This is a genomic window from Mycobacterium sp. (assembly GCF_035640695.1).
GTDB lineage: Bacteria > Actinomycetota > Actinomycetes > Mycobacteriales > Mycobacteriaceae > Mycobacterium.
In genome coordinates, this window is the sequence record NZ_DASQVQ010000098.1 from 1 (window position 1) to 46,834 (window position 46,834).

General features: G+C 66.7%; 48 protein-coding genes and 1 pseudogene. 15 read left to right on the top strand and 34 right to left on the bottom strand.

Annotated elements, in window-relative coordinates:
* The coding region (locus VE759_RS11570; protein WP_324932021.1) for a metalloregulator ArsR/SmtB family transcription factor at positions 1–318 on the top strand (318 nt) is incomplete at its 5' end.
* Positions 315–752: an SRPBCC family protein gene (locus tag VE759_RS11575; RefSeq protein ID WP_324932024.1), complete on the top strand. Its 438-nt coding sequence runs from the start codon at positions 315–317 to the stop codon at positions 750–752. The genes VE759_RS11570 and VE759_RS11575, both read left to right, overlap by 4 nt.
* Positions 753–771: 19 nt before the next feature.
* Here VE759_RS11575 and VE759_RS11580 read toward each other — a convergent pair whose 3' ends face one another.
* Positions 772–1,767, bottom strand: a complete 996-nt coding sequence (locus tag VE759_RS11580) for an alpha/beta fold hydrolase (protein ID WP_324932027.1) — start codon at positions 1,765–1,767, stop codon at positions 772–774.
* Between the two features lie 93 nt (positions 1,768–1,860).
* Between VE759_RS11580 and VE759_RS11585 the strand changes: the two genes are divergently transcribed.
* The 4 genes from VE759_RS11585 (at position 1,861) to VE759_RS11600 (ending at position 7,996) form a co-directional block, all read left to right on the top strand.
* A complete protein-coding gene (locus VE759_RS11585) occupies positions 1,861–2,997 on the top strand; it encodes a hypothetical protein (protein ID WP_324932030.1) in 1,137 nt (378 codons plus the stop codon).
* Positions 2,998–3,287: 290 nt separating this feature from the next.
* A complete protein-coding gene (locus tag VE759_RS11590) occupies positions 3,288–3,983 on the top strand; it encodes a sensor domain-containing protein (RefSeq protein ID WP_324932132.1) in 696 nt (231 codons plus the stop codon).
* A 326-nt stretch (positions 3,984–4,309) separates the two neighbouring features.
* Entirely contained in the window at positions 4,310–4,867 is a 558-nt protein-coding gene (locus VE759_RS11595; protein ID WP_324932135.1) for an HdeD family acid-resistance protein, read from the top strand.
* Between the two features lie 549 nt (positions 4,868–5,416).
* The gene (locus VE759_RS11600; RefSeq protein ID WP_324932033.1) at positions 5,417–7,996 is read left to right on the top strand and encodes a hypothetical protein; all 2,580 of its coding nucleotides are present in this window, start codon (positions 5,417–5,419) and stop codon (positions 7,994–7,996) included.
* 78 nt (positions 7,997–8,074) lie between these two features.
* On the opposite strand, the gene VE759_RS11605 is transcribed toward VE759_RS11600, so the two are convergent.
* Entirely contained in the window at positions 8,075–8,239 is a 165-nt protein-coding gene (locus VE759_RS11605; protein WP_324932036.1) for a hypothetical protein, read from the bottom strand.
* Positions 8,236–8,511: a VOC family protein gene (locus tag VE759_RS11610; RefSeq protein ID WP_324932039.1), complete on the bottom strand. Its 276-nt coding sequence runs from the start codon at positions 8,509–8,511 to the stop codon at positions 8,236–8,238. Before VE759_RS11610 ends, VE759_RS11605 begins: the two co-directional genes overlap by 4 nt.
* 185 nt (positions 8,512–8,696) lie before the next feature.
* Between VE759_RS11610 and VE759_RS11615 the strand changes: the two genes are divergently transcribed.
* A complete protein-coding gene (locus tag VE759_RS11615; protein WP_324932041.1) occupies positions 8,697–8,825 on the top strand; it encodes a hypothetical protein in 129 nt (42 codons plus the stop codon).
* Positions 8,826–8,918: 93 nt separating this feature from the next.
* Here the strand turns inward: VE759_RS11615 and VE759_RS11620 are convergent, their stop codons facing one another.
* Positions 8,919–10,115 (bottom strand): MFS transporter, encoded by a 1,197-nt coding sequence (locus VE759_RS11620; RefSeq protein WP_324932050.1) that lies wholly within the window; start codon positions 10,113–10,115, stop codon positions 8,919–8,921.
* A 178-nt stretch (positions 10,116–10,293) separates the two neighbouring features.
* Positions 10,294–10,671 (bottom strand): DUF393 domain-containing protein, encoded by a 378-nt coding sequence (locus tag VE759_RS11625; RefSeq protein WP_324932052.1) that lies wholly within the window; start codon positions 10,669–10,671, stop codon positions 10,294–10,296.
* Positions 10,672–10,721: 50 nt separating this feature from the next.
* Between VE759_RS11625 and VE759_RS11630 the strand changes: the two genes are divergently transcribed.
* Complete coding sequence (locus VE759_RS11630; protein WP_324932056.1) at positions 10,722–12,443, top strand: CocE/NonD family hydrolase; 1,722 nt, start codon at positions 10,722–10,724, stop codon at positions 12,441–12,443.
* On the opposite strand, the gene VE759_RS11635 is transcribed toward VE759_RS11630, so the two are convergent.
* Complete coding sequence (locus VE759_RS11635; protein WP_324932059.1) at positions 12,430–13,401, bottom strand: NADPH:quinone oxidoreductase family protein; 972 nt, start codon at positions 13,399–13,401, stop codon at positions 12,430–12,432. The two genes, VE759_RS11630 and VE759_RS11635, sit on opposite strands and share 14 nt — an antisense overlap.
* A gap of 101 nt (positions 13,402–13,502) precedes the next feature.
* Here VE759_RS11635 and VE759_RS11640 point away from each other — a divergent pair, with 101 nt between their 5' ends.
* A complete protein-coding gene (locus tag VE759_RS11640) occupies positions 13,503–13,844 on the top strand; it encodes an aminopeptidase (RefSeq protein ID WP_324932062.1) in 342 nt (113 codons plus the stop codon).
* On the opposite strand, the gene VE759_RS11645 is transcribed toward VE759_RS11640, so the two are convergent.
* Complete coding sequence (locus VE759_RS11645) at positions 13,841–14,920, bottom strand: VIT1/CCC1 family protein (RefSeq protein WP_324932138.1); 1,080 nt, start codon at positions 14,918–14,920, stop codon at positions 13,841–13,843. The two genes, VE759_RS11640 and VE759_RS11645, sit on opposite strands and share 4 nt — an antisense overlap.
* A 254-nt stretch (positions 14,921–15,174) precedes the next feature.
* Between VE759_RS11645 and VE759_RS11650 the strand changes: the two genes are divergently transcribed.
* Complete coding sequence (locus tag VE759_RS11650) at positions 15,175–16,062, top strand: alpha/beta hydrolase (RefSeq protein WP_324932140.1); 888 nt, start codon at positions 15,175–15,177, stop codon at positions 16,060–16,062.
* Here the strand turns inward: VE759_RS11650 and VE759_RS11655 are convergent.
* On the bottom strand, positions 16,059–17,393 hold the full coding sequence (locus VE759_RS11655) for a flavin monoamine oxidase family protein (RefSeq protein ID WP_324932065.1): 1,335 nt from the start codon (positions 17,391–17,393) through the stop codon (positions 16,059–16,061). The genes VE759_RS11650 and VE759_RS11655 overlap by 4 nt on opposite strands.
* 54 nt (positions 17,394–17,447) lie before the next feature.
* On the opposite strand from VE759_RS11655, the gene VE759_RS11660 reads away from it, so the two are divergent.
* On the top strand, positions 17,448–18,938 hold the full coding sequence (locus VE759_RS11660; protein ID WP_324932068.1) for an NAD(P)/FAD-dependent oxidoreductase: 1,491 nt from the start codon (positions 17,448–17,450) through the stop codon (positions 18,936–18,938).
* On the opposite strand, the gene VE759_RS11665 is transcribed toward VE759_RS11660, so the two are convergent.
* Both VE759_RS11665 and VE759_RS11670 read right to left on the bottom strand, forming a co-directional pair.
* Positions 18,935–20,050 (bottom strand): hypothetical protein, encoded by a 1,116-nt coding sequence (locus VE759_RS11665; protein WP_324932143.1) that lies wholly within the window; start codon positions 20,048–20,050, stop codon positions 18,935–18,937. The genes VE759_RS11660 and VE759_RS11665 overlap by 4 nt on opposite strands.
* Complete coding sequence (locus VE759_RS11670) at positions 20,050–21,186, bottom strand: phosphotransferase family protein (RefSeq protein WP_324932071.1); 1,137 nt, start codon at positions 21,184–21,186, stop codon at positions 20,050–20,052. Before VE759_RS11670 ends, VE759_RS11665 begins: the two co-directional genes overlap by 1 nt.
* A gap of 40 nt (positions 21,187–21,226) precedes the next feature.
* On the opposite strand from VE759_RS11670, the gene VE759_RS11675 reads away from it, so the two are divergent.
* Both VE759_RS11675 and VE759_RS11680 read left to right on the top strand, forming a co-directional pair.
* On the top strand, positions 21,227–21,826 hold the full coding sequence (locus VE759_RS11675) for a TetR/AcrR family transcriptional regulator (protein ID WP_324932075.1): 600 nt from the start codon (positions 21,227–21,229) through the stop codon (positions 21,824–21,826).
* A gap of 7 nt (positions 21,827–21,833) precedes the next feature.
* Positions 21,834–22,532: a PIG-L family deacetylase gene (locus VE759_RS11680; protein WP_324932078.1), complete on the top strand. Its 699-nt coding sequence runs from the start codon at positions 21,834–21,836 to the stop codon at positions 22,530–22,532.
* A gap of 18 nt (positions 22,533–22,550) precedes the next feature.
* Here the strand turns inward: VE759_RS11680 and VE759_RS11685 are convergent, their stop codons facing one another.
* Positions 22,551–23,273 (bottom strand): Crp/Fnr family transcriptional regulator, encoded by a 723-nt coding sequence (locus VE759_RS11685; protein ID WP_324932146.1) that lies wholly within the window; start codon positions 23,271–23,273, stop codon positions 22,551–22,553.
* Between the two features lie 277 nt (positions 23,274–23,550).
* Between VE759_RS11685 and VE759_RS11690 the strand changes: the two genes are divergently transcribed.
* Positions 23,551–24,006 (top strand): hypothetical protein, encoded by a 456-nt coding sequence (locus VE759_RS11690; protein ID WP_324932080.1) that lies wholly within the window; start codon positions 23,551–23,553, stop codon positions 24,004–24,006.
* Between the two features lie 10 nt (positions 24,007–24,016).
* Here VE759_RS11690 and nuoN read toward each other — a convergent pair whose 3' ends face one another.
* The 23 genes and pseudogenes from nuoN to VE759_RS11805 all read right to left on the bottom strand — a co-directional run bounded on the left by nuoN (position 24,017) and on the right by VE759_RS11805 (position 46,124).
* On the bottom strand, positions 24,017–25,582 hold the full coding sequence (nuoN, locus tag VE759_RS11695; protein ID WP_324932082.1) for an NADH-quinone oxidoreductase subunit NuoN: 1,566 nt from the start codon (positions 25,580–25,582) through the stop codon (positions 24,017–24,019).
* The gene (locus tag VE759_RS11700) at positions 25,579–27,171 is read right to left on the bottom strand and encodes an NADH-quinone oxidoreductase subunit M (protein ID WP_324932083.1); all 1,593 of its coding nucleotides are present in this window, start codon (positions 27,169–27,171) and stop codon (positions 25,579–25,581) included. Before VE759_RS11700 ends, nuoN begins: the two co-directional genes overlap by 4 nt.
* Positions 27,168–29,048, bottom strand: coding sequence for an NADH-quinone oxidoreductase subunit L (nuoL, locus tag VE759_RS11705; protein ID WP_324932085.1), 1,881 nt, complete (start codon positions 29,046–29,048; stop codon positions 27,168–27,170). Before nuoL ends, VE759_RS11700 begins: the two co-directional genes overlap by 4 nt.
* A 2-nt stretch (positions 29,049–29,050) precedes the next feature.
* Positions 29,051–29,350 carry an NADH-quinone oxidoreductase subunit NuoK gene (gene nuoK / locus VE759_RS11710; protein WP_324932087.1) on the bottom strand — a complete coding sequence of 100 codons (300 nt, stop codon included), beginning with the start codon at positions 29,348–29,350 and terminating at the stop codon, positions 29,051–29,053.
* Entirely contained in the window at positions 29,347–30,108 is a 762-nt protein-coding gene (locus VE759_RS11715; RefSeq protein WP_324932090.1) for an NADH-quinone oxidoreductase subunit J, read from the bottom strand. Before VE759_RS11715 ends, nuoK begins: the two co-directional genes overlap by 4 nt.
* A complete protein-coding gene (nuoI, locus tag VE759_RS11720; RefSeq protein WP_324932093.1) occupies positions 30,105–30,632 on the bottom strand; it encodes an NADH-quinone oxidoreductase subunit NuoI in 528 nt (175 codons plus the stop codon). The genes VE759_RS11715 and nuoI overlap by 4 nt, the downstream gene beginning before the upstream one ends.
* Entirely contained in the window at positions 30,625–31,890 is a 1,266-nt protein-coding gene (gene nuoH / locus VE759_RS11725) for an NADH-quinone oxidoreductase subunit NuoH (RefSeq protein ID WP_324932096.1), read from the bottom strand. The genes nuoI and nuoH overlap by 8 nt, the downstream gene beginning before the upstream one ends.
* Complete coding sequence (locus tag VE759_RS11730; protein ID WP_324932099.1) at positions 31,887–34,286, bottom strand: NADH-quinone oxidoreductase subunit G; 2,400 nt, start codon at positions 34,284–34,286, stop codon at positions 31,887–31,889. The genes nuoH and VE759_RS11730 overlap by 4 nt, the downstream gene beginning before the upstream one ends.
* Positions 34,283–35,593: an NADH-quinone oxidoreductase subunit NuoF gene (nuoF, locus tag VE759_RS11735; RefSeq protein WP_324932102.1), complete on the bottom strand. Its 1,311-nt coding sequence runs from the start codon at positions 35,591–35,593 to the stop codon at positions 34,283–34,285. The genes VE759_RS11730 and nuoF overlap by 4 nt, the downstream gene beginning before the upstream one ends.
* A 1-nt stretch (position 35,594) precedes the next feature.
* A complete protein-coding gene (nuoE, locus tag VE759_RS11740; RefSeq protein WP_324932105.1) occupies positions 35,595–36,368 on the bottom strand; it encodes an NADH-quinone oxidoreductase subunit NuoE in 774 nt (257 codons plus the stop codon).
* Positions 36,365–37,681 carry an NADH dehydrogenase (quinone) subunit D gene (nuoD, locus tag VE759_RS11745; protein ID WP_324932108.1) on the bottom strand — a complete coding sequence of 439 codons (1,317 nt, stop codon included), beginning with the start codon at positions 37,679–37,681 and terminating at the stop codon, positions 36,365–36,367. Before nuoD ends, nuoE begins: the two co-directional genes overlap by 4 nt.
* Positions 37,681–38,313 carry an NADH-quinone oxidoreductase subunit C gene (locus tag VE759_RS11750; RefSeq protein WP_324932148.1) on the bottom strand — a complete coding sequence of 211 codons (633 nt, stop codon included), beginning with the start codon at positions 38,311–38,313 and terminating at the stop codon, positions 37,681–37,683. The genes nuoD and VE759_RS11750 overlap by 1 nt, the downstream gene beginning before the upstream one ends.
* A 53-nt stretch (positions 38,314–38,366) precedes the next feature.
* Positions 38,367–38,936: an NADH-quinone oxidoreductase subunit B family protein gene (locus tag VE759_RS11755; protein ID WP_324932111.1), complete on the bottom strand. Its 570-nt coding sequence runs from the start codon at positions 38,934–38,936 to the stop codon at positions 38,367–38,369.
* A 9-nt stretch (positions 38,937–38,945) separates the two neighbouring features.
* Positions 38,946–39,323, bottom strand: coding sequence for an NADH-quinone oxidoreductase subunit A (locus VE759_RS11760; protein ID WP_324932113.1), 378 nt, complete (start codon positions 39,321–39,323; stop codon positions 38,946–38,948).
* 130 nt (positions 39,324–39,453) lie between these two features.
* Positions 39,454–39,855 (bottom strand): hypothetical protein, encoded by a 402-nt coding sequence (locus VE759_RS11765; protein ID WP_324932115.1) that lies wholly within the window; start codon positions 39,853–39,855, stop codon positions 39,454–39,456.
* A gap of 16 nt (positions 39,856–39,871) precedes the next feature.
* Entirely contained in the window at positions 39,872–40,408 is a 537-nt protein-coding gene (locus VE759_RS11770) for a YceI family protein (protein ID WP_324932117.1), read from the bottom strand.
* Position 40,409: 1 nt separating this feature from the next.
* Complete coding sequence (locus VE759_RS11775; RefSeq protein ID WP_414687890.1) at positions 40,410–40,826, bottom strand: nuclear transport factor 2 family protein; 417 nt, start codon at positions 40,824–40,826, stop codon at positions 40,410–40,412.
* Positions 40,803–41,126 (bottom strand): annotated as a pseudogene (locus tag VE759_RS11780) (DUF6285 domain-containing protein); the annotation flags it as partial. The pseudogene VE759_RS11780 and the gene VE759_RS11775, both read right to left, overlap by 24 nt.
* Positions 41,123–42,106 carry a phosphotransferase family protein gene (locus VE759_RS11785; protein WP_324932118.1) on the bottom strand — a complete coding sequence of 328 codons (984 nt, stop codon included), beginning with the start codon at positions 42,104–42,106 and terminating at the stop codon, positions 41,123–41,125. The gene VE759_RS11785 and the pseudogene VE759_RS11780, both read right to left, overlap by 4 nt.
* A 29-nt stretch (positions 42,107–42,135) precedes the next feature.
* The gene (locus tag VE759_RS11790) at positions 42,136–43,377 is read right to left on the bottom strand and encodes an acyl-CoA dehydrogenase family protein (protein WP_324932120.1); all 1,242 of its coding nucleotides are present in this window, start codon (positions 43,375–43,377) and stop codon (positions 42,136–42,138) included.
* A 10-nt stretch (positions 43,378–43,387) separates the two neighbouring features.
* Positions 43,388–44,296, bottom strand: coding sequence for a hydroxymethylglutaryl-CoA lyase (locus VE759_RS11795; RefSeq protein ID WP_324932123.1), 909 nt, complete (start codon positions 44,294–44,296; stop codon positions 43,388–43,390).
* Positions 44,293–45,504, bottom strand: a complete 1,212-nt coding sequence (locus tag VE759_RS11800) for a CoA transferase (RefSeq protein WP_324932125.1) — start codon at positions 45,502–45,504, stop codon at positions 44,293–44,295. The genes VE759_RS11795 and VE759_RS11800 overlap by 4 nt, the downstream gene beginning before the upstream one ends.
* 35 nt (positions 45,505–45,539) lie before the next feature.
* Positions 45,540–46,124: a TetR family transcriptional regulator gene (locus VE759_RS11805; protein WP_324932127.1), complete on the bottom strand. Its 585-nt coding sequence runs from the start codon at positions 46,122–46,124 to the stop codon at positions 45,540–45,542.
* Positions 46,125–46,208: 84 nt separating this feature from the next.
* Here VE759_RS11805 and VE759_RS11810 point away from each other — a divergent pair.
* A partial coding sequence (locus VE759_RS11810; protein WP_324932130.1) for a carboxymuconolactone decarboxylase family protein occupies positions 46,209–46,834 on the top strand: 626 nt, incomplete at its 3' end.

Below are 46,834 nucleotides of genomic sequence, written 5' to 3' on the forward strand. Positions count from 1 at the left end.
CTGTTGGATCGGGCCTACGCGGCGCTGGCTGACCCGACCCGCCGCCGGTTGTTGGAGGCACTGCGCGAAGGCGACGCCCGCATCACCGACTTGGCCGCGCCCTTGCCGATGACGTTCGCCGGTGTATCGCGACACGTCGGCGTCTTGGAGTCGGCCGGGCTCGTCCGTCGCGAGGTCCGTGGCCGAGAGCACTGGCTTTCACTGCAGCCGGGCGGGTTGACCATGGCCCAACAGTGGATCAACGAGCAGACAGCGTTCTGGTCTCGCCGTGCAGACGCGTTGTCGGCAAGATTGGCCCGGAAACGGCGTAACCGATGAACGATGCGCCGGTTGCCCGTGTGCGCCGGATCATGCCCGCTCCGCCGGATGTTGTGTTCGATCAGTGGCTCGATCCGGAATCGTTGACGGAGTGGATGTGTCCGCGCCCGGTCCGGTGTGTCGCCGTCACGCTCGACGCCCGCGTCGGTGGAGAATTGCGCTTCGACATCGACGATTCCGGCACCCCGGTTCAAATGACCGGGCGCTTCCTGGAAATCGAGCGCCCGCATCGGTTGCGCTTTACCTGGCGCTTGTCGACCTGGCCCGACCCAACGGTTGACAGTGTCGTCGCCGTCGCCTTCGAGCCGGTCGATTCCGATAAGACGTTGATGGCAATCGAGCATTCCCTGCTGCCGCGTGACGAGGTGGACGAACACCAGACCGGCTGGGCGCAGACTTGTGACCAACTCGCCGCCGTGCTATCCGCGCCGTGACTATGGCCACCGCGCCGGATCACTTCCCGTGGACGCTTTGATCGACGAGGACCGCGCCGTCGGGTCGATCTCCAAGAGTCTGCAGCGCGATGTCCGTACCTTCGGCCGTGAGGCGAACAATCTGCGCCAACTGCGCCGGGGCATCACATTGGAGATAGTGATCGGCGCCCGGCACGATCCAGTAGCGGTTTCGACCGGGCTTGTCCCTGATAAACGCCTGCCACACGTGGTTGGCGACTCGAACCGGCGAAACGTTGTCGTGCAGGCCCCAAACCAGAGTTGTGTTGATTTCGCTCTTGGAAAGTGCTTCAAGCCAGTTCGTTTCGTCTGCAGCGCGCTCGTGCAGATACTGAATCGTATCCGGCAGCACCCGGATTCCGTCGTTGTGGGCGAAGCATTTCGCCAGCGCTGCAATCTCCGGGTCGGCGAGTGTTCGCCGCGGCATGAACGTGCTCGCTCCCAGGCCGGCCGCCAAGGTCTCCGGAGTCGTGGCTGACGCCGTGCTTCGCCCCGTTGCACCGTCCAACAGGGCGGTTTGGAACACGGTGAGGTTCGCGAGCCGAAGGTAGATGTTGGCGTTTGTCAGAATCACGTCAACCGGTGCTGCCAGGGAATTTTCGGTCGCCAACGCCGCCAGTGCGATCATGCCGACGCTGCTGCCGCGATCATGGGTGAGCATGCGGTATTCCGTCAGCTTCCATACCTGGGTGATCGCGTGCACGAGCAGACGTGCGTCGTCGTACAACGAATAGACATACGGCGCGGGCGGCTTGTCAGACAGCCCATAGCCCGGGAAGTCCAACAGAAATATGTCGAACTCGGAGCTCAGTTCACGCGTCAGCGCGAAATAGTCGATGCTCGATGTCGGGAAGCCGTGAACACACACCAGTGCGGGTGCCTCCGGCGTGCCGCAGCGGCGGCTGAATACCGTTACCTCCGCTCCACCGTTCGCGGCAGTCGCCGACCGCCAACGAAATTCTGTCCCGTCGCGCTGCCACTCCGCAAAGATGTCCACCGCGCCAGCCTTCCAGGCGCGATCAAGTCCAGACAACCGCGCCACAGACAGATAGCCGCCAATGTTTGCGGTTACCTCCAGATTCTGTTTCGCTTGAGTGCTCTGATGGTCGGTGCATGGCTGGGCTTCGCTGCGGGGTTGTTCGTCGTGATGGGCACCTTGTCGAGTGTCGTGGGCACCCTTGTGGTGCCGCGCGGTATCAACTCCCGGATCTCGCGGACCGTCGACCGGGCTCTGGACGCCGGATTCCTCCAGTTGTCCAGGCGTGTTCGAACCTTCCAGCGTCGTGACCGCATCCTCGCCTGGCAGTCGCCCCTGTCGTTGTTGGTACGGCTTGCGGTGTGGCTCGGTTTGCTCGTTGCCGGTTTCGCGCTCCTGCTGTTGCCGAGCCTGAACGGTCGGGTAGGACCGGCATTTTCCGCGGCCGGATCGTCGATGTTCACCCTCGGTTACGCCGCCCCGGCCGGTACCGGCAGCACCGCGCTCGAATACTTGGCCGCGTTCACCGGGCTGGTGGTCGTTGGCTTGCAGGTCGGCTACCTCCCTACCCTCTACGCCGCTTTCAACCGGCGTGAAACCGAAGTCAGCCTGCTTGGCTCGCGCGCCGGCGTCCCAGCGTGGGGACCGGAGATTCTGGCGCGGACCCGTTGGGGGATCGATGACGCCGACAGCGGCCCTGTTCTCGAGGAGCTGTTCACCGGATGGGGGCGGTGGGCCGCGGAGGTTGCCGAATCGCACACCACCTACCTGACATTGGCCAGGCTGCGCTCACCGCGGCCGATGTCGCACTGGCTGACCTCGCTGATCGCGGTGATGGATGCGGCCGCCCTGCATCTGGCGCTGTCACCGTCGCGAGAACCCAAGCTCGCCGCGCGGCTGTCGCTTCGGATGGGCTTCGGGGCGCTGGAACAGATAGCAAGAGCCATGCGGCTGCCGGTGCCCGACGAGCCAGACCCGGACCGGCCGATCTCAGTGTCGTTCGACGACTTCCGAGCGGCAACCGCAACGCTGCGCGAACTCGGCTACCCGATCGAAGAGGCTGATGAGCAAGCTTGGCCGCACTTTCGTGGCTGGCGCGCCAACTACGACACGGCCGCGCTGCTGCTCGCCCGGCAACTCGACGCGCCGCCGGCGCTGTGGACAGGAACGCGACGGTGGCCATCGACACCGATCCAACCACGCCGCCCCGCCGCCAAACTGGCCCGAGACGCCCAGCGACGGCGGAGCTAACGGGTAAGCAGCGAAACGGTCGGGATCGGCTTGCCGCTTATTCACCGCGAATGACCTGGAATAGGCAGGAATTGGCGGGTATCACCGGTTTCCGCACCGCGCTCGGCATCGGCCAGCAAACTCTTCGGGCGTTATTCGAGATCACCTACCGCAGTCGGGAATTCAGCGATTTCCTGGCAGTACCCACCCGAGGTCACGGTAGGCTCTTCGCACGCGATTTCTGACCGGCAACGCTGTAGGGGTGTCGTGCCGCGCTGATCGGTTGGGGTTACGGGGATGGGATGGACAAATTGCGCAATGCAACGGCCGCGCTCGCCGTTGTCGGCATCTGCCTTCTCGTCGCCGGCTGCGGCCACGGCAAGGGCCACGGCGCCAAAACGTCGACCACCAGATCGACAGCCACATCGACCACCGCACCTCCACTTGCGAACGCCGCACTGCCTGCGGCACTGCTCGGCCCCGACGACGCCAACGCAGCCATGGGGGCAACCGAAATGGCGGTGACAAAGACGCACGTCGAAATGTCTGACGACAGCGCCACGATGGAGCCCAAGGAGTGCCTGGCCATCGACGGCTCGGCGCAGGCCCAGGTCTATGCCGGCAGCGGTTTCACCGCCGAGCGCGACCAGACACTTCAGGACGGCGACAACTTCACTCATTATGTCCAGCAGGCCGTGGTGTTATTTCCCTCCGCCAAAGAAGCCGACGCGTTCTTCGCCGCCTCCGCCCAGCAGTGGCCGGCCTGCCACCAGTACACCCACACCCAGTCCGGGTCGCTGTGGTCCGTGGCGCCGATATCCAACACGAACGGCGTACTGAGCACCACCGCCACTCAACAGAACGCCAAGGCCCCTGGCTGGGCCTGTGGACGGGCGCTGGCGGCAAGAAACAACGTCATCATCGACGTCAACACATGCAGCGCCAACCCCGCGGACTCGGCCGTCAAAATTGCCAACCAGATCGCCGCCAGACTCCAACCGCAGTAACCCCCGTTCGTCGGCGGTTGTCAATTCAGTGCCGGGGCGCCAGCGGGTGGGCGCTCGGTCGGTTTTGGTCCTGATAGCACGAACGAGACTTGAGTTTTTCGTTGCGACAGGCGCATCCGATAGCAGAGGCAGACAACAAGACTCGGTACTCGAGTGCTTGACCGTGACGGATGACGCTGTTACCGGTGCTTCGCAACCGTGTCCAGTGGTCGCCGCCGCGGACAAGTGCTGACGCCTGGCTACTCAGACGATGAAAGAGGTTTCAAGTGACCTACCGGGAGCACGCAGACACCACCACCGTTGAGCCGTCAAGACTGTTGCCGCACATGTGGAAGGCGGCAATGGCCGCGGGGCTCCTGGCCGTCATCCTCGGCGTACTGATTCTGGCTTGGCCTGGCATATCAATCCTGGTCGCTGCGGTCTTGTTCGGCGTCTACCTGCTTGTGATCGGCGGCGCGCAAGTCTTCTTCGCGTTGACCCTCGACGTATCCGCCGCCAGTCGGATCCTGCTGTTCATCAGCGGCGCCGCGTCGCTGATTCTCGCTGTGCTGGCCTTCCGGCATTTCGGCGATGCCTTCGCCGTTCTACTGCTGGCCATTTGGATCGGTATTGGCTTCATCTTGCGAGGCGTTGCCACCTCGGTCGCGGCCATCAGCGACCGCGCCCTGCCGGGGCGCGGCTGGCAGATCTTCTTCGGGGTCATCAGCCTGCTAGCAGGCATCGTCGTACTGGCCACACCGTTCCCGTCGATCATCATGTTGGCCATCGTCGTGGGGGTCTGGCTGGTGGTCGGCGGGGTCTTCGAAATCGTGTCGGCATTCATAATGCGGCGCGATGGAGCCCGCAAGATCCCGGTGAATGTTCGCGCGCCACAGGCCGCCTAAGGGCCGATGCCTGTCTCAGAATTTGCTGGCGAACCGTCTCTTTAGCAGGCGACGGATACTTTGTGCCGGAGCCGCCCACGGCGCGGCCAGGACGCAGTTATTTGTGCTGTCGTTAATTTGTTGGTATTAGGTTTCCCGGCAAGCCAACGCGCCGAAATTTCATGCTCGCAATTGTGCAGCCTGCTGGCTATTTCCGGAGCCCGGACCGGCGTTGGGGCCGGGCGGTTGCAGCAAGTTCATATATGCCAATAACGTTGTTCGCCAGGCGTTTACCTCGCTGAGCGCGGCACACGTTGTGAGGCAAGTTGAGGTCGCATGACGCCAGTGAGCCACATTTTCGACACCATGTGCGGTCCGAATGTAAGGCACAGCCGAGGTCGCGACCGCCGAAGAGCCGGCCGATCAAGAACAGGTTTTTGTACCGGCTATTGAACCCCGAAATTGGGTTTTTCAATTCTGCTGGGATTGTGGCGATATCGCCCGAATTGGCCGGCCCGGCGATACGCTCGCACCCGTATGTGAGCGAGCAAGCGGAAGGGAGACATATCGATGGCGATGACCGATGTCGGAGTCAGCCAGTGGAACGATCCGGTGAAATATACGCCGTCGATCGTGCAGTTCAACTTCGGACCGTACGGGCAATACATACCCGGCGACGGCCTGGCCTATTGCGGGCCGACATCGATGCTGATGGGGCTGTATTGGCTGTCGAGTAACGGTTTCACGCAGCTGGCGCCGCCAACCTACAACGGACCCGACGATTTGGCGGCGGCCAATCTGGAGAAGGTCATCGCCGGCCTGATGCAGACCTCGGTGACCGGCGGCACCCATTGGCCCGGGGACCCCCACGGTATGCACGAATACCTGGCGGCGTGTGGAGTTTCGGGTCTGTTCAGGTACGAATCCACGTCTCAGCCCAGCCTCGGTTGGCTGCGTGCCCACCTCTTTGCCAACACGGCACTCAACCCGGACGAGATTGTGCTGGCGAACTTTGTGGTGGGCTGGTATCTGCCCCAGGGCCGATGCGATCCACCGTGCGGTTACGATCTGTGCGCCGAGGGCGGCCACTACCTGGTGCCGCTAGCCATCGGTGAGTCGCAGCCAGCAGGCACCATCACCCTCAACAATTCCGCTCCGTACACGCTGGAGAATGTCAGCAACGAGCCGGACTGTAACCCCCAGATCGTGCCCGCCGGCCCGATGCCGTCGGGAGAGACCATCCAGTACCTCACCGGGCCATCGCAGGACTACCTGCAGATCGAAACCGGTGCCGGGTTTCTCGGGCAAGGGTATTCGGCGATTCTCAACAGCGCAGAAGCCTTCATCATTTCGGCCGACGCGCTGCCCTCCAGCGGATGCGAGCCGCAGCTCTGGAGCTTCTCCGCCCAGAAGACCATCAACACCAACGGCGGCATACTCACCGTGCTTGCCCCGCTGGGCGGCACCGGCGGTTTCCGCAAGGTCGGCGCCGGCACCCTCGAGCTCACCAACCACAATGCGTTGACCGGCGATCATGCGGTCATTGGCGGGGTCTTCGCGAGCAGCCAGACCACGGGCTCACCGTTCGGCACCGGCGCGATAGTCCTGTCGGGCGGCGGCGAGTTGTGGTTGGGACCATACGAGCCCGATCCCGGCATCGTGTCTGTCACCATCGGGGGCAGCCTTCAAGGCGGCGACTTGGCCACCATCGTGGTTGACGCTGGCGGAGGCGTGTTACAGCTGATTGACGATGACGACAACTTCGATGTGAACTTCGACGTGCAAATCGCCGCCGTCGAAGAGGTGCCGAGCGTCTCCCGCCAGCCCGGCGGCACGTTGGTCTTGGCGCCCGGCGGCGGACTAGCGAGACTTGGCGACACTCAGAACGTCACCGCGGCAAATCCGCCACCGGTCAACAACGGGATGGTCGATCCGTATCTCGTGGGCCAGGACAACGACACACTTTGCACCGGCGCCTTCTTGAGTTACGCAAACCGTTTCGTGCCCGCGGGCACCAACTCATCTGCCACATTCCAAATCAACGACGCGCAGAGCGACTGGGTCTACCAGGTGGTCAACCCGCAAACCATCGACGAGGGCACCAACGTGGCGGTGGCCGCGCTGCAGGTCGATCTCGAGGGCGAAGTGGCCGGCAGCGGCGGTGCCAGCATCACCGTGCTCGCCCAGAACGACACGAACACCGCTGGAGTAATCCTCAATGGCGGCACGATCAGTGCCGCACTGAATTTCGGTGACGCCGAAGGCGTTATCTACACCAGCAACGCAGCTGGGGTGATCAAGGGTCGCATCCAGGCCGATGCGGGTCTGACCGTTTTCGGTCCGGGAACGCTGTGCTTGACCGCCGACAACAGCCTCAAGGGCACCGTCAACGTCAACTCGGGCATTCTGTTGTGTGACGCCGCCGGGTCAGCTACCGGCAACGCCGAGATCATGGTGAACAGCGGGGCGACGGCCGAGGTGGTCGGCCTCGCCGGCGCGATCACGGTGAATCAATCGGGCACGCTGAACCTCGCTGGCGGCACGGTGCAGGGCGACGTGACAATCGCCGCAATCGGGCAAACGACCGCCCAGCCGGGCGGAATCCTGCAGGGCTACGGCACCATCGCCGGGCAGGCCACCGTGCCGGGTGTGATCCAATCGGCCCGTCAGGCCGGCACCTTGGCGTTCGCACAGCCGGCCACCATTGAAGGCGCCAACTTCTTCTGGCGCCCGCAACAGCTGGTGGACGACAATACCTCCCAGGCCGGCGTCGGCTGGAATGCAATGCAGTTCGACAGCACCGGCAACACGATCGGAAGCTCGACGAATTGTGTCTATTACTTCTTAGACTTCAGCCTGGTTGGCGGCCCACCCGACGACTGCGGGGAATTCTGGCAATTCTGGGGCCAGTCGCACACCTGGACGCTCATCACGCTCACCGCAGACAACAGCGCGGACAACTACATATATTGGGGCGCCGGCAACTTCCTCTACGCCAACGGCCAGTTCACGTGGACCTGGCCCGACAACGGACAGTTCGTCTACCTGAAGTGGGAGCCGTGGGACACCCCGCTTACCCCCGCCGAACTGCAAATCGCCCGTATCCGCGCGCGCCGAGGGCACCGGCACAATGTACCGCCCGTAGGGTAGGAGCCCGAGCCGCTTCCAACACGAGGGCTGCCGCGGTGGGCAGCCACCGTGCCTTGTGCGCGCGGTACCGAGCCCGGGTCAGCCCAGAGCAAATAGTTCGAGCTGAATATCATCGGGGTCGCGGAACACCACCGTCGAGTACACGAAGGGCTCCTTGGGATCCCTGATCCCGGTGTGCGCGACGCCCAGTTCGTCGAGCCATGATGTCCACGCTTCCAGATCCGAGCGCGAGGCCACCTTCAACGACACATGATCCAACCCGGTGCGGAGAACGGCTCTCCCTCGTTGCTGACGTTCGTGTGCAGCCCGAACACCAGTCCGGAGCGCGGCTCGGTCACCAGGACGCCGTAACCGGTGTCCTCACGGTCATAGTGCGGAAACTGGGTGTCGTTGTGATCCGCGCCAAACACCTTCCGATACCAATCCAGGCTGGCGTCAAGGTCGGTGACCGTCAACGACAGATGATGCAGGCCCGTCACTTCGGGCGCCGTCACGCTGGGAGTGCGGGCCTGCATATCTGCTTCCTCCTAAATTTGAGACCGCCCATTTCGCGATCGCGTACATGTACCAGAAGTCCGCCCAATTGATCGGGTGGACAAGGGATATGGAAGGTGAGGCCGGCCTTCTGCCAGACCCGCTCCAGAAGTGGTTCCACAATTTGACCGACGAAGAGCGGGCCGCCCTGCGAGAGTATGAGGACGTGAACATCAATCGTCGAGACGTGGTGCAGGCCGTGCGCAAGGAGCTGGCGTTGTATGTGGCGGTGTGGTCACGGCATAGATATGTGCTGCGAAAGACCATCAGAGTCAAGCGATTTGCTCTGAACTGACCCTGAACTGACTCTGAACTGACTCTGAACTGACATAGCGCCGAAGCGCCATCTCCTCGGCCGCCCATTTATGCCCGGCGTCCCACTGGTTCCTCAGCCCGGGATCGGTTGCGCTGGTAGCTCCGACCGTCGTACGACCAGCACCAACATCAGGCCGGCTCCAAGCCAGGCGAAGGTCGGCACCCAGGGCAAGGACGTGGCCAGCGCGGAATGCTGCACGAAGTGGCCCGCGACCAGCACAATGCGCGCCATCGCCGCCACTGCCATGACCGAGAACATCGCCCCCGTGGCCTTGCCCTCACTGCCGGTGCGGCCGATGGCAAGGGCCGCCGCCACCCCGCTCATCATTATGCAGCCCCATGCGCCGCCGGAAATGAACTGCGCAACGCCGAGCCAAACCACGCCCGTGGCCTGAGCCGCGGCCCAGGTCGACACACCGGCGACCAGCGCTCCCAGCGCCATGACGAATATGCCGCCGAAACGCTCCGTTAGCAACGATGCCGGCAGCATCAGCAGGCTGAACCCGATCCAGAAGATCGGAAGCAGGTGCTCGAGGTCGGTCGGCGGCACGAATTTGAGGAAAAGCCGCTCTGTATTGATGAAGAAATGCACCTGGAACCCAATGGCCAACAACAAAATCGCAGCGAGGAACCGTAACAAGGTGGCAGGCCGGAAACGGCCGGCCACATGTTCCTCGACCGGCGCAGACCGGACGAGATTTTTTTCCGCCCAGACGATCGACAAGGTCACCACCGCAACCGAAACGGCCGATGCGGCAAACAGGATGCGCGGGTCATACGTGGCGATCCAACCGCCTAGAAACGGCGCAAGCGCGCTGGCGATGCCGATGCCGAGCAGGAACAGCGATCCGACCCAGGGCTGCCGATCCGGTGGCGTGTAGCGTCCGAGCAGCACCAGAAGCGGTGCCCGCAATGCCGACGAGGTGATCAACCAAACGATGATCAGTGCCAGGAATGGCGCGGCACCGAATCCCGTCGCATAAGGCAGGAGTAGGTAGGCCAGGGCCGAAAGTGCTGTGACCGCCGCGACGATCTTGCCGAGCCGGCCAACAATCTGCGCGACGCGGTCCGCGGCTACGCCGGTCGCCCAGTCGCACAGCGCAAAGATTGCCTGATCGAGCGCCAGTAGCCACGGAACCACGCGCGGGTCGATCCCCGCGTGCGCGGCAAGCTTGGGCAGGTAAATCACGTAGACGACCCAGCTCAGCGTGAAGCAGAGCTGAATCAAGCCGAAATACAGCCCGACGCCGGTCGAAGCCGCACGCGTCATCGCGGGCATGCGCTGGTTCCGGTGGTTACCAATCCCCGTCCCTCACCCTCGCCCCCAGGGCTGGGGCTCGCGTCCTTCCCGCGGCGAGCCCGCGTTATCGGAGCCAATCTATCGCGAATCCCGATGTCGGCGACCCTGAAGTCACCGCCGAACGCGACGCCCGCGCAGCCGAAAGACGTTAGCAGCCGACAGGATTCGACACGCAATACGGTGTGGTGCCCGGGAAGCGATACCGATGGGTGGCAACCCATTCGTAGACCCGGTCTTGTGCCCACCGCACACCCGGAACGCGGTAGAACAACAGCGGCAGCCTGGTCCCGAGGGCCGCCGACAATGCGGCATTGGCGGCTTCGGCACCGGCGTAGACCCGGCCGGACGAGTCGAGCCAACGCACGGATTCCAACAACCGTGAATCCGGTATGCCCAGGCGCTCCGCCGTGCCTGGCCGCTGCAGCGGCTCGGTGTGCAACTGACCCGTCCGGTCCAGCCGGACCAGGAAGTTGCGGGAACGAGTGCACATTCCGCACTCACCATCAAAGTACAGAGTGCCTTGCATAACCTCATTGTTATTGTTCACCGGCGCGCCGCCAAGGCTAACGTGTCGTGATGACAACCACGCCGCTACGGTCCGCCGCGCTGCCCTCCCCGCGCGGCCGTTTCACCCGGTCGGTGGACCGGGCTCTCAGCCGCGCCCTGGGCTTGCCGCCGGCGACCACGGATTACACCGTGACGCGCGACATTCCGATACCGATGCGCGACGGCGTCGAGCTGCTGGCCGACCACTACGCTCCGGCGACGACCTCGCCCGCGGGCACCTTGCTGATCCGGGGACCATACGGCCGCAGCGGGTTGAGGTCGATCCTGTCCGCCAGGCCATACGCGCAGCGCGGCTACCACGTCGTATTTCAAAGCGCCCGCGGCACTTTCGGCTCCGGAGACGTCTTCACGCCGGGCATGCACGAGGTTGACGACGGCGCCGACACCGTGGCGTGGCTGCGGCGGCAAAACTGGTTCACCGGCCGGTTCGCCACCATGGGCAGCTCGTACCTCGGATTCACGCAGTGGGCCCTGCTGGTCGATCCGCCGCCGGAACTGGCCGCCGCGGTGATCACCGTCGGACCGCACGACCTCAGCGAGGCCGCCTGGGGCAGCGGTGCGTTCTCGCTGAGCGATTTGCTCGGCTGGTGCGACTCGGTGGCCCATCAGGAGGGCGGTGCGGGCCTCAAGCCGCTGCTGATGGCGCTGACGGGCAACCGGCGAGTCCGGCCGGCGCTGAACGCGCTGCCGCTCGGGGCCGCCGGCCGGAAACTGCTCGGCCAGGGTGCGCCCTGGTACGAGTCATGGGTCGAACACCACGACCTGACGGCCGAGTTCTGGCGGCCGACCCAGCTGCGGGCGGCGCTGGACCGGGTGCGGGTTCCCGTGCTGCTGATCAGCGGCTGGCAGGACATGTTCCTGGGTCAGACGCTCGAACAGTACCGCCGCCTGCGCGGTCGAGGCGCCGACGTCGGGCTCACCATCGGGCCGTGGACCCACATGCAGCTGGGAAACCGGGGCGCGCCCATCGTGGCCCGCGAGACGCTGGCCTGGTTTGACAGGCACTTGTCGGACCGCTCGACGCGTCACCGCGGCAAGCCGGTCCGCGGCAAGCCGGTCCGCGGCAAGCCAGTCCGGATCTTCGTCACCGGCGGCGGCGGATGGCGCGATTTGCCCGACTGGCCACCCGCGTCCGAACCCACCACGCTCTACCTGCAGCCGGGGGCTGCCCTTGGCGAGGCCGCGCCGCCCGCCGGAGCAGCGCCGTCACGGTTCACCTACGACCCGGCCGACCCGACGCCGACCGTCGGTGGGCGCTTGCTGTCGCCGGTTGGCGGCTATCGCACCGACAACCGGCTGGCCGCCAGGGCCGACGTGCTCACCTTCACCGGACCCGCACTCAGCGACGACCTTGAGGTCGTCGGCACACCGGCCGTCGAACTCGCGCACCAGAGCGACAACCCGCACGCCGACGTGTTCGTTCGACTCAGCGAGGTCGACCATAGGGGCCGGTCGCGCAATGTCAGTGATGGCTTCATCCGGCTGGGGCCCAATCCCGGCTCGCCGCTTCGCATGACCCTCGACGCCGTCGCGCACCGATTCCGCGCGGGCTCCCGAATCCGATTGCTCGTTGCGGGCGGCTCACACCCTCGCTTCGCCCGAAACCTCGGCACCGGCGAACCACCCGCGACCGGCGACCGGCTCCGCCGCTGCAGCCACGTCATTGCCCACGGCGAGGGCGGGACGTCCAAACTGGTGCTGCCGGTCGTCGGAGCGCTCATCGCACCCTGAGCACGACCTTGCCCTTGGCGGTGCGGTCCTCCAGCGAGGCGATCGCCTCGCCCGCGCGCTCGAGCGGATAGACCACCGGCTCCGGGGCCGGCACCTTGCCGGAGGCCAGCAGTGGTTCGAGGTCGGCCCATTGTTCGGCGAGGTAGCCGGGATGCGTCAAGGTCCAGGCGCCCCAGCCGACGCCGACCACGTCGACGTTGTTCAGCAGCAGGCGGTTGACCTTGACGGTGGGAATCTCGCCGCCGGTGAAGCCGATCACCAACACCCGCCCACCGGGCGCCAGCGACCGCAGCGAATCGGTGAACCGGTCACCGCCGACCGGGTCGACGACGATGTCCACACCGCGTCCGTCGGTCAGCGCCTGCACCGAATCCTTGAATCCGTCGGCCAGCACCACATCGGTGGCACCTGCGGCCTTCGCGGCCTCGATTTTGTCGTCGGTGCTGACCACCGCGATCGTGCGGCCGGCACCGAACGCGGGTGCCAGCCGCAGCGTCGACGTGCCGACGCCGCCGGCCGCGCCGTGCACGAGCACGGTTTCGCCGTCGCGCAGCCGCCCCCGTGTGCGCAGCGCGTGGTGCACGGTGAGGTCGTTGAACAACAGGCCGGCGCCCGCCTCGAACGACACCGCGTCGGGCAGCTTGAACACCCGATCAGGTGCTGCCGCAACGGCTTCGGCCATGCCATCGGTGATCATCGTCAGCGCGGCGACCCGATCGCCTTCGTGCACCGGCGCGCCGGCCGGAGCGCTGCGCACGACGCCCGCGACCTCGCCGCCGAGCACGAACGGCAGCTGCGGCTTGTACTGGTAGAGACCGCGCGACAGCAGCGCGTCGGGAAACGCGACGCCCGCGGCGTGCACATCGATGACCACGGCGCCGTCACCGGCGGGCTCGTCGATCTCGACGACCTCGACCGCCGCGGGACCCTCCAGCCGACTGACTTGAACTGCGCGCATTGCATCACGGTATCGGGGGGTTTACTCGGAGCCGTCCGGTGGGCATGACTATCGGGCGACGGCGGTAGCCGCCGCGAGTCACCGACCCAAAGGAGAAGAGCATGAATCTGCGACGGTTGATCCTGCTGGTGGGCGCGATAGCGCTGATCGCCGGCGTGATCGCCCTGCTCGTGCCGGTGTCGGTGTCCGGCGCCAACGGCCAAAGCATCGGCTGCGGAAATGCGATCGCGTCCGACCTGTCCGCCGCCAAGGCGGCCGACGACCAGACCGGCGCCAACGTCCCGATCCTCAACCAGGTCATTCCGCATTCGAACTATGTGGCGCAGTGCCAGTCGTCGTTGTCGTCGCGGCGGGCCTGGTCGATTCCGCTGGCCGTCATCGGCGTGGTGGTGATCGCAGGTTCGTTCTTCGTCGGGGGGCGAGCGGCCAGACCGGTCGGCTAGCCGGCGGCGGTCCCGAACAACAGGCCCAACAGGTACGTGACCGCGGCGGCTCCATAGCCGATGAGTAGCTGCCGCAGCGCCCGGCGCAGCGGCGGGCCGCCGGACAGCAGCCCGACGATCACCCCGGTGGTCAACAACGCGACGCCCACCAGTGCGGCCGCTACCGCCTGCGCGACCACGCCCCGCAAACCGAACAGGTAGGGCAGCACGGGCACCAGCGCCCCGGAGGCGAAGAAACAAAAGCTTGATACGCCCGCCCGCAGCCCGGTGCCGATGGCCGCATGGGTGTCGGTACCGGCCGCACCGCCCTGGCCGGCGAGCCCCAGCCCGTGGTTGCTCAGCACCTCGGCCGCACGTGCGGTGGCCTCCGGCTCACCGATGCCGCGCGCCCGGTAGACCAACGCGAGCTCGTTGGCGTCAAGGTCCAGTTGCGGCACGGCGGTGCCTGCTTGCGGGTCCGGCGTCGAGGCCTCGAGCAGCTCCCGCTGCGACCGCACCGAGACGTATTCGCCCGCACCCATCGACAGTGCCCCGGCCAGCAGCCCCGCCAGGCCGGTGACCAGCACGGTGTGGTTGGACACGCCCGCTGCCCCGATGCCAAGCACCAGGGCGAGGTTGCTCACCAAGCCGTCGTTGGCGCCGAACACCGCGGCGCGGAACGTGCCCGACAGCCGGTCGCGGCCACGGCTGGCCAGCGCGCGCACCACTTCTCCGTGAATGCGTTCGTCGGCGGCCATGGTTGCGGTGGCGTCGATGTCGGTGTCGTACGGCGAGCGGGTCTCGGCGCGTTGCGCCAGCGCCAGCACGAACACAGACCCGAAGTGGCGGGCCAGAAACCCGAGAATGCGGGTGCGCAGATCGCCACGCCGTGGCGTGCCGACATGCTCGCCGAGCAGGTTCAGCCAGTGCTGTTCGTGCCGTTTTTCCGCTGCGGCCAGCGCGAGAAGTACGGCGCGTTCCTCGCCGGAGCGCCGCTCGGCAAGGTCGCGATAAACGGCCGCCTCGGCGCGCTCATTGGCCAGGTGCCGGCGCCAGCGGCGCAGATCCGCCGGGCGCGGGCGGCCGGATTCCGGCATCGGGGCCATGACATGAGATGTACCCGCGGTGCACGCATTCCGCAGCCACACACCGAAACTGTGCGGCAGATCCTGCAGGACAACTGACGCCGCGCCGCATGTTGTGCACTTTGTCGTGACAATTGGGTGTATGAATAGCTAATAGAGCGGAAATGAGACCTGCAATGATGCAGCCGACGGCAACGCGCCGACGGACCCGCCGAACCGGACGGTCCGTCGCGCGACTTGGGGCCTTGCCCCGCGGCCGCACGCTCATGGTGCGCTCGGTCGACGACACCCGCTTGCACACGCAGGTGTTCGGCCCCGCGGACGGCTATCCGGTCGTGCTGTGTCACGGCATCACCTGTGCGGTGCGGGTCTGGGCGAACCAGATCGCCGACCTGTCCGCCGATCACCGGGTGATCGCGTTCGACCACCGCGGCCACGGGCGCAGCGGCGCGCCGCCTGCCGGGCGATACAGTCTCGACCTGCTGGCCGCCGATTTGAACGCGGTGCTGGACGCGACGCTGAAACCCCACGAACGCGCTGTGATCGCCGGCCATTCGATGGGCGGCGTCGCGATCACGTCGTGGGCCGATCGCTACTCCGACCAAGTTGCACGCCGCGCCGATGCCGTCGCGCTGATCAACACCCTGACCGGCGACCTGCTGCGCGAGGTCAACCTGCTGCAGGTCCCACAGCTGCTGGCCGCGGTGCGAATTGGCGTGGCGCACGGGCTGATTCGAACCTTCGGCTCGCTTCCCGTGCCGATCGGCGCCCGATGGACCAGCAGACAATTGGTCGCAGCCATGGCAGTGGGCGCCGACGCCGACCCCGCCATCGCCAGATTCGTCTACGAGCTGTTCTCGGGCACGTCGCCGGCGGGTCGCGGCGGCTGTGCCCGGATGCTGGCCCGCGCGCTAGGGCGCAACCACCTCAGCCTGACCGCGCTGACCGTGCCCACACTCGTCATCGGCAGCGAGAAGGACAGGCTGACACCGATCAGCCAATCGCGCCGGATTGCCGACGCGGCGCCCAACCTCGTGGCGTTCGTGGAGTTGCCCGGTGGTCACTGCGCGATGCTCGAGCAGGCCGATGCGGTCAACCGGCTGCTGCGTGAACTGGTGCTTTCCGTGACCGTGTCCGGCCGGGCGACGTCCTAACCCGTGAGCAGCGCGGCCACCTCGGCGGCGGCGCGCTTACCCGACCGCACGGCGCCGTCGAGAAAACCGGTCCACTCGTCGGCGGTCTCGGTGCCGGCCCAGTGGATCGCCCCGACGGGTCTTCTCAGCCACGGCCCGTACCTGGTCCACGACCCGGGCGGCACGGCGGCCGTCGGGCCGCCGGCGGCGAACGGCTCTGTGCCCCAGCAGTGGTCGATGTAGTCGATCGGATCATGTGCGGCATCGCCGAAAATGCCCGCAAAGCAAGACAACGCTCGTTCTCGCCGCCGCTGCGGCGGCAACCGGTCGAACACGCGGGCATCGGTGAATCCCAGCAGGATGCCGGGTCCGTCATCGCTCGGGCTGACGTCGAACGTGATGAAGACCGGTCCTTCGTCGGAAAGCGCTTGGCCGGAATGCCCGTCCGCGCGCCAGAACGGCTTGCGGTACGCAGCATAGGCCTTGCTGAGCGACCCCTGTGGCCATTCCCGGTCGAGCCGCCCGTACGCCCCCGGCAACGCGGGGGAGAACGCGATGGCCCCCCGGTGCGCGGGCGCAATCGCGACGATGACGAATGTCGCCTCGATGCTGCCGCCGTCGAACCTGACCGTCACGCCGCCGTTTTCATGTCGGTCGATTCGACGGACCGGCGCGTTCAGCCGCACTCGCGCGCCGAGCTCGGCCGCCATCCGCAATGCGATCTGCTGAGTTCCGCCTCCGAAGCGGTCCTGTTGCGCGCCGCCGTTCGTGTCGAGCATCCGGTCCAGGCCGCCGGCGGCTTTCACGTACCGCACCGCGTGCAGCATCGACACGGCGTCGGGCTCGCAACCCCACGTCACCCGGCTCACGATCGCCATCAGATCCCGCGTGGACGACGAGGCGCGGATCGATTGCAGCCAGTCATCGAGTGACTGGGCGTCGAGCCGTCCAGCGCGTTCGGCCGCCCACGGATTCTGCACCGGGACTCGAGTGCCGAGGCGGGCGAACTGCCAACGCACCCGGGCGATGTCGAGCAGTTCGGGGATCGACAACCTCGGTATCGTGCCGCGATAGGCTCGAACGCGGCCTCGCCACCGGATCAGGTTCCTGCCGTCGTTGAACGTCGGCGTGGTGTCACAGCCGACATCGGCGGCCAGCTTGAGGACTTCGTCCTGGGTGGGGCCGACGAAGGTGCCGCCGAGGTCGACGGGAACACCGGCGATCGTCGCCGTGGCCGAGCGGCCGCCGACCCGGTCGCGGCCTTCCAGCACCGCCACGTCGTGCCCGAGTCGTACCAGGTCGCGAGCCGCGGAAAGGCCCGCGAACCCGGCGCCGACAACGACCACATCCATGGGGTTCAGTCAACACTCTGTTCGGCCACGCCACGCGGGCTTATCGTGATCGGCATGGCCACCGAGGCAGTCGACTATTTCGATGTACTGATCATCGGCGCCGGAATTTCCGGAATCGGCGCCGCACACCGCATACACGAGCGCAACCCGCACCTCAGCTACGCCCTGCTCGAACGCCGTGAGCGCCTCGGCGGCACCTGGGATCTGTTTCGGTACCCGGGCGTGCGGTCAGACAGCGACATCTACACCCTGTGCTTTCCCTGGGAGCCGTGGACCCGGCCGGAGATGATCGCCGACGGCGACCACATCTGGCAGTACCTGGCCGACACCGCGCGCAAGCATCACATCGACGAGCACATCCGGTTGAACACCAACGTACGATCCGCCGATTGGGACTCCGGCACCGACACCTGGACGGTCGTCACCGAACACAACGGCACCGAGAGGGTATTCCGTTGCCGCTTCTTGTTCTTCTGCACCGGCTACTACGACTACGACAACCCGTACACACCAACGTTTTCCGGCATCGAGAATTTCGCCGGCGAGGTGGTTCATCCCCAGCACTGGCCGGAATCATTCGACTACACCGGCAAGCGGATTGCCGTCATCGGCAGCGGCGCGACGGCGGTCAGCCTGATTCCGTCGCTGACCCAAAAGGCCGGCCACGTGACGATGCTGCAGCGCACGCCGTCGTACATGATCCCCACGGTCAAGGTGGAGCCGACGGCCAACGCGCTGCGGAAAGTGCTGCCGCTGCCACTGGCTCATTGGATCGTCAGGTGGCGCAACGCGATCATCGGACAACTCCTGTGGACGCTCGCCCGCACCGCGCCGAACCTCAGCAAGCGTCTCCTTCGGCGCATCGCGCAGCGCAATCTGCCCGCGGACTACGACATCGACACTCACTTCAATCCGCCGTACAACCCGTGGGATCAGCGACTGTGCTTCATCGTCGGGGCCGACCTGTACAAGTCGATCAGTGACGGCGACGTCGACGTCATCACCGACCACGTCGACCACGTGGACGCCACCGGCATCGCGCTCGAGTCGGGGCGCCACATCGACGTCGACGTGATCGTCACCGCGACCGGACTGCAGCTGCAGGCGCTCGGGGGCATCACCGTCAGCGTCGACGGCGAAAAGGTCGACCCACACGACCGGTTCCTGTACCGACGGCACATGCTCGAGGACGTCCCGAACGCGGCCTGGAGCTTCGGCTACATCAACGCATCCTGGACGCTGGGCGCCGACCTTGCGGCGCAGTCTGTGGCAAAGCTGTTGGAGTACATGAATTCACGCGGCTACACGCACGCGTATCCGCATCGGGGCAATGTCGAGATGCCCGAGCAGCCGACGTTCCCCCTGCAATCGGGCTACGTGCTGCGCGGGTTGCATGTGGCTCCGAAATCCGGCACCCGCAGGCCGTGGCTGGTGAGCCACAACTTCCTGCGCGATGCACTCGGACGGCGCTTCCACCCGAGCGAGGAGCAGATGGTGTTCGGCCGCGCCGCATCGGAAGCGCCCGAACAGCGACGACCCGCTTAGGGGGCGACCGACAGCCAATCGGAGAAGCCGGACGGGTCGTGCCGGCCCAGGGCACCGTGCTCGAAAAGCCCCCAGCCCTCGATCGGTTCGCTGTTGCCGTCGCGGCAGAAGGCGCGGCCGACATGATCGACCACGCCGAACATCATTCGGCCGACGACGCTCGGATCGGTCATGTCGTAGGTCCGGCGTTCGGTGAACTTCTCGCCCTTCCACATGCCGTGCAGCCAGTCCGCATCCCCGCCGTACCCGCCGCCGACGTGAATCGGCACCGGCAACAGTGAGTCGATCTCGAACACCACCGGCGCCCCGTCGCGGGCGGTGGCTTCGATGGTCGCGCCGCGGGGTGTGCGGGTGCCCGATCGGTAATGAATGTCGACCTGCGGCCAGCCCAACTGCTCGACCGTGCCGTCGCGCCACACCCGGGTGCAGTCGTTGAGCGACCGGAAGCCGGTGGGCTCTTCCTGGATGATCAGCACGATCGCGAACTCGTCGAACGCCATCGGCACGTACAGCCACCACATCCCCTCGAACGGGGGATGGGCGGGCCGCCCTTCCGGCTCCGGTTCGCCCACGGGACGGATGCCCCACGACCGATCCCGGGTCCCGATCCACCTCGACGGGTCGACCGCGATGTCCTCGCCGTCGATCGAGATGCCGCCGTTCCAGGCGCCGACTTGGGCAAAGCGCTGGGCGTCCAAGGTGATTCGGTTGCCGCGACGCAGCACGTGCGGCTGCTCCCGCACGACGGGAAACAAGCCTTCCCACGTCATGTCGACCGCGATGCCCTCGGTCTCCTCGAGGATCACCCGCAGCTTCTGCAGCGGCTCGATCACCTCGATGCGGTAACCGTTGACATGCTGGTTGAGCCGGTTCTCGTCGATGGCGTCCGACAGATGCACCGCGGTCTGGGTGTCGCCGCGCCGGATCAGAACGAACGCGTCTTTGGTGCCGAGGTTCGGGTAGTAGCCGATCCCGGTGATCACAAAGATGTTCCCGGTGCGGTCGTGGGCGTTCAGGTAGGAGCGGTCATAGAAGTTGCGATCGCTGGAGCCGGGCCAGGCGATCGGCTGCGGAATCTGGTGTACCGGAAACTCGTCGGCCGGTCCAAGCATCATGCATCCTCTCCGATCAGACGCTTCAGCAAAGCGCTGTGGTAGAACAACGATTCGGGGTCGGCGGGTTTCTCGATCTCGCCGAAGTGCACCCGCCGGGCGCCGGTGCGCATGAAGACGATCGCCCACATGACCCCGCAGTAGGCGTAGAACCAGCGTAGATCACCCAGCTCGACACCGGTCAGCTTGCGGTAGGTGGCGCGAACGTCTTCCTCTCGCAACACATTCGTCAATCCCGGTAGGTTTGCCAGCCCGGCGAGCTCCTGAAACACCATGTGCGCGAAGATCAGCCACGCGACATCGAGCTCGCGCGGCCCCAACGCGGTCATCTCCCAGTCCAGGATCGCGACCGGCCGAAAATCCCGATACAACACGTTACCGATCCGGGCGTCGCCCCACAGCAGCACCGGCGGCCGGCCCGACGCCTCGTCGGGCCAGTTTGCTTCCAGCCCGGCCAAAGCGCGCTCCAGCAGCGGCGATGGACCGATATCGGGAACGGCGAAGTCATACCATGACCGCACCCACCGGAAGTGCCGGTGCAGGGCGCTGTCGGCGGTCGAACCGTCGCCGAGGAAAGCAAATTCGGATTCGGCGTTCGGGATGGAATGCAGCTGCGCCAGCACGGCGATCGTGTTGTCCTGCAGCGCGCGCTGGGATTCCGGTGACGCGTCGTAAAACCAGTTGCCGCCGAACGTGTAGGGCATCACGTCGGGCGGGACAACGCCCTCGACGTAGTCCATCAGAAAAAACGGCGCACCGAGCACGGTGCCCGTCGGCTCCATCCACCGCACCCGCGGGACCGGCACTTCGGTCTTGTCGCCGACCAACCGGATCACGTCGAACTGGTGGTCAAGTCGGTACGACGGGAAAACGGGGACGTCTGCACTGGTCGGGGCGACGCGGGCGACCATGCGCCGCTCAACCGGCGCGCCGTCCTCATCCCATCGGGCGGTCAGGATGATGGTTTCCGACGACATGCCGTTGGCGTCCACGCCGCTTTCGACGGTCACCCGAGGCGCGACGCCGCCGGGCAGCACGGTCGACAGCCAGCCGGACAGCACGGCGGGCAGGGCGGCGGTGTCGCGGCTGGAGTGCCGGAGGCGACTCACCTCGTCGAGAATCGGTTCTTTGGCCACTGGCCCATCCTTGACTAATTACGATACTCTAGGTAGCGATATGAAACCAGACTCGTCACTGGATGGCAAGGCCCCCGGAGTGGGACGCCCACGCGATCCGCGAATCGATGCGTCCATTCTGCAGTCGACCGCGGAACTGCTTGTCCAGACAGGATATTCAAACCTGACCATGGCTGCGATTGCCACCCGGGCCGGGACCACCAAGACGGCGCTGTACCGGCGGTGGACGAGCAAGGCCGAGCTCGTGCACGAGGCCGCGTTTCCGGCCACGCCGACCGCGCTGGAGACGCCGCCGGGCGACATCGCCGCCGACATCCGCGCGATGATCGCGGCATCCCGCGACGTGTTCGTGAGTCCGGTGGTGCGAGCGGCGCTGCCCGGCCTGGTCGCCGACGCCTCGGATCCCTCGCTGAACGCCCGGGTGCGGGCACGGTTCCAGGGCGTCTTCGACGCGTTGCGGACACGCCTGCGCGACGGCGTCGAACGCGGGGAGGTCTATCCGGACATCGAACCGGACCGGTTGATCGAGGTCATCGGCGGTTGCACGATGATGCGGCTGTTACTGCGTCCCGACGAGGAGCTCGACGAAACGTGGGTCGACCAGACGGCCGCGATCGTGATCCACGGCGTGGCGAAGTAGGCACCGGATGACCGTGCGTGCTTTCCCGTCCGATTGGCATTCGGCCGTGGTGTTCATGCCGCATCCAGACGACCCCGAGTACGGGATGTCGGCGGCGGTGGCGAAATGGACGTCCGCGGGCCGGACGGTGCGCTACGTGTTCGCGTGCCGGGGCGAGGCGGGTATCGAGGGGATGGCGCCGGACGAGACCGCTCGCGTGCGCGAAGCCGAGCAGCGGCGCGCCGCGGCGATCGTCGGGGTGCACGACGTCGACTTCTGGGACGTCCCGGATAGCAACATCCGCGACACGGCCGAACTGCGCGCCAGGATCGCCGGCACCATCACCGCGCTGAAACCCGATGTGGTGGTGACGATTTACGGCGGCCCGCAGTGGGCGCCGGAGGCACCGAACCAGCGCGACCACATGGAGTTTTCGGCGGCAACCTTGGCGGCATACGACCAGCTGAGCGATCCGCCGCGCTGGTTGTTCTCCAGCGGGCCGGGCGGCACGTACCTCGAAAGCGTGGACGGATTCGTCGATGTCGCGATCGAATCACTTGCCGCGCATGACAAGTACCTGTCCGTGATCGACCCCGAAACGCCGGTAATCGAGCAGGCCCGCAGGCAGGTGGGTCGGGTCACGCCGGCGCGACCGGATTTCGGGGGCCACCGCGTCGTCGAGTTCATCCTGGAGCGCAGCACGGGTTCGACAGCGGCGGGTGGTTAGGTCCCGGCGGCCGTCGATTCAGCGCCCACGGCGAGCCAGCCGCTCGGGTTCCCGTATCAATATGCTCTTGCCTTCCAACGTTATCCAGCCACGCTGCGCGAACTCCGACAGCGCCTTGTTGACCGTTTCACGGGATGACCCCACGAGTTGAGCAATCTCTTCCTGTGTGAGGTCATGAGTGACCCGCAGATGCCTGCCGTCTTGGCGGCCGAACTGTTGGCTCAGGTGCAGCAGCTGCTTGGCGACTCGACCCGGTACGTCGGTGAAGATCAGGTCGACGACGTGGTCGTTCGTCCGCCGCAGCCGTCGAGCCAGCACGCGCAGCAACTGCTCGGCGATCTGGGGACGGTCGCTGATCCAGGTCCGCAGCGCGTCGCGGTCCATGGCGGCCAAGCAAACCGTGGTGATTGCGGTTGCCGTGGCGGTGCGGGGGCCGGGATCGAACATCGACAAGGCGCCGAACATGTCCGAGGGGCCCATGACGGCTAGCAGCTTTTCCCGACCGTCAGGCGAACGCCGGCCGATTTTCACCTTGCCGGTGACGATGATGTAGAGCCGATCTCCCGGCTCGCCTTGGCTGTAGATCGTCTGCCCGCGGGAAAACTCCACCAGCCGCAGTTCTCGAGTCAGCGCCACCGCGGCACCTTCGTCAACGCCCTGCAGGATGCCCGCGCGAGCTAACACGCGCTCAGCTTGCTGGTTGGCGGGCCAGTTCTGCCGCCTTGCGCGGATATCGTCCATGTTGTCCCCGACGTTGATGAAGGCGCCCATAGCGGCGATGAAGATGACGAGCCGCCAGAACAGCGCGGGCGCGGGCAGCCGGGCCACGAACTTGCTGGCACTGCTGCGCCGCGAACAGCCCGGCCGGGCCTGCTAGATGTAGCACATCCGGCCATTAGCCGCCCGCCGTTTCGGCAAATTGTCATCCGCTCACGGGAGAGGCCCTTGACTACTACTCAGCGTAGTAGTAAATCTGGTGGTACAGGTCTAACCCGCGCTTAAGGGACGGTGATCCGTCATGACCGATCAGATCAAGCCACCACTAGACCCGCGGGATCGCTTCTTGTGCTGGGCCGCAATCGCATTTGGCCTGGGGTTCGCGGTACATGGTCTGGACCATCTGCACCGGGGCATGTCGGCGTCACCCATTCTCATCGTGGTCGGCGGCGGTGTGCAGGGCCTGTTCGTCGCGACCGCGATCGTGATGGTGCTGATGCGTCGGACCCGTGCACCACTGGCGGCGATCGCCGTCGGGTTCGGCAGCGCCCTGGTGTTCACCTACGCGCACCTGTTGCCGACCGTGTGGTCGGGCTACCAGGACAGCTTTGTTTCATTGCCGCACACCAACGTGACTTGGTTCTCGTGGCTCAGCGCCGTGGCCGAGATCGGCACCGGCATCGTTTTCGCGTTCGCTGGCATCCAGGCGGCCAGGGCACGATCGACACGTCGGGCTGCGGCATTGGCGCACCGGTGATCACGTGTCATCAGCGCACGAACTGCGCCGCGCTGTCGGCCAGACCCAGCAGCGGCTGCGGGATGATGCCCAGCACGATCGTCACCGCGGCTGTGACCGCGATCGCCGCCTTGCTCAGCGAGCCGGGCACGACGATCCGCGGCGGGTCGGCCGGCGCTTCGGTGAAGAACATCAGCACGATCACGCGCACATAGAAATACGCAGCGACCCCGCTGGCCACCACGCCGACGATCACCAGCGGCACCGCGCCGCCCTGGGCGGCGGCGTTGAACACCGCGAATTTGCTGACGAAGCCGCTCGTCAACGGAATCCCGGCGAAGGCCAACAGGAACATCGAAAACATCGCGCCGACCAGCGGTCGGTCCCGGCCGAGGCCGGCCCACCGCGACATGTCGGTGTCCTCGTCGCCGGCGTCGTTGCGCACCAGCCAGACCACGGCGAATGCGCCGAGCGTGCTGAAGCCGTAGGCGAAGAGGTAGAACATTGTCGACGACAACCCGGCCTTGTTCGCGGCGATCACGCCGGTCAGGATGAATCCGGCGTGGGCGATCGACGAGTACGCCAGCATTCGCTTGACGTCGGTCTGCGTGACCGCGGTGACCGTGCCGACCGCCATCGTGAGGATCGCGATCGCCCACAGCACCGGCCGCCAATCCACCGCGAGGCCCGGCAGCGCCACATAGAAGATCCGCAGCATCGCGCCGAAGGCCGCGATCTTCGTCGCCGCCGCCATGAACCCGGTGATCGGGGTCGGCGCGCCCTGGTACACGTCGGGAATCCAGGAATGGAACGGCACCGCGCCGATTTTGAACAGCACACCCACCGTCACCAGCGCCGCGCCGATCAACGCCAAGGACGTATCGCCGCCGGCGGTCACCCGGTCACCGATGCCCGACAGCGTCAGCGTGCCGGCGTAGCCGTACAGCAGTGCGATGCCGAACAAGAAAAACGCCGACGAGAACGCGCCCAGCAGAAAGTACTTCACCGCCGCCTCTTGCGATTGCAGACGGCGCCGCCGCGCCAGCCCGCACATCAAATACAACGGCAGCGAAAGCACTTCCAGCGCAACGAACATGGTCAGCAGGTCGTCGGACGCCGGGAACAGCAGCATGCCGCCGACCGCCAGCATCGTCAGTGGAAACACCTCGGTCTGCACGATGCCCACCCTGGCCGCCTGTTTTTCGACGACGCTGCCCGGAATAGTCGACGCCTGCGGGGTGAACGCGTCGAGACCGCCTCGCCCACCGACTGTTTCGCTGACCATCGACCGCTCGCCGATCAGCGCGACCGCCAGGATCGACACCAGCAGCAGCGTGCCCTGCAGGAACAGCGCCGGGCCGTCGATGGCGACGGCCCCGGACACCGCGCTGTGGCCGGGGCCGTCTAGATGGAAAGCCAGTATCACCACTGCCACAAACGCGGCGAGCAGACTCCCGAGGCTTAGCACGAGCTGTGCCGTGTACCGGCTGGCCCGCGGCAGGAACGCCTCGAAAATCACGCCGACCACCGCGGCGCCGAACACGATCAGCATCGGCGACAGTGCGCCGTATTCGACGCTGGGTGCGAGAACGCTCATTTCGCCACCACCTTCGGCGTCGGGTCGTGCTGTCCGATGGTTGTCATGGTGTGGCTGACGGCCGGATTGATGATGTCGAGCACCGGCTTCGGATACACGCCGAGCACCACCAGCAGCGCGATGAGCGGCGCGACCACCACCAGCTCCCGGCCCACCAGGTCACGGATTCGTTCGTTGCCGTCCTTCACCGGCCCGGTCATCATTCGCTGATACATCCACAGCACGTAGATGGCCGACAGCACCAGTGCGGTGACCGCGAATACGGCGGCCAGCTGATATCGCGTGAAAGTACCGATCAGAACCAAGAATTCGCTGACGAACGGCGCCAGCCCAGGTAGCGACAACGTGGCCAACCCCGCGACCAGGAAGGTGCCCGCCAGCACCGGGGCCACCTTCTGCACGCCGCCGAACGCCGCGATTGCCCGCGTTCCGCGCCGCGACGTCAGGAAGCCCGCGATCAGGAACAGCGCCGCGGTGGAGATGCCGTGATTGACCATGTACAGCGTGGAGCCGGCCTGTCCCTGGCTGGTCATCACGAAAATGCCCAGGATGATGAACCCGAAGTGCGAGATCGACGTGTAGGCGATCAGCCGCATCACGTCGGTCTGGCCGATGGCCACCACCGCGCCGTACACGATTCCGACCACCGCGAGCGTGATGACCAGCGGGGCAAAGGTCTTCGACGCACCAGGGAACAGCTGCAGGCAGTAACGCAGCATGCCGAACGTGCCGACCTTGTCCATCACCGCCATCATCAGCACCGCGGTGGCCGGCGTGGCCTCCACTGCGGCGTCGGGAAGCCAGCGATGGAATGGCCACAGCGGCGCCTTGATTGCGAACGCGAACATGAACCCGAGGAACAGCGCGTTGAGCACCGCGGGGGCGACGCCGAGTTGCCCCGTCGACGCGAGCGTGACGATCCGGCGGAAGTCGAACGTGCCGGCACCGTGCCGGGCCGTCACCACGTACAGGCCGATAACCGCGGCCAGCATGATCAGCCCGCCGAACAGGTTGTACAGCAGGAACTTCACCGCCGCTTTCGGAGCCGCGTTGGCGGCGACATCGGATTTCGGAGCCGCGTTGGCGGCGACATCGGAACCTATCCGGTTTCCGCCATACCCGCCGATGAGGAAGTACATCGGGATCAGCATGGCCTCGAAGAACACGTAGAACAGCAGGACGTCAAGTGCGACAAGCGAAACCAGCACCATCGCCTCGACGGCAAGGGTTAACGCCACGTAGGTGTGCACGGCGCGGCTGCGGTCGCCACCGTCGTTCCAGCCGGCGACGATCAAAAGCGGCACCAGCACCGCGGTCAGCAGCACCAGCGCCAGCGCGATGCCGTCCAGCCCGAGCGTGTAGCCGGTGCCGAAAGCCGGTATCCACGGATGGGATTCGACGAACTGGTACGGCGCGCCGCCGGGTTGGAACAAAACGGCCAAGATCACCGCGACGACCAGCACCGCGACCGACACCACCAGCGCGACCCATTTGGCCAATGCGCGCTGCGCCGGCGGCAGCAGCATGATCACGATCGTCCCGGCCACCGGCAGCAGCCAAAGGATGGAAAGCCACGGAACGGTGTTCATCGCAGGCTCACCACCAGGATCGCGGCGATCACCAACGCGGCGCCGGCGAACATCGACAACGCATAGGAGCGGGCGAAGCCGGTCTGCACCCGGCGCAGACCCGCGGACGTGCGGCCCACCAGCGTGGCGATTCCGGTGACCGCCCCGTCCACACCCTTGTCGTCGACCTCCACCAGGGCCCGGGTCAATTGCGCGCCGGGGCGCATCAACAGCTCCTCGTTGAGCGCGTCGCCGTAGAGGTCCCTGCGCGCCGCGACGGTCAGTGCCGAACCCGCGGGCACCTCCGCCGGCACCGGACGCGTGGCATACATGCGCCACGCCACCGCGACGCCGGCGGCCACCACCACCAGGATCACGGTGGTGGCCACCCACACCGGCGTCGCATGCGCGGCCTCGCGGGACCCGACGACCGGTTCCAGCCAGTGTTGCAGCGTGCCGCCGGCCGCCAGCAGCCCGCCGGCGGCCACCGAACCCACCGCCAACAGCACCATCGGCCACGTCATGATCCGCGGCGCCTCGTGCGGATGAAGATCGGCACCCCAACGCCTTTCGCCGAAGAACGTCATGAGCATCACCCTGGTCATGTAGAACGCGGTGATGCCCGCGCCGAGCAGCGCGGCCCCGCCAAGCAGGATGCCGCGCGGGCCGCCGTCGCCGAGCGCGGCCTCGATGATGGCGTCCTTTGAGAAGAACCCGGCGAGCGGCGGCACCCCGATGATCGCCAGATAACCCAGGCCGAACGTGGCGAACGTGATCGGCAGCACCGTGCGCAGCCCGCCGTAGCGGCGCATGTTGACCTCGTCGTTCATCGCGTGCATCACCGAGCCGGCGCCGAGGAACAGGCCGGCCTTGAAGAAGCCGTGCGTCAACAGGTGCATGATTGCGAACGCATACCCGGCCGGGCCGAGCCCCGCCGCCAGCACCATGTAGCCGATCTGGCTCATCGTCGACGCGGCCAAGGCCTTCTTGATGTCGTCCTTCGCACAACCGATGATCGCCCCGAACAACAGCGTGACCGCCCCGACGATGACCACGCCCAGTTGGGCGTTGGGTGCGTGGTCGAAGATCGGATTCGATCGCACGATCAGATACACCCCGGCGGTCACCATCGTCGCGGCGTGGATCAGCGCCGACACCGGGGTCGGGCCCTCCATCGCGTCCAAGAGCCAGGACTGCAGCGGCACCTGCGCGGACTTTCCGCACGCGCCCAGCAACAGCAACAGGCCGATCGCGGTCAACACACCCTGACCGGCCGAACCCGCGGCCGAAAACACCCCGCGGAACGAGATCGTGCCGAATGTCGCGAACATCACGAACATCGCCAGCGCCAGCCCCGCGTCGCCGACCCGGTTGACCACGAACGCCTTCTTGGCCGCGGTTGCCGCCGACGGCTTGTGATACCAGAAGCCGATCAGCAGATACGACGCCAGACCCACGCCCTCCCAGCCGACGTAGAGGCCCAGGAAGTTGTCGGCCAGCACCAACAGCAGCATCGCGGTCAGAAACAGGTTCATGTACGCGAAAAAGCGGCGCCGGTCCGGGTCGTCGGCCATGTAGCCGATCGAGTACAGGTGAATCAGCGACCCCACGCCGGTGATCAGCAGCACAAAACACATCGACAGCTGATCCAGCTGTAAGCCGAAGTCGACGTGCAACCCGCCCACCTGCACCCAGCTGAACAGCCGCTCACCCCTCACGCGGTCCGCCCCGTGGCGGCCGAGCATCGCGGCGAACAACGCCACCCCCCAGCCGAACGACGCCAGCGGCAGCGCGCAACCGACAACGTGGCCCCACCGGTCGGTGCGGCGCCCGCCCAGCAGCAGAATCACCGCCCCGGCCGCGGGCAGTACCAGCAGCGGCCAAACCGGATCGGCCATCGTCAGCCCTTCAGCAGGTTGGCGTCGTCGACGGAGGCCGAGCGGCGGGCGCGGAAGATCGTCATGATGATCGCCAGCCCCACCACGACTTCACACGCGGCGACCACCATCGTGAAGAACGCCACCACCTGCCCGTCCAGGTTGCCGTGCATCCGGGCGAACGTGACGAACGCCAAATTGCAGGCGTTCAGCATCAACTCCACGCACATGAACATCACGATGGCGTTGCGGCGCAACAACACTCCCGCCGCGCCGATCGTGAACAACAGCGCAGCCAAATACAGGTAATTCGCCGGATTCATGCGTCCTCACCCGAGCCGTCGGTCGAACCATCCATCGATCGCCGCGTGAGCACCTTCGACACCGACGCCTCGGCATACGAGCCGTCGGGCAGCATGGCGGGCACGTCCACGGCGTTGTGCCGGGCGTAGACGCCCGGGCTGGGCAGCGGGGTGGCGCGCCGGCCGGTGCGGAAACGCTCCTGGACAAGTTCACGCTGAGACTTTCGGCGGTCGAACCGCTCCCGGTGCGCCAGCACCATCGCGCCGATCGCCGCGGTCACCAGCAGCGCGCTGGTGATCTCGAACGCCCACAGGTAGCGGGTGAAGATCAACGCCGCCAGCCCCTGCACGTTGCCCGCGGCGTTGGCCGCCGAAAGCCCGGCGAACCCGCCGGCCGCCACATTGCCGACTCCGGCGATCAGCAACACCCCGAACCCCAATCCGGCCACCAGCGCCGCAATGCGTTGCCCCCGAATGGTTTCCACCAGCGACTCCGCGGAGTCCACCCCGATGAGCATCAGCACGAACAAGAACAGCATCATCACCGCGCCGGTGTAGACCACCACCTGCACCACACCCAGGAACAGCGCGTCCTGGGCGATGTAGAACACCGCCAGTATGATCATCGTCATCGCCAGGAAAATCGCCGAATACACCGCCTTCGACGCCGTCACCATGCCCAGCGCGCCGATCACCGCGATCGCGCCGAGGACCCAGAACAGCACGGCCTCACCGGTGGAGGTGCGGGTAATCGCATCGGCGAGCACAGCGGTCGTCATGGTGTCGTCTCCGGCACCGCGCCGGTGATGTTGCCGCGGTAGTAGTCCTCGTCGGTGGCGCCCGGGGCCATCGGGTGTGGCGGCGCGGTCATGCCGGGTTGCAGCGGAGCGAGCAGCTTGTCCTTGCCGTAGATCAAATCGGCGCGGTTGTCGTCGGCCATCTCGTAATCGTTGGTCATCGTCAACGCTCGCGTCGGACACGCCTCGATGCACAGCCCACACCCGATGCAGCGCAAGTAGTTGATCTGATACACCCGCCCGTAGCGTTCCCCGGGCGAATAACGTTCCTCCTCGGTGTTGTCCGCGCCCTCGACGTAGATCGCATCGGCCGGGCACGCCCACGCGCACAGCTCGCAGCCGATGCACTTCTCCAGTCCGTCCGGATACCGGTTGAGCTGATGACGGCCGTGATACCGCGGCGCGACCGGCCCCGGCTTCTCCGGATACCCCTCCGTCACCGGCTTTTTGAACATCGTCGCCAAGGTCACGCCGAAACCGGCGATCGATGAGAAGAATTTACGCATTGCTGCCCTCCTGTGCGGGTCCTACCGGGCCGCCGACCGGGCTGCGTGGCGACGACTGAGTCGGCAGCGGCGGAACCGGGTATTCGGAATACCCCGCCGAAACGGTCGCGTCGGGCCCTGACGGCGCTGCAACGGCCTTGGCGCGGAACGCATTCAACAGCGACCACACCAGCGCGACCGCGACGACGAGGCCCGCGGCGATGAGTGTGACCGCCCACGCGTGATAGCCCTCGGCGCGCAGCGTGCGGATCACCGCGACGACCATCACCCATATCAGCGACGTCGGGATCAGCACCTTCCAGCCCAGTGCCATGAATTGGTCGTAGCGGAACCGGGGCAGCGACGCGCGCAGCCAGATGAAAACGAACAGACCCGTCCACACCTTGGCGACAAACCAGATCAGCGGCCACCAGCCGTGGTTGGCGCCGTCCCAGATGTTGATCGGCCACGGCGCGTGCCATCCGCCCAGGAACAACGTGGTGGCCAACGCCGAGACGGTGGTCATGTTGACGTACTCGGCGAGCATGAACATCGCGAACTTCAGCGACGAGTACTCGGTGTGAAAGCCACCGACCAACTCACCCTCGGCCTCCGGCAAATCGAATGGTGCCCGGTTGGTTTCACCGACCATCGAGGTGACGTAGATCAAAAACGACGGCAGCAGCAGGAACACATACCAGGTGCGGTCCTGGGCGGCCACGATGCCCGAGGTCGACATCGTCCCGGCGTAGAGGAACACCGCCGCGAACGACAGCGCCATCGCGATCTCATAGGAGATCACCTGCGCGGTCGAACGCAGCCCACCCAGCAGCGGATAGGTCGACCCGGAAGCCCAGCCCGCCAGCACGATGCCGTACACGCCGACCGACGTGACCGCCAGGATGTAGAGCACCGCCACCGGCAGGTCGGTCAACTGCAACATCGTTCGATGGCCGAACACCGACACCTCGGGTCCGAACGGGATCACCGCGAACGCCATGATCGCCGGGATCACCGAGATGATCGGCGCCAAAAGGTAGATCGGCCGGTCCACGCCGGCGGGGATGATGCCTTCCTTCAGCCCGAGTTTCACCCCGTCGGCCAGGCTCTGCAGCAGCCCGTTGGGCCCCACCCGATTGGGGCCGATCCGCATCTGCATGCGCGCCAGGACGCGGCGCTCGACCAGGATCGCCGCCAGCACCGTCAGTAGCAGGAACACGAAGATCAGGATGGCCTTGGCGGCGACCAGCCACCACGGATCGTGCCCGAACCCGATCATGACCGCGCTCCGATCCGCACGATCTCGCCCGGCCCGGCGGCCAGCTGCTCATACACCTGCGAGCCAGGCGAATTCAGCGGCAGCCACACCACCCGATCCGGCATCTCGGTGACCGCCAACGGCAGTGTGACCGCACCGCGGTCGGTGCTCACCGTCACCAGATCACCGTCAGCGGCGCCGATTTCGGCGGCCGTCGCCGACGACAACCGCGCCACCGCGGTGCGTGCGGTGCCCGCCAGATAGGGTTCGCCGTCCTGCAACCGGCCGCAGTCCAGCAGCATCCGCCACCCCGCCAAGATCGCCGCACCGGCTTCCGGCCGCGGCACCTCCGCGGCGGCGACCCGCGGTGTGGCGGGCCGCTTTCCGTCCCACGCGCCCAGTCGCGCCATCTCGTCGCGGGCCGCGCCGGCGTCCGGCAGACCGAGGTCCACACCCATCTCGTCGGCCAGCGCGTCAAGCACCCGCAGATCCGGCAGCGCGCCGGTGTCGCGCAACGCGATTCCGAACGTGCGTTGCCGGCCCTCCCAATTCAACAACGTGCCGGACTTCTCGGCGACCGGCGCGACCGGGAACACCACGTCGGCGCGCTCGGTCACCTCGCTGTGCCGCAACTCCAAACTCACCACAAATGGTGCCGAATCCAGCGCGCGCCGAACGGCTTGCGGGTCGGGCAGGTCGACCGGATCGACAGCGCCGACCAACAGCGCACCCAGGGTGCCGTCGCCGGCCGCCGCGACAATCCCCGCGGTGTCGCGCCCCTCGTCAGAAGGCAACTCGCTGACGTGCCATGACCTCGCCACCTGCGACCGGGACTCGGCGTCGGCCAACGGCCGGCCGCCGGGCAGCAGGGCCGGCAACGCGCCGGCTTCCAGCGCGCCGCGTTCACCGGCGCGCCGCGGCACCCACGCGAGCCGGGCGCCGGTGCCGTCCGCGAGCCGGGCCGCCGCCGACAGCCCACCCGCAACGGCCGCCAGCCTTTCGCCGACCATGATGACCGCGCCCGGCTGGCTGAGCAGTTCGCCAACGCCGCCACTGTGCAGCCCGTCGAGGACCGCCGGCTCGTCGCCCGGGGCCGCCCGCAGCAGCCGGCCCGACATCTTGTCCAGCCCACGGGTCTCGAACGGCGCGACCGCATAGATCGGCACCCTGTTCTTGCGGGCCGCCTTGCGCAGCCGCAGGAAAACGATCGGCGATTCCTCTTCGGGTTCGAACCCGACCAGCAGCACCACCGGCGCCGATTCCAGATCGCCGTAGCTCACCGTCATCGGCTGCCCGGCGACGCGCCCGGACAAAAAATCCGCCTCCTCGGCGGAATGGGCCCGAGCACGGAAGTCGATGTCGTTGCTGCCCAACGCGATTCGCGCAAACTTCGCGTACGCGTAGGCGTCTTCTACCGTCGCGCGCCCGCCGACCAGCACCCCGACCCCGCCGTGGGCGGCGGTCAGCCCGCGCGCGGCCGCCGCCAGGGCGGCCGACCACGACGCAGGCACCAGATTGCCGTCGTCGTCGCGCACCAGGGGAGAGGTGATCCGGTCGGGAGCGGTGGCGTAAGTGAACGCCCACCGGCCCTTGTCGCAGTTCCACTCCTCATTGACCTGCGGGTCGTCACCGGCCAGCCGGCGCAACACCTTGCCGCGGCGGTGATCGGTGCGCTGCGCGCACCCGCTGGCGCAGTGCTCACACACGCTGGGCGACGACACCAAGTCGAACGGCCGCGCCCGAAACCGGTACGCGGTACCGGTCAGCGCGCCGACCGGGCAGACCTGCACCGTGTTGCCCGAGAAATACGAATCGAACGGCTCGTTGGCGTAGATGCCGACCTGTTGCAGGGCGCCGCGCTCGAGCAGCTCGATGAACGGATCGCCGGCGATCTGCGTGGAAAACCGGGTGCAGCGCGCGCACAACACGCACCGCTCCCGATCCAGCAGCACCTGCGAGGAGATCGAAATCGGCTTGGGGAACGTGCGTTTGACATCGTCGAACCGCGACTCCGCGCGCCCGTCCGACATGGCCTGGTTCTGCAGCGGGCACTCACCGCCCTTGTCGCACACCGGGCAATCCAGCGGGTGGTTGATCAGCAGCAGCTCCATCACGCCCTTCTGGGCCTTCTCGGCGGCCGCCGACGTGAACTGCGTGCGCACCACCATGTCGTCGGTCGCCGTGGTGGTGCACGACGCCATCGGCTTGCGCTGGCCCTCCACCTCGACCAGGCACTGCCGGCACGCCCCAACGGGTTCCAGCAGCGGATGGTCGCAGAACCGGGGGATCTCGATGCCGATCAACTCGGCCGCGCGGATCACCAGCGTGCCCTTGGGCACCGTGACCTTGGTGTCGTCGATCGTCAACGTCACCATGTCGACACCGGCCGCTTCCTTCGCGCCCTCGGCCAACGTCATACCACAACCCCCTGGTCCAGCATCGAGTCCCGCGGGTCGAACGGGCAGCCGCCGGTCTGCAGATGCGCCAGGTACTCGTCGCGGAAGTACTTGATCGAGGACATGATTGGGCTGGCCGCGCCGTCGCCGAGTGCGCAGAACGACTTGCCCAGGATGATGTCGGAGATGTCGAGCAGCTTGTCGATGTCCTCGGTGCTGGCCTGCCCGCTCTCCAGACGCTGGAGGATCTGGGTCAGCCAGTACGTGCCTTCCCGGCACGGGGTGCACTTGCCGCACGACTCGTGTTCGTAGAACTGGTTCCAGCGCAGCACCGCCCGCACCACGCACGTGGTGTCGTCGAAGATCTGCAGCGCCTTGGTGCCCAGCATCGACCCGGCGCCGCTGACGCCCTCGTAATCCAGTGGCACGTCGAGGTGTTCGTCGGTCAGGATCGGTGTCGACGACCCGCCCGGCGTCCAGAACTTCAGCCGATGCCCGTCCCGCACGCCGCCGGCGTAGTCGAGCAGCTCGCGCAGTGTGATGCCCAGCGGCGCTTCGTACTGACCGGGCCGGTTGACGTGCCCGGACAACGAATACAGCGTGAAGCCAGGCGATTTGTCACTGCCCATCGACCGGAACCAGTCAACCCCGTTGCGGACGATCGGTGGCACGCTCGCAATCGACTCGACGTTGTTGACCACCGTCGGGCAGCCGTACAGGCCCGCGACCGCGGGAAACGGTGGGCGCAGCCGAGGTTGGCCGCGGCGGCCCTCGAGCGAATCCAGCAGCGCGGTTTCCTCACCGCAGATGTAGGCCCCGGCGCCGGCGTGCACGATCATCTCCAGGTCGAAGCCGGAGCCGCAGACGTCGCGGCCGAGGTAGCCCGCGGCGTAGGCCTCGGCGACGGCGGCCTGCAGTCGTCGCAGCACCGGAACCACCTCGCCGCGCACATAGATGAACGCGTGGTGGGCCCGGATCGCGTAGGCCGCGATGATCGATCCTTCGATCAGCACGTGCGGGGTGGCCAGCATCAGCGGAATGTCTTTGCATGTGCCGGGCTCGGATTCGTCGGCGTTGACGACCAGATAATGGGGTTTGGCCGCCGCGCCGTCGTCACCCTGCGGAATGAACGACCATTTCATTCCGGTGCCGAATCCCGCGCCGCCGCGCCCGCGCAGTCCGGAGTCCTTCACGGTCTGCAGTACTTCGTCGGGCGCCATCTTCAGGGCCATGCTCAGCGCACGGTAGCCGGCGTGGTCCCGGTAGGTGTCAAGGGTCCATGACTCGGCGTGATCCCAGTACGACGTGAGCACTGGTGCTAGCGGCATGTCACTCGTTCTCCGATGGATCGGTTTGGCGCATCGACGGTTTGGGCGGCACCGCGGCCGGTGCCTGCATTCCCCGCTCGTGCGCCACCCGCAACCCGGCCAGTGTCGCGTCGCCGACCCCACCCTGACCGCCGTCCGGCCGGTCGTCGGGGAATCCGGCCAGGATGCGTTCGGTTTGACGGAATTTGCACAGCGGCAAGCCGCGCGATGGCGTCACCTGTTCACCGGAGCGCAGTGCATCGACGAGTTCGCGTGCGGTTTCGGGGGTTTGGTTGTCGAAGAATTCCCAGTTGACCATCACCACCGGCGCGTAGTCGCAGGCGGCGTTGCACTCCACGTGCTGCAGCGTGATGGTGCCGTCATCGGTGGTTTCGTCGTTGCCGATGCCGAGATGGTCTTTCAGCGCGGCCAATATCGCGTCTCCGCCCATGATCGCGCACAGCGTGTTGGTGCAGACCCCGACCAGGTAGTCGCCCGTGGGCCCGCGCCGATACATCGAGTAGAACGTCGCGACCGCGGCGACTTCGGCACCGGTCAGGCCCAGTTGCTCGGCGACGAATTCCAGGCCGGCCGGGGTGAGGTAGGAGTCTTGGGCCTGCACCAGGTGCAGCAGCGGCAAGATCGCCGACCGCGCTTGGGGATAACGCCCGATGATGTCCTTGGCGTCGGCCTCCAACCCGGCCCGCACCTCGGCCGGATAGGTCTGCGGTGCGCCTTCGACGACGAACTGGCCGGGCTCTTCGGGTCGCGGGCCCAGCGGCAGGAACACGCTCACCGATCGACTCCACCCATGACCGGGTCGATGGACGCGACGGCGGAGATGACGTCGGGGACCATGCCCCCCTCGCACATCGCCGCGACCGACTGCAGGTTGGTGAACGACGGATCGCGGTAGTGCACTCGATACGGGCGGGTGCCGCCGTCGGAGACCATGTGCACGCCGATCTCCCCGCGCGGAGATTCTACGGCGATGTAGACCTGCCCGGCGGGCACCCGAATGCCCTCGGTGACGATTTTGAAGTGGTGGATCAGCGCCTCCATCGAGCTGCCCATGATCCGGGCGATGTGCGCGGGCGAATTGCCCAGCCCGTCGGGGCCCAGCCGCAGGTCGGCCGGCCAGGCAATCTTCTTGTCCTCGACCATGATCGGGCCCGGCTTGAGCTTGTCGAGGCATTGCTCGACGATCTTGAGCGACTCGTGCATCTCCTTGACCCGGATCAAATATCGGCCGTAGGCGTCGCAGCCGGTGTCGGTGATGACGTCGAACTCGTAGTTCTCGTAACCGCAATACGGTTGGGCGCGGCGCAGGTCGTGCGGCAGCCCGGTGGAGCGCAGGATCGGGCCGGTGACGCCCAACGCCATGCAGCCGGTCAGGTCGAGGTAGCCGATGTTCTGGGTGCGGGCCTTCCAGATCGGATTCTCCGAGAGCAGGTTTTCCAAGTCCCGCAATCGCTTCGGCAGGATCTTCAGCAGGTCGCGCACCGCGGGCACGGCGTCGTCGGGAAGATCTTGGGCCAGACCGCCCGGGCGGATGTAGGCGTGATTCATCCGCAGCCCGGTGATCGTCTCGAACACCGACAGGATCAGCTCGCGTTCGCGGAAGCCGAAAAACATCGGGGTCATCGCACCCAGTTCCATCCCGCCGGTGGCCAGCGCCACCAGGTGACTGGAGATGCGATTGAGTTCCATCAGCATCACCCGGATGACGTTGACGCGCTCCGGGATCTGTTCGGTGATGTCGAGCAGTTTCTCCACGCCGAGGCAGTAGGCGGTCTCGTTGAAGAAGGGCGACAGATAGTCCATCCGGGTGACGAACGTCACGCCCTGCACCCAGTTGCGGTATTCCAGGTTCTTCTCGATCCCGGTGTGCAAGTAGCCGATTCCGCAGCGAGCGTCGGTGACGGTCTCACCCTCGATTTCCAGAATCAGCCGCAGCACCCCGTGCGTGGACGGGTGCTGGGGGCCCATGTTCACGACGATGCGCTCACCCTCGGGCACTTCGCTTGCGGCCCGGCTGATCTGGTCCCAATCCGAGCCGCTGACGGTGACCACCGCGCCATCGCCGGACGCGTTGTCCTGGTCGGTCATCAGTTGTAGGCCCTCCGCTCGTCGGGCGGGGGAATCTGGGCGCCCTTGTACTCGACTGGAACACCGCCAAGCGGGTAGTCCTTGCGCTGCGGATGCCCCTCCCAGTCATCGGGCATCTCGATGCGGGTAAGCGACGGGTGACCGTCGAAGATGATCCCGAAGAAGTCGTAGGTCTCCCGCTCGTGCCAGTCGTTGGTCGGATACACCGAAAACAGCGACGGGATATGCGGATCGTCGTCCGGCGCGGCCACTTCCACCCGCACCCGACGGTTGTGGGTGATTGACATCAACGGACACACCGCATGCAGCTCGCGGCCCGAATCGGTCGGATAGTGCACGCCGTTGACTCCCAGGCAGAGCTCGAAACGCAGCTGCGGGTCGTCACGCAAGGCCCTCGCCACCGCGACCAGATGCTCGCGCGCCACATGCAGCGTCAGCTCGTCGCGGAACACCACGACGCCCTCGATCGCGTCGTCGAATGCCACCCCGGCCCGTTCCAGCGCGACCGCCAGCGCGTCGACCACCTCGTCGAAATAGCCGCCGTACGGGCGCGGCGTGGACCGGGGCAACGTGACCTCGCGCACCAGCCGCCCATAGCCGGACGTGTCCGGGGTGTCGGTGATGCCGAACATGCCGCGGCGCACCTCGATCACCTCATCCGCGGGCCGCGCGTCGTGGTCGGCGCTCACCGCGACGCCCTCACCGGAATCGTGGCCGGCATCTGGATGGTCGGAACCGCTTGCAGGGCGGCCTTTTCGGCTTCGGCGACGGCCCGCTCCCGGTCGACACCCAGCGGCATCTGCTGAATCTGGTCGTGCAACTTCAAGATTGCGTACAACAGCATCTCGGGGCGCGGCGGGCAGCCCGGCAGATAGATGTCGACCGGAACGACGTGGTCCACGCCCTGCACCACCGCGTAGTTGTTGAACATGCCGCCCGACGACGCGCACACTCCCATCGCCAAAACCCACTTGGGTTCGACCATCTGGTCATAAATCTGCCGCAGTACCGGGGCCATCTTCTGACTCACCCGCCCGGCGACAATCATCAGATCCGCCTGCCGCGGCGTCGCCGAGAACCGCTCCATGCCGAACCGCGCGATATCGAACCGCGGCGACGCCGTCGACATCATCTCGATCGCGCAACAGGCCAAGCCGAACGTCGCCGGCCACAACGAGTTCTTGCGCATATAGCCGGCCAGGGCCTCCACCGTGCTCAGCAGGAAGCCGCTCGGCAGCTTCTCCTCAAGCCCCACCAGCGTCCCCTAATCCCAATTCAGGCCGCCGCGGCGCCACACGTACGCATAGGCGACGAACACAGTCAGCATGAACAACAGCATCTCCACCAGCGCGAACATCCCCAGCGCGTCGTAGCTGACCGCCCACGGGTAGAGGAACACGATCTCGATGTCGAAGATGATGAACAACATCGCGGTCAGGTAGTACTTGATCGGGAAGCGCTGACCGGTCGGCGCGTGCGGCCCGGTGAACGGTATCTCGGCCGGTTCGATCCCGCATTCGTAGGCCGACAGCTTGGACCGGTTGTAGCGCCTCGGGCCGGCGAGCACCGCCACGCACACCGAAAACACCGCGAATGCGGCGGCTACCCCACCGAGTATCAAGATCGGAATGTAGACGTTCAACCTGCTCCTTGATCGCGTGCGCTTGCTTGCTGAGCACGGTCGCGCGGTGGCCGGGCTGCCGTGACAAGCCCTGGGTCTGGGCCGCCACGTGACCTAATGCACAGCCTAATCAGCAAGGTATGGAACTTGTCTACCGGGCCGGTGTTCGCAGCAGCCCGGTCACCACCTCGGCGAGCCGCATCGGGTCGATCGGATGCGGCACCGCCGCCTCGGCCCTCGACCACTTGGCCAGCCAGGAGTCGTCGCGCCGGCCCGTGAGCACCAGAATTGGGGGCGGGTTGGACACCTCGTCCTTGATTTGCTTGGCGAGTCCCATCCCACCGGTCGGCGTCGCCTCCCCGTCCAGAATCGCCAGGTCGACGTCACCGGCGTCGACATGGCCGGTCACCGCCGGTCCGGTCGCGACGTCGAGATAGCGCAGCTCCGGCAGATCCGGATGCAACCGTTTGCCCAGCGCCAACTTCACTTGTTCCCGCACGTTCACGTCGTCGCTGTAGACCAAGATCCGCAACGGACGCGACTCTTCGGGCATGCGCCAGATGGTACGGCTATCCGGCCGCGCGCCGGAACACCAGGTCAGCCGACACTGTCGCCTTGTCGCGGATCATCCCGACCATGTTCCCCGAAACGCCGAAGTCGTGGCGGTCCACGGTGATCGCGGAGGTGAGTCGCACGGCGCCGTCGTCGAGCACCTCGACCTTGGCCCACAGCGGCAGCGGTTTGGTGGTGCCCTTGACGGTGAGATCGGCCCTCAGATCCATCGTGTCGCCGTCGACGGGCTGTCCGTTGCCGACCACCACGGTGATGTCCGGGTGCCGCTCGACGTCGAAGAACTCGGGCTTGCGCAGATCGTCGTCGCGCTTGCGCAACTTGGTGTCCAGCGACGCTGCCTTGATGTCGAGCCGACCGGAAACCCTGCCGCCCTCGGCGATTTGGCCGCCGCCGCTGAATTCCTTGAAGCGACCCTTGACGGGCAGCAGCCCGTACATCGACACGCCCCTGAACGCGATCGTGGACCGTTCCGGCACCAGCGTCCACACTCCGACGGACGCCGGGCTGCTGAGAAGTGCTGTGACGGTGGACATGTCACCTCCGGGATGTAGGCGCCGTCTGATTGCGCAGCGGCGCGATGGCGGCGGGGTCGAAGTATTCGTCGATCCGGGTGATCAACCCGTCGGCGCCGACCGCGACGATGATCGCGACCCGCACCGAGTACGGCGTGCCGTCGCGCGCGGTGCCGGCAAGCACGTGCTGTTGGACGAACCCGCCGTCGAAATGGTGGCGGGATACCACGTCGTAGTGGCGGTCGGCGGTGGACGACACCAGCCAGTCGATGACCCTCAACGCGCGGGCCTTGTCGCGGATCTTGCCGTCCCCGATGTGCCAGACCACGACGTTATCGGACCACATCGCGGCGACGGTGTCGACGTCGCCGGCCTCGATCGCCGAGAACAGCCGGTCCGCGATCGCGGTGGTCGCGTAGCCGGGGTGTGCCGCGGCCAGTCGGTGCTGCACGAGTGTGCGCAGAAACGTCGTCACCTCTTGCTCGCGGTCGTCGAGTTCGCCGTCGCGGATGGCGGCGGCCAATTCCGCTTCGCCGGCGTAGCCGAGCTTGTCCAGGGCCGCGCCAGGATCGCGCCGCTGGCCGAGCTCACGTTCGACGATGCGCAGCGCGTTGGCGGCCACCCGGGCGTGGAAGTTGACCTGCCCCTCGGTGGCCTGGCGCACATCGGTTTCCAGGAATCCCGCCACCGCGCCGACCAGTTCGGGCGCGCTGGGCCGGCCGTGCATGCTCCAAGTCATGCGACGCTCCTGGTCTCCAGCAGATCCAGGATGTCCCATTCGGTTTCTGCGACCCGGCGCCCGATCGTGGCGAGCTCCACCGATGGGGTCTGGCCGGACAGGTGGCGCTCGGCCTGATAGCGGCAGATCACGCCCCACCGCAGCGTGGCCATCACCAACCACCAGCGAAAGCTCACTCGGTCGACGGTAGTCCCGGCGACCTGCTCGTAGGTCGAAAGGAAGCTTTCGATGCTGCCCAGCCCGCCGGCCCCGCGGGCGGCCGGTGCGCCGAAACGCCAGGCGCGGATGCAGAACCAGGCCAGGTCCTCGTAGATCTCGCCGATGTGCACCAGCTCCCAGTCCAGCACCGCGGCCAGCCGCGCGCCGTCGACGATCAGGTTGCCCATCCGGAAATCGCCATGGACCAGCCGCGGCGGCGACGGGTCCGGGCGGTTGACAGCCAGCCGGCGGAACGCCCATTCGAATGTGGCCGTGGTGTCGGCCATCCCGTCGAGCAGTGCCCGGGTTCTTGCCAGTTCGTCCCGTTGGACCAGGCCCGGCACGTCCGGGTCGGCACGGTGGATGGTGGCCAGCGCGTGCGCGCACTGTCGCAGCAGCCGTGCCCGGCCGTCGTCGTCGATTCCGCGGAGGATCCGGCGGGGGACGGTCTCACCCCCGACCGCGTCGCAGATCAGAAACGGCGCGCCCAACCGTTCTGCCGAATCGGTCGCGACGAGCACGCGCGGAACGGGTGCACCCGCGGCCGCCGCGCGGGCTTGAACCCGGGCCTCCAGCTCCATGCCGGCGCGAGTGTCGTCGGGCGGGCCGGTGCGCAGGATCAGCGGCCGGGCCGCATCCCGGGTGCGGGCGGTGAACGCCAGTGTCGCGCGGCTGGCGCCGCCGCTCAGCGCGACAAGGTGCTCGACGGAAACGTCGGCCCCGAGCATCGGGGCCAGCACCCGCTGCAACCGTTTACTCAGCTCTTCGCGCGAGACGCTCATCGGTGTTCTCGGCTCTTCGCGCGAGACGCTCATCGGCCGCGCCCGAACTTGAACATCCGCTGCGCCACCCGGCGGATCTGGATCTCCTCGGCGCCCTCGGTGATTCGATAGCGGCGGTGGTGGCGGTAGATGTGCTCGAACGGCTCGTGGCGGCTGTACCCGAGGCCGCCGAATACCTGCATCGCCCGGTCGGCGGCCTCACACACCAGCCGGTTCGCCCGGTAGTTGGCCATCGACACCTTGTCGGACACCTCGAGGTGATGGTTGCGGTCCAGATGCCAGGCGGCGTAGTACACCAGCAGCCGCACCATCTGAGCCTCGGTCTGCAGCTCGACTAGCGGCCACTGCACGGCCTGGTTCACCGCCAGCGGCTTGCCGAACACCACCCTCTGCTTGGCGTAGTCAACCGCCCGGTCGATGCAGTACTGACCCGCCCCGAGGCTGCTGGCCGCCTGCCGAATCCTGTTCTCGTGCAGGAAGGTTTGGGCTACTTCCAGGCCGTGGTCGACTTCGCCCAGCACCGCGTCGTCGGGTACCGCGACGTCGTGCAGCTCCACTTCGCCGTGGTCGGTTGGCATGTTGAACGTCCACCAGTAGAACGGCACCTCGAAGCCGGGTGTGTCGGTCGGGACCAGGAAGGCGGTAATGCCCTGGGCCTGACCGGGGTCGCCGGAGGTGCGCGCGAAGATCAGGTCGTGGGTGGCCCGATGCACCCCGGTGTTCCACCGCTTGGCGCCGTTGATGACCCAGCCGTCGCCGTGGCGTTCGGCGCGGGTCTCCAGCCAGGTGGCGTCCGAGCCGTGGCCGGGTTCGGTGAGGCCGAAGGCGAAACTGCGCTCCCCGGTGATCAACGCCTCCGACCAGTCCTTGCGCTGCACGTCGGCGCCGAACCGCTCCATCATGATGACCTGAGGGAAGTTCCCGACGATCGACGACTCGTCCTGCAGATCGTTGTGCAGCCCTAGGCCCTTGGCCGCCAGGTGTTCCCGGATGACGGCCATGTCCAGGTTCGTGCCGTCGCGACCGCCGAGCGAGGACGGCAACCCGTAGCGCAGCCAGCCGGCCGCATCGGCCCGCCGGCGCATTTCACCGAGCAGGTCCTCCCACGCCCGTATCGGAATGCCGCCGCGCTCGAGGTCGGTGCGGGCGAATTCGCGGCGCTGGTCGAAATACTGGATGTTTTCCCGTTCCAGCGGTTTGATCTCGCGGTCGATGAACTCGTCGATCTCGGTCAGCACGCCCGGAAGATGCTCGGGCAGAGTGAAATCCACGCTGATCTCCTTAGTTTGCGTGCAGGCGGTCACCGGCCCGCAGCAACGCACCGGGAAGCTCATGACCGACGACGCGCTGGGCCACCCGGGCCGCGGCGATCGCCGCATCGAGGTCCACGTCGACGTGAACACCGCTGTCGCGCAGCAGATACACCAGATCCTCGGTGGCGATGTTCCCGCTGGCGCCCGGTGCAAACGGGCAGCCGCCCAGCCCACCGACCGACGCGTCGAGCCGGGTCACGCCCGCGGTCACCGCCGCATACGCGCTGGCGAGTCCGGTGCCGCGGGTGTTGTGAAAGTGTGCGCCCAGCGGGATGTCGCCGATCAGCGGGCGGACCTGCGCGATCAGGTCGCCGACCCGTTTCGGCGTGGTGGTGCCGATGGTGTCGGCCAGCGCGAGCCGGTCGGCGCCGTGGTCGCGGGCCACCGCGACGATGTCGAGCACGCGCCGCGGGGGAGTGGGGCCGTCGAACGGGCAGTCCCACGCGGTCGCGATGATGACCTCGACCGCGGCGCCGCTGTCGTGGGCGATCGCGACGACGTCGCCGATCAGCACGGTGGCCTCGGCCGTGCCGCGGCCCACGTTGGCGCGGCTGTGCCCGTCGGCCGCCGAGACCACGTATTCGAGCGACCGCACTCCGGCGGCGATCGCGCGTTTGGTCCCGTTGGGGCTGGCGACCAGCGCGGAGAACTCGATGCCGTCAAATCGGTGCAGCTCGGCGGCCAGTTCCGCGGCGTCGGCCAGCGCCGGCACCTTCGTCGGCGACACGAACGCGGTGGCCTCGGCCTCCCTGACACCCGTGGCGGCGACGGCGCTCAACAGCTCGAGTTTGGCGTCCAGCGGGATCGGCGCTTCGATCTGCAAGCCGTCGCGCAGTGACACCTCGCGGATGTCGACGTGGGCCGGCAGTGTGCTCACAGCACACCCTCCTCTCTCAGCGCGTCGAGTTCGGCCGCGGTCTTGCCCAGCAGCCCGGCATACACGTCGTTGTTGTGTTGCCCGGGCCGGGCCGGGCCGGCGTTGCGCACGCCACCTGGGGTGGCCGACAGTCGCGGCACGATGCCCGGACCGAGCACGCCCCGCCCGATGCGCTCGTCGTAATGCTCGACGATCATCCCGCGGCCCCGCAGCTGCGGGTCCCCGACCACCTCGGCGACCGTATTGATCGGTCCGGCAACCACTCCGGCGTTCGTCAGCACGTCGATGATCTCTTGCGGCTGTTTGCCGGCGGCCCAGTCGCCGATGATCTTGTCCAGCTCGTCCTGATTGCGGCCCCTGGCCAGGTGAGTGGCGAACCGCTCATCGGTGGCGAGCTCCGGACAGCCCATCGCCTGGCACAGCCGGCCGAACAGCGTGTCCTGATTGGCGGCGATCACCAGCCAGCTGCCGTCGGCGGCACGGTAGATGTTGGACGGGGCAATGCGTTCCAGCCGCGTGCCCGACGGCCCGCGCACCACACCGCCGACGTCGTAGTCGGGAATCGTGGATTCCTGGATCGCCAAACAGGATTCGGTGATCGCGGCGTCGACGATCTGGCCTTCCCCGGTGATCGAACGCCGGTACAGCGCCGCCAATGCGCCCTGTGCGGCGAACATGCCGGCCAGCGTATCGCCGAGCGACAGCGCCATCCGCGGGGGCGGCTGGCCGGGGAAGCCGTTGAGGTGGCGCAACCCGCTGACCGCCTCGGCCACCGACGCGTAACCCGGCTTGTGCGCCTCCGGCCCGGTCTGGCCGTAGCCGGACACCCGCACCAAGATGATGCCCGGATTGCGTTCGCGCAGCACGTCATAGCCGAGGTTCCACCTCTCCAGCGTGCCCGGCCGGAAGTTTTCGACGATGACGTCGGAGCGTTCGACGAGATCGAGGAACAGTTCCCGTCCCCGCTCGGCGCGCAGGTCCAGCGTCACCGCCTTCTTGTTGCGCGCGTGCACGGTCCAGAAGAAGTGGTGCCCGTCGTGTTCGGCCTGGCCCCACGTGCGCAGCGGGTCCGGAGTCCCCGGCGGCTCGACCTTGATCACCTCGGCGCCCATGTCGCCGAGCAACCGCCCGGCGAACGGGCCGGCGATCAGCGTGCCGAGCTCGATGACGCGCACCCCGTCCAGCGCGCCGGTGGGTATCTGGTTCATCGCCGTACCAGCATGCCCGATCACGTCAAGGCCAATCAGCGCTTTCGGACAGTGCTGCCGAGGTCCGCGGTCAGGTAGTACTGCAGCACCGGTGCGACAGCAACCACGAGTGTGGCCGTGTCCATCGCCGCGACCGGTGGCAGTTTGACGACGTAGCGGGTCAGCGCCAACCCAAGCAGCTGGCTGCTCAGCAGGGCCGCCCTCATCGGCGCGTCGGCGCCGCCGACGTGGTCGCGCAGGACTTTGGTGACCTGGCTGTCGAAGACTGTGCGCATGCGTTCGGCGGCGTCGGCGTTTGTGGCGGCCGAGCGCAGCAGTAACGTCGTCGCCTCGTCGGAAAGCTCACCCTCCCAACGGGAAAGAAAGTGGCGCGCGAGGGCTTCCCCGAGCCGATTCCTCGGCGTCGCCGACACCTTTTCCAGGTACAGATCGACATCGACGGCGGCCTCGAACAACCCGGCCTTGTTGCCGTAGTAACGCATCACCATCGACGGATCGACGCCGACTTCCGCGGCGACAGCGCGGATCGTCGTCGCGTCATAGCCCTGCTCGCCGAACAGCTTCCTGGCCGCCGACAGGATCGCGTCGCGCGTGGCCGCGGACCGCTCGGTGAAAGCCATACCGGCAGTCTATGCCAACGCTTGTTCGCCAACAAATGTTGGCCTACAATCGTTGGCATAAGCCGGTGCCGCCGAGGAGGGGCAATGAACACGAGGCGGTTGCCGAGCAGTCCGCTCGCCGAACTTGATCCTGAATTCGAAAAGGTGGCGCTCGACACGGGTGGGTTGACTTTCGACCTGACCGGCACAAGCAACCGCGAAAAGCTGTTGCAGAACATCACGCAGGACTTGTGCCGATCACAGCTGGGGCTCGCCTTCCGGATGCATGTCACCGCGGCGAAAATGCACGGCATCGCCTACGCCGACCTGCTTGCTGCGATCCGGTTCATCGCCCCGTATGCCGGCTACCCCGCCGCGGCGGACGCCCTGGCGCGGCTGAAACACGTGGCGACCGAAATCGGGATGGGCACCAGCGATCTCGGTGAGCCGCCGGCAGGTGAGGACAAGCCGTTGCAGAGCCTGGAAGTCGCCGACGACTGGATGACCACCTTCCTGAACTCGCGGATCGCCAGGGCGTGGTCGGAAGATCGGCTCAGCACGCGGGAGAAGGCCATCATTGCCATCACCTGCGACGTCAGCCAACAGACGCTCGGCGAGTCGTTCGGGGTGCACGTGAAGCTTGCGCTGGACGGAGGTATCAGCAAGGACCAGGTGCGCGACGTGGTCCGGTTCTGTGCGGAGCACAGCCTCGCGCGGGCCGTCGCCGCCCT

Excerpts from the sequence above, each read along its gene's own strand:
- VE759_RS11575 (WP_324932024.1), top strand. The coding sequence starts at position 315 with ATGAACGATGCGCCGGTTGCCCGTGTGCGCCGGATCATGCCCGCTCCG.
- VE759_RS11595 (WP_324932135.1), top strand. The coding sequence starts at position 4,310 with ATGTGGAAGGCGGCAATGGCCGCGGGGCTCCTGGCCGTCATCCTCGGC.
- VE759_RS11600 (WP_324932033.1), top strand. The coding sequence starts at position 5,417 with ATGGCGATGACCGATGTCGGAGTCAGCCAGTGGAACGATCCGGTGAAA.
- VE759_RS11610 (WP_324932039.1), bottom strand. The coding sequence starts at position 8,511 with ATGCAGGCCCGCACTCCCAGCGTGACGGCGCCCGAAGTGACGGGCCTG.
- VE759_RS11620 (WP_324932050.1), bottom strand. The coding sequence starts at position 10,115 with ATGACGCGTGCGGCTTCGACCGGCGTCGGGCTGTATTTCGGCTTGATT.
- VE759_RS11625 (WP_324932052.1), bottom strand. The coding sequence starts at position 10,671 with ATGCAAGGCACTCTGTACTTTGATGGTGAGTGCGGAATGTGCACTCGT.
- VE759_RS11630 (WP_324932056.1), top strand. The coding sequence starts at position 10,722 with ATGACAACCACGCCGCTACGGTCCGCCGCGCTGCCCTCCCCGCGCGGC.
- VE759_RS11635 (WP_324932059.1), bottom strand. The coding sequence starts at position 13,401 with ATGCGCGCAGTTCAAGTCAGTCGGCTGGAGGGTCCCGCGGCGGTCGAG.
- VE759_RS11640 (WP_324932062.1), top strand. The coding sequence starts at position 13,503 with ATGAATCTGCGACGGTTGATCCTGCTGGTGGGCGCGATAGCGCTGATC.
- VE759_RS11645 (WP_324932138.1), bottom strand. The coding sequence starts at position 14,920 with ATGCCGGAATCCGGCCGCCCGCGCCCGGCGGATCTGCGCCGCTGGCGC.
- VE759_RS11650 (WP_324932140.1), top strand. The coding sequence starts at position 15,175 with ATGGTGCGCTCGGTCGACGACACCCGCTTGCACACGCAGGTGTTCGGC.
- VE759_RS11655 (WP_324932065.1), bottom strand. The coding sequence starts at position 17,393 with ATGGATGTGGTCGTTGTCGGCGCCGGGTTCGCGGGCCTTTCCGCGGCT.
- VE759_RS11660 (WP_324932068.1), top strand. The coding sequence starts at position 17,448 with ATGGCCACCGAGGCAGTCGACTATTTCGATGTACTGATCATCGGCGCC.
- VE759_RS11665 (WP_324932143.1), bottom strand. The coding sequence starts at position 20,050 with ATGCTTGGACCGGCCGACGAGTTTCCGGTACACCAGATTCCGCAGCCG.
- VE759_RS11675 (WP_324932075.1), top strand. The coding sequence starts at position 21,227 with ATGAAACCAGACTCGTCACTGGATGGCAAGGCCCCCGGAGTGGGACGC.
- VE759_RS11680 (WP_324932078.1), top strand. The coding sequence starts at position 21,834 with ATGACCGTGCGTGCTTTCCCGTCCGATTGGCATTCGGCCGTGGTGTTC.
- VE759_RS11685 (WP_324932146.1), bottom strand. The coding sequence starts at position 23,273 with ATGGACGATATCCGCGCAAGGCGGCAGAACTGGCCCGCCAACCAGCAA.
- VE759_RS11690 (WP_324932080.1), top strand. The coding sequence starts at position 23,551 with ATGACCGATCAGATCAAGCCACCACTAGACCCGCGGGATCGCTTCTTG.
- nuoN (WP_324932082.1), bottom strand. The coding sequence starts at position 25,582 with ATGAGCGTTCTCGCACCCAGCGTCGAATACGGCGCACTGTCGCCGATG.
- VE759_RS11700 (WP_324932083.1), bottom strand. The coding sequence starts at position 27,171 with ATGAACACCGTTCCGTGGCTTTCCATCCTTTGGCTGCTGCCGGTGGCC.
- nuoL (WP_324932085.1), bottom strand. The coding sequence starts at position 29,048 with ATGGCCGATCCGGTTTGGCCGCTGCTGGTACTGCCCGCGGCCGGGGCG.
- nuoK (WP_324932087.1), bottom strand. The coding sequence starts at position 29,350 with ATGAATCCGGCGAATTACCTGTATTTGGCTGCGCTGTTGTTCACGATC.
- VE759_RS11715 (WP_324932090.1), bottom strand. The coding sequence starts at position 30,108 with ATGACGACCGCTGTGCTCGCCGATGCGATTACCCGCACCTCCACCGGT.
- nuoI (WP_324932093.1), bottom strand. The coding sequence starts at position 30,632 with ATGCGTAAATTCTTCTCATCGATCGCCGGTTTCGGCGTGACCTTGGCG.
- nuoH (WP_324932096.1), bottom strand. The coding sequence starts at position 31,890 with ATGATCGGGTTCGGGCACGATCCGTGGTGGCTGGTCGCCGCCAAGGCC.
- VE759_RS11730 (WP_324932099.1), bottom strand. The coding sequence starts at position 34,286 with ATGACGTTGGCCGAGGGCGCGAAGGAAGCGGCCGGTGTCGACATGGTG.
- nuoF (WP_324932102.1), bottom strand. The coding sequence starts at position 35,593 with ATGCCGCTAGCACCAGTGCTCACGTCGTACTGGGATCACGCCGAGTCA.
- nuoD (WP_324932108.1), bottom strand. The coding sequence starts at position 37,681 with ATGACCGACCAGGACAACGCGTCCGGCGATGGCGCGGTGGTCACCGTC.
- VE759_RS11750 (WP_324932148.1), bottom strand. The coding sequence starts at position 38,313 with ATGTTCGGCATCACCGACACCCCGGACACGTCCGGCTATGGGCGGCTG.
- VE759_RS11765 (WP_324932115.1), bottom strand. The coding sequence starts at position 39,855 with ATGCCCGAAGAGTCGCGTCCGTTGCGGATCTTGGTCTACAGCGACGAC.
- VE759_RS11770 (WP_324932117.1), bottom strand. The coding sequence starts at position 40,408 with ATGTCCACCGTCACAGCACTTCTCAGCAGCCCGGCGTCCGTCGGAGTG.
- VE759_RS11785 (WP_324932118.1), bottom strand. The coding sequence starts at position 42,106 with ATGAGCGTCTCGCGCGAAGAGCTGAGTAAACGGTTGCAGCGGGTGCTG.
- VE759_RS11800 (WP_324932125.1), bottom strand. The coding sequence starts at position 45,504 with ATGAACCAGATACCCACCGGCGCGCTGGACGGGGTGCGCGTCATCGAG.
- VE759_RS11805 (WP_324932127.1), bottom strand. The coding sequence starts at position 46,124 with ATGGCTTTCACCGAGCGGTCCGCGGCCACGCGCGACGCGATCCTGTCG.